Below are 57,086 nucleotides of genomic sequence, written 5' to 3' on the forward strand. Positions count from 1 at the left end.
ATCTCCTGGACAACGCCGTGGCGGCGGTCCAGAACACCGCGGGGCACATTGCCGTCCGTTCCGCCTACGACCGGCAGAACTCCCTGGTGACAGTGGCTGTGGCGGATAACGGCTGCGGGGTGCCGCCGCGCTACAAGATGAAGATCTTCGAACCCTATTTCTCGACGAAGGTATCCGGAACCGGCCTCGGCCTGGCCATCGTCAGCTCCATCATCTCCGACCACTTGGGCGAGGTCCGGGTGGCGGACAACGCACCCTGTGGAACCGTCGTCTCCTTCATGCTTCCTGTGACGGAAGGCGACGGGAGCGCAGCGATGAAGCAACCCACCCTGGAAGCGGAACATGCATAAGAATATCCTCATTGTCGACGACGAAAAAAGCATCTGCCAGTCCCTCGAGGGAATCCTCAGTGACGAGGGCTACGAAGTCCATACGGCGGCAAGTGCCGAAGACGCCCTCCGAATGATGGAGGAGGAGGCTCCCCACCTGGTGCTCCTGGATATCTGGCTCCCAGGAATGGACGGCATCGAAGCCCTCAAGATCATCAAGACCGAATACCCCCAGACCCGGGTGGTCATGATGTCCGGGCACGGCACCATCGAGACGGCCGTCAAGGCGACCAAGCTGGGTGCTTTCGATTTCATCGAGAAGCCCCTTTCCCTGGAGAAGATCATTCTGGTGATCAACCACGCGGTGGACATGATGCGTCTGGAGGAGGAGAACGTCCTCCTGAAGCAGAAGCTCACCCAGAGCTTCGAGCTGACGGGCAAGAGCGCCGCCATTATGGATCTCAAGGAGTCGATCTCCATTGTGGCCCCCACCAACGCCTGGATACTCATCATGGGGGAAAACGGGACCGGGAAGGAACTGGTGGCCCGCTCCATTCACCGCCGGAGCCGTCGGAACCAGAAACCCTTCGTGGAGGTCAACTGTGCGGCCATCCCGGAGGAGCTGATCGAGAGCGAGCTTTTCGGCCACGAAAAGGGCGCCTTCACGGGAGCCACTTCGAAGAAGCGGGGCAAGTTCGACCTGGCCAACGAGGGGACCATCTTCCTCGACGAAGTGGCCGACATGAGCCAGAAGGCCCAGGCGAAGATCCTCCGGATTCTCCAGGAGAAGACCTTCGAACGGGTGGGGGGCAACCGGCTCATCTCCACGGACGTCAGGGTCCTGGCAGCCACCAACAAGGACCTGGAGCGGGAAATGGAGGAAGGGCGGTTCCGCCAGGACCTCTATTACCGTCTGAACGTCATCCCCCTCCATGTGCCGCCCCTGCGGGACCGGCGGGAGGACATTCCGCTGTTGGTAACCCGTTTCATCCACGATTTTTCGCTCAAGGAAGGGGAGGTGGAAAAAACCATGAGCGACGAGGCCCTGGAGACGCTCATGCGGCACGACTGGCCGGGGAACGTGCGGGAGCTGAAGAACATCGTCGAACGCCTCGTCATCATGACGCCCGGCAGAGTTATCGGCGCGGCCGACATCCCCCTGCTGCAGAAGACGGAGAACGGCCATCGGCCGGAGGTCCCCGACGTTTCCCCGGAGGCGGACTCCCTCCGGGAGGCCCGGCAGGACTTTGAAAAGCAGTTCATTATGAAAAAGCTGAAGGAATTCGAAGGAAACATCTCCCGGACGGCGGAGGCCATCGGGCTGGAGCGGAGCAACCTCCACCGGAAAATCAAGTCCTTCGGGCTGGAATCCAAACCCGAAGACCGTGACTCCCAGCCTTCCTGATCAGGGCTTTCCCCCGCCGTTCATCTGCTGCTGCAGGTCTGCCAGGGAGAACCGCATGAAGGGCAGGAACGGAAGCCCCATGATTACGATGAACAGTACGGAAAGGAAGTGATAGACCACGGCGAAGGGCAGTGCTTCCGCCTTGGGAATGCCGAACAACCCAAGACCCAGGATGCATGCGTAGTGCCAGTTCCCGATGAACCCGGGGGCTGTGGGGATGGCGATTCCGATCAGGAGGACGACCATCAGGATCAGGGCAGCCGTCATGGACAGGGGAATGGAGAAGGCGGCGAACATGGCGTAGATGATCGCCACGTCCACGATCCAGATCAGGATCGACATCGCCCCCACCTGGACAAGAAGGCGCACGTCGCGGACAATCCGGAACCCGTCGATGAAATGATGGATCATTCCCCGGACACGGACGGCAATGCGGTCCGGGAAACGGCGAATGACGAACTCCGCCGCCTGAATCGAGTTTTCCCTCCGGAATGACAGGAAGATCATGAGGAAGATCAATCCCAGCATGGCCGTTCCGAACAGGATGCCGGAGCGGACGAGCCAGGGGGGAAAGGGCGTCCACTGCAGGGCGATCATAGCCAGGAAAAGCACGGTCGCCCCGTCCATGACCCGTTCCACGAGGATTGTGCCCAGGGCGGCGGTCATCCGGATGCCGCTCTTCCGGGCGATGAGGTAGGGCCGGACCAGTTCACCCAGGCGGGCCGGCAGGGCCGTGATGGCCATGAATCCGACATTGGAAACTTCAAAAACGGTCCATGGACGGACCGATTCCAGTGGTTTCAGGATCAGTCCCCAGCGCCAGGATCGGAGGATCTGCATGATCAGCATGCCCGCGAGCGCCGGAACGACAAAACCGTAGCGGATCGACCGGAATCCCTCCGCAACGTCCCCGAAACGGATGCCCCGCACGGAGAGCCAGACCAGGAACGCGCTCAACAGGATTCCAAGGATCAGTTTCTTCTTCATGGGCATTCCCGGCCGACGATGGCGCTCGATCCGTCGTTTCCCCCAAAGGGCGCCGGGATTCCTCGTCTGTTCGTCATTTTCCCCGGATCCGGTCGTGGATGAACTGCGGGAAGACCTGGTTGTCGAAAAGGGTCCACCCGGATGCAGGATTTCGTTAAGGACCGGTCCTCATGATGCGGACCCTTGGCTGCATTCCCTCCGCGACGGGCGGCCTTGCCTGTTACCCTACCGATTTGCCGGTGCGGGGCTGCTGCCCGCCGGCGAGGGATTGCCGATCGGTGCCGGCCCGTTTCCCAGCCCTTCGTGTTCGCTTTTTGTAATGTTATCCCGAATCCGGTCCTGAATGAGCTGTGAGGACAACTTGTTGCCGAACAGCCCCACCCGGACGGAGACGGTCGTGACGGCCTTGTCCTTGTATCTGAGTCCGATCACCACATCCTCCCCGTCGATGACGGCCTTGATCGTCCCCTCGCCGATCTTGCGCTCCGGAACCACCTCCCGACCCTTCATGTCGGCCACGGTCTTCTCGCAGGCCAGCCAGGTCTTGTCCATCGTATAGTAGTAATCGGTTTTCAGTTCCCCGTTGACGTATGCATAAGTGCCGCCGCCGGCTCCCACTGCGGCGAGCCCTCCGACGACCAGGGCCGTTTCCACGCCGCATCCTGCGAGCATCAGGGCCCCGAACAGCACCGCCAGCGCTTTTTTCCACTTGTCTGTCATAGCACCTCCTTTTTTAGTCTGGAGTTGGTGGCCGCCGGTGCGGGATGGACGGGCAAGCCGTCACCACCGGGGATGTCGGTCTCTTAGCACATTTTCGCGGCGCCGTCACGAACGAGCGCGGCGGGAAGGAAAGGAGAATCCGTCATTCTCCCCCGAGGCGTTCGAATTCCCGGAGGAGTTCTTCCTGTTTCCGGTTCAGCGAGGTCGGGATGGTAACCACGGTTTCGATGATCTGATCGCCCCGGCCGTGGCTTCGGAGGCGGGCGATCCCTCTGCCCTTCAGACGGAAGGTCTTGCCGCCCTGGGTGCCTCGCGGGATCTTAAGCTTTTCCGTTCCTTCCAGCGTCGGCACCTCGATGCTGGCGCCGAGAGCGGCCTGAACGAAGGAGATCGGGATGCGGCAATAGATGTCGTCTCCGCTGCGCTCGAAGAATTCGTGCGCCTCCACGTGGATGAAAATGTAGAGATCGCCGCTGGGGCCTCCGTGCTCTCCCCTTTCACCTTCTCCCCGGAGGCGCAGGCGGGAACCTGTTTCCACGCCGGCGGGGATTTTCAGCGACACGGTTTTCTGAACGCGTTCCCGACCGGTTCCTCGGCAGGCTTTGCAGGGTTTCGTGATGACCGATCCCTGTCCCCGGCAGGAGGGGCAGGTTGAGCTGATGCTGAAAAAACCGCTCGTCTGGGTGACCTGACCGCGGCCCCGGCAGCGGCTGCAGATTTCCGGAGCCGTTCCGGGGGCCGATCCGGAGCCTTCGCACTCCCGGCACTGTTCGAGTTTCTCGAGGTCGATGTCCTTGGCGACGCCCGTTACGGCCTCCATGAAGGAGAGGGAAAGATCATAGCGCAGGTCGGATCCGGCGCGCGCCGCCGTTCGGGAACGGCCGCCGCGAAAGCCGAAAATGTCTTCGAAGACACTGCCGAAGCTGGAAAAGATGTCCTCGAACCCGGAAAATCCGCGGAAGCCGCTGCTCGTAAGCCCTTCGTGGCCGTAACGGTCATAAATCTCGCGCTTCTGAGGATCGCTCAGGACCTCATAGGCCTCCGCGGCTTCCTTGAATTTATCCTCCGCTTCCCGGTCCCCGGGATTCCTGTCCGGGTGATACTGCATCGCCAGCCGGCGGTAGCTCTTCTTCAGTTCTTCTTCGGTGGAAGTCCGCTGCACTTCCAGGACTTCATAGTAACAGCGCTTGCTCATGAAACACCTCCGCCGTCCGCGATCGCCCTGACGGCCTCGTGGACCAGCCGGAGACCTTCGGCGTTGCCGCTCTTTTCAAAGGCATGGCGGGCAAAGGTGAGGCGGCCCCTCCGGAGGGCCTGTTCGCCAAGCCGGTTCCACTCCTCTCCCGTCGCTTCCCGGCCCAGCGCCTTGACGGCCTGGAGAAAGAACTGGACGTCCCCCTCTTCCTCGGCACGGGCCAGGATGGCGCGGAGCCTGTCCGCGTCATTTCCCCGGCCGAAGCACTCGACGGCGTCGGCGATCCGCCCGGCGGCAAGGTATCGGTCTCCCAGGGCGGAGAGCGCGGCTGGATCTGTCCTGTCGAGATGGAGAATCCGCTGCTTTTCCTTGTAGTCGGGAAGTTCTTGGCGTTTCATGAGGAATTACTGGACCACCCTGTCCGGTCGGTGCGTGTCGAGACGATACCGGATCCGTTTATTCAACGGCTAAAGCTAATCACGGGGGATGGGTCTGTCAAGGCGGTCGCCCATTATCCCGTCAGCCGCTGCAGGGCCTCTTCATAGCGGCTCAGGGTTTTTTGGACGATGTCCACGGGAAGGACCGGCGCCGGCGGTTTCTGGTTCCAGTTCAGCGAAAGGAGATAATCACGGAGGAACTGCTTGTCGAAGCTCATCTGGGAGCGCCCCTCCTCGTAGGAGTCGGCTGGCCAGAAGCGCGAGGAATCGGGAGTCAGCAGCTCGTCGATCAGGATCAGCTCGCCGTCCAGAAGACCGAATTCCATTTTCGTGTCGGCGATGATGATTCCCGCCTTGAGGGCCCGGTCGGCGGCCCGCCGATAGACGGCGATACTGAGTTCGATGACCCGTTCCGTCAGGTCCGTCCCGATCGTGTTCTCCATTTCTTTCCGGGTCATGGGCATGTCGTGCTGCCCGATTTCCGCCTTGGTGGTCGGCGTGAACAGGGGCTCCGGAAGCCGGGACGACTCCGTCAGCCCTTCCGGAAGGGGGATGCTGCAGATGGAACGGCTCTTCCGGTATTCCTGCCAGCCGGAGCCGCTCAGGTAGCCGCGAACGATGCATTCCACGGGCAGGGGGCGGGCCTTTTTCACCATCATGGAGCGTCCGTCCAGAACCTCCCGGTGGGGTGCGCAGGATGCGGGGAAATCGGCCGGATCGACGGAAACCAGGTGGTTTTGAACGAGATCCTCCGTCTTTTTGAACCAGAACACCGACATGCCGGTCAGAATCCGGCCCTTGCCGGGGATTGGATCCTGCATGACCACGTCGAAGGCGGAGATGCGGTCCGTCGTCACGATGAGAAGGTGGTTCCCCAGGTCGTAGATGTCGCGGACCTTCCCGCGTCCCGCCAGCTGCAGTCCGCTCAGGTTCGTTTCCATCAGGCCTTTCGATTCTTTCATGGCTGATTGCGCCTCCGTTCGAGTCGTTTTCTCCTGCCCGGGGGGCCGGTTATCGCAGGAAGGGATTGAATTTCTTTTCGTGGCCGATCGTGGAGGTGGGGCGGCGACCATAGTTGTGGCCCGGCAGGACCACCGTGTCGTCGGGGAGCGTGAGCAGCCGCTCCCGGATGGATCGGCTCATGACCTGCCAGGATCCGCCGGGAAGATCGGTCCGGCCCACCGCCTCGACGAAGAGCGTGTCTCCCGTGAAGACGTAGCCTTCCGTGTAGAGGGCCATCCCCCCGGGCGTATGGCCGGGGGTGTGAAGGACTTTCAGGGACACGCCGCCGACGGTGATCGTATCGCCGTCCCGGACGGTGAGATCCGCCGCAGGCGATTTCTGGGCCCGGAACATGGCAAGCATCATGGCCGGCGTGGACGTCAGCATGTCCGCATCAGCCTCATGGATGACAATTTGGGCGCCCGTCTTCTTCTTCATCTCCTGGTTGCCTGATATGTGATCCACGTGGCCGTGGGTGTTCACGATATACTTGATATGGAGGCCCGCCTTGCCGACTTCCTCGAGAATGCCGGCGGTGTTCGCCGCCGGATCGATGACCAGCCCTTCCCCCGTCTGGGGATCGCCGACGATGTAGGCGAAAATGGCCATCATTCCTACGTGCATCTGTTTCAGAAACATGGTTTTCTCCTGATGCGGACAATTCGGGGCAGGCCTATCACTTTTCCTTTTTCCCCGTCAACGGAATTTGACCGGGCAACCGCCGGCGTATTGTTTTGACACAACGGCCGTCGATGCCTTATGGTGCGGCCGGTTCATCACGGGAAGCGGAACGGAGAGGCGAGACCCATGATCCGGGAGAAATCGGACCGTCACGACTGCGTCGGCTGCGGATACTGCTGCATCCGCCATACCTGCACCTTCGGACTGCACCGCCATCCCGGAAAGCGCGACCGCCGCTGCCCGGAGCTGCACTGGAACGGCTCGCGCTACGTCTGCCGCCTCATGGTCGAGCCCGGGGGCATGTCCGGTTTCATCCGGGAGCAGCTTCAGGCTGGACTCGGCTGCCGGTCCTATCACAATCCCTGGCGTTCCGAGGTGCGGGAGCGGACGGAAGCGGAAGAAAAGGCTCTCTTCAACCGCTGATTCCGGGACGGCGGGCGGCTTTATCCCGGGAAGACCGGGTCAGAGCAGCGATCGTTCGTGGAGGATCCGAAGGAGTTCCCGCGCCTTCTCCTCCGTTGTCCCCTCCAGGAAGCGGCAGGATGCGGGCGGTGGGGCCGAGACCTGCCGCGGGCGCTCCCGGATTTCCGGAGCCGGCAGGGCGCCCGCCGGGACTTCCGTGAGACCCTGCGAGCGGGCGCGGAGCACATGCGACAGGGCCGGGTAACGCGGGCGGTTGATGCCTGTCTGGACCGCTACGACTGCCGGGAGGCGGATCATCAGGATCTCCCTCCTTCCCCCTTCCATTTCCCTCTCCACGCCGATGGAGGGGCCTTCCACGCCGGCCTGCCCCTCCGGGTGGACGTCCAGGCGGATTGCCGAGGTGGCCCACGGCCAGTCCAGGTATGCCGCCAGCATGGGGCCCGTCTGGCCGTGCATGTCGTCTTCCGAAAGGGTTCCCGCCAGGATCAGGTCGTAGCCCCTGCCGCCGGCCCAGGCAGCCAGAAGGGCCGAGATTTCCGAAGGCATCGGGCTCCGGTCTTCCCCGATGAGGATGTGGATCCCCTCGTCGGCGCCCGTCTCCAGGGCACGGCGCAGGGTGGTACGGACCCGCGGGGGCCCTGCGGAGACGGCGTCGATCCGCGTGCCCGGGATCGCCTCCCGGATCCGCAGGGCCTCCTCCAGGGCGTGTTCGTCATAGCGGTTGATCCGCCAGTCCGCCCCCTCGGCCGCCCTCCAGCGGGTTCCGCTTTCGTCCGGCGCCACCGGGGCGTCGTCGTCGGGGACCTGCTTGATGCACACGAGGACCTTCATGGTTCTGCCTACATCAGCCCGTACTGTTTCAGCTTCTTGTGGAGGGTGCGGCGCGTGATGCCGAGCCGGCGGGCAGCCTCGCTCTTGTTCCCTCCGGCTCCCTCCAGGGTCTTCAGGATGGCGGCCCGTTCCAGCTCGTCGAGGGACGTTCCCTCCACGGTCAGGCCCGTCTCCTCCGACGGCTCCGGTGAGACGGGCGAAGTACCGTCAGGGAGCGTCAGGGCCAGGTCCTCCTCCCCGAGCCATTCCGATCTGGCCATGACCACGCCCCGCTCGACGGCGTTCATGAGTTCGCGGACGTTTCCCGGCCATTCATGCCGGAGGAGGCCGTCCATCGCCCGGGGCGTGAAGCCCTTTATGCCCTTCCTGTTCTTTTCCGCAAACTGGGCCAGGAAATGCTGGGCCAACAGCGGGATATCCTCCCGGCGCTCCCGGAGGGGGGGCACAACGAGATTGACGACATTGAGACGATAGAAGAGGTCGTCCCGGAAGCGCCCCTGGCCGATTTCCTGGCGGAGATCCTTGTTCGTGGCTGCGATGATGCGCACGTCCACTTTCAGAACGTCGCTCCCGCCCACCCGCGTTATCTCCCGTTCCTGGAGCACCCGGAGGAGCTTCACCTGCATCCCCAGGGACATCTCGCTCACCTCGTCGAGAAAGAGGGTTCCCCCGTCGGCCTGGCGGAATTTTCCCTCCTTGCGCCGGTCGGCCCCGGTGAAGGCCCCCTTCTCGTGGCCGAAGAGCTCCGACTCCAGGAGGCTTTCCGTCAGGGCGGCGCAGTTGATCTTGACGAAAGGGCCGTCTTTCCGGAGGCTCCCGTAATGGATCGCCCCGGCGATCAGTTCCTTGCCCGTACCCGATTCGCCGGTGACGAGGACCGTCGCCTCCGTGGGGGCGATCTGGGAGACCGTCTCCAGGAGCCGGGTCATCGCGGCGGAGTGTCCCAGGAGGTTCATGCGGCTGTACCGGTCCTCCATGTTTTCCCGGAGGAGCCGGTTCTCCTCCGCCAGGCGGAGATGCTCCATGGCCCGCCGGATTGTCAGCTTCAACTCGTCGAAATCAAGGGGTTTCGTGAGGTAATCGTAGGCGCCCTTCTTGAGGGCCTCCACCGCGGTTTCCACCGAGGCGTAGGCCGTCATGAGGATGACCGGGATGGCGGGATTGAAGGCCTTGATCTCCGTCAGGGCCTCGATTCCCGAGACATGGATCATCCGGATGTCCATCAGGATCAGGTCGAACGGTCCCTCCCGGACCGCGGCCACGGCGGCGGAGCCGTCGTCCGCCTCGGTGACGGCGTATCCCCAGCCGCCCAGGAGGGTCTTCAACATGGTCCGGTGCGCCCGGTCGTCGTCTACGACGAGAATGTGCTCGTTTTTTTTCATGTTTCTTTCCTGCCGGGGATCCGGAACGTCACGGTGGTCCCTCTGCCCGGCTCGCTCTCCAGGCGGATGTCGCCGCCGTGGGCCTCGACGATCTTGTGGACGATGGCCAGCCCCAGGCCCGTTCCGGATGGTTTGGTCGTGTAATAGGGGTCGAAGACGCGCAACAGGTCTTCCACCGGGATGCCCGCCCCCGTGTCCGCAATCCGCACCCGGACGGCACCTTCCGGATCGGCCGCCGCTGCCGTGGTCAGAATCCCGCCGGGCTTCATGGCGGCCAGGGCGTTCAGGTACAGGTTGAGAAAAACCTGATGCAGCCGGTCCGGATCCGCGGTGACTGCCGGCAGATCGGAAGGGATCCGGATCTCGACGGCGATGTTCTTTTCCCGGATCTCCCCCGCGATGACCCGGAGCGCCCGCTCGGCCGCTTCGCCGATGGAAACGGGGACCCGCTGGAGCGTCATGGGACGGGCGAACTCCAGGAGCTGGGTGATGACCCGGTTGAGCCGGTCGACCTCCTGGATCAGGATGTCCGCGGTGCCGCGATCTTCCGGAACGTCCCGGTAGCGCTCCCGGAAGTACGTGGCGAATCCCTTGATGGAGCTCAGAGGGTTGCGGATTTCATGGGCCACGCCGGCGGCCAGGCTGCCCAGGGACGCCAGGCGCTGGCTCCGGACGACTTCTTCCTTGAGCTGACGCATTTCCGCGATGTCCCGGAACAAAAGAATGGATCCGAGCGGCGTGCCTTCTTCCGATTCCAGGGTTGTGGCCAGGGCCTCCAGGGGAAGGGTGCGGCCGTCCTCCATCTGGCATTCCAGTTCCTTCTCGAGGGTTTTCCCGCTTTCCCGCAACTCCGTCAGCAGATCCCGCAGGCACTGGGGGAGGATTTCCCGGGCCGGTCGGCCGTCCACCCCGCCTGGGGCGAGGCCGAGGATGTCCTCGGCCGATCGGTTGCAGGCGGCGATGAGGCCGTCGTTTCCAACGGCGATGAGACCGATGGGCATGTGCTCCACGAGCCGGTCCGAGAAGGCTTTGATCCGGGATAACGACTGCCGTGTCGTCCGCCATTCCTGCACGATGAAGAGGATCAGAAATCCGGCGCATCCGATCAGGAGGAAAAGAGCGCCCTGGGCGATCGACTGGTTTCTCTGCCGTTTCCGGATATCCTCGAGAGGCGTCGTGTCCAGACCGACAAAAACGATCAGCTGCCGGATCGTCTCCGGGCTCACCGGAGGAGAAATCCGTCCCCCCGGCCCGAAGGGAGGGCGGCCGGCGGCCGGCGAAAACCCGCGGTAGACCTCGAAGCTGTCTTCGCCGCCGGGATTCGGGACCCGTCGCCAGCGGACCTGCCTGGAGCGGGCGATCTCCTTGAGATCCAGGTCGGTTCCATAGGGACGGCCCACCGACGAGGGGTCGCTGTCCGCCAGGATCGTACCTTCGCCGTCCACGACGACCATATAGTCGACCCCTTTCTGCTGGGCCGTTTCGATGAGCAGCTTCTGCAGCTCCAGGTAGCCCCAGCTGTGCAGGCCCAGGCCCGTTCGTGCTCCCGCCTCGTAGGAGCGGATCAGGGCTTCTCCCTTCTCCATGAGGAGCTGGTTCATGAATGCCTCATGGCGGGTCATGCTTGTCAGGGCCATCCAGCTGTACAGGGGGGCAAGAATGGCGGCGGCGCCGAGGATGACCCAGGGCGAGAAACCGGCCCAGGAAAATTTTCCGAAGGAGAAGCGAGCGGGTTTTGTCTGTTTCGTCCGGACCTTCATGAGCAAACGCCATCATGGGGTGGATAGTTAGTATCCAAGCGGATACCACAGGCGGTTATTCTGTATCCACCTTTTTTCTCGTTCGTGCGCCGGGCAGGGGAATGGAGGACCTTTGTTTTTTAGAAGCATAATGGAATCGAGTAATTGTGTTGCACGTGCGGGGTTGGCACAGCCGTTGCTCTTAATCCCCACAAAAGGGAAACAACACGACACGGCAAAGAATTCAAATTCGGAAAGAGCAATACAGAAAGGAGATCCAAAAATGAAAGGCAAGACATGGATGACAACGGTGGCAATTCTGGCTGTTGTCCTGATGGCGACCACGACCTGGGCCTATGGCCCGGGCGGAGGAAGAGGCTGGGGGAGAGGCCCCTGTTACAACGCCGCTGACGTCGGCGGTCCGGTTGGCCTGAACCTGACGGCGGATCAGAACGAGAAGGTCCGGGCCCTGCGGGTGGCCCACCAGAAGGAAGTCCAGCCCCTCCAGGCGGCGATGTTCGAGAAGCGGGGAGAACTCCGGAACCTCTGGCTCGAGACGACCCCGAACGAGGAGAAGATCCTGAAAGTGAACAGAGATATCGATTCCATCAAGGCCCAGTTGAATGAAAAGGCCACGAAACACCGCCTCCAGATGCTGAATGTCCTGACACCCGAACAGAAGGCCCAAATCCAGTCGCGCGGTCCCGGATTCGTCCGCGGATTCGGCCCGGGAGCGGGAGCCGGATGTGACGGCTGGGGCCCCGACCGCGGCCAGGGACGGGGAATGGGTCCCCGGGGCTGGTAAGCCCCCAACCGGCGCATAGCGCCTGACATAGAGAGACGGGACCGGAGCGGTTTCACCCTCGCCCTCCGGTCCCTCTCCCGTTTGATGGGGAGGGGGCCATCTTCAGCAAACGGTACCTTCCAGAACCCAACTCGCATAAAACATCCTGGTCTTGACAAGCTGAAAGGCATTTTTTGGCATTTTCTGGACCGCTTGGTTGTGATCCTTATCCCTCTGGTTAAACCGGAATTCACATTCCTTCAGTTGCATGAAAAAGTCGATGGGAGGATGCCATGGAATTCCATGAGCCGCCTTTCGCAAAGGACCAGAAGGAATCCATCCTGTTAATAAGTCTCTTCCCACTGGCTAATTCGTTGGTTCCATTTACCAGATTCGATCTGTTCAGCCGGCCAAAACCCTTAAGGAAATGTCGGGAAAGGCAGGCTTGTCGGATTGATTACGTCTGCAAGTCCTTGACAGGTCCATTGATAGGACATGCTCATTTCATATCCTGCTCATTACAGAATTTTAATAATATCACACGGACAATTTTCATAATTTTCAGATATGGGTTAAGTCAAGTTAAGTGTGCATAGAAAAAATTATTTTTCAAACGAATGATTCGAGAAGGAAAGACAATGCATAAAAATTCAGGATAATCCAGGCTTATACCGTGATGTTTCTATGGGGATCAATGAAGAGAGCCATGTTTTAACAAAGAGCAGATATTGCTGAGGATCGTATCATGAATAAGTGCCTTTTGTCTTTAGACACAAGAAGCACAATTAGTTGTATAAATTTACAACTTATGCGAGCAGTTAGAATTTGGTTTCGATAAACGATTAGTTGTTGGTGTTTTAACATGTTCTTAGGGGTGAATATATAGATGAATATAGGTTTACTTATAAAATAAAGTAAAAAGAGCAAATGTAATAAAAGATGCGTCATAAACATGCAATTTAAAAAAATACTTGTTTCGGTCTCAGATTGTTCTTTGTTCTTGTGTGATTCATGCTGACCTCCGGAATTTACTCAAAATGGTCTTCGGCGGGGAGGCGCGCCCTGTGCGCCCCCTCCGCATTTTTCGCCTTCTTTTCAGGAAGCCTGTTTTTAATTTATCTCCTTGCGGCTTCATTAACCTCGTTCAGCCGTTTCTTTATGGATGTTTCCGGCATCGATCTCCTTGTGTTTGCCGGCAGCGGATCCAACATCGGTCCGAACAAGCTCCTTCTCCTGCGCATCCTGATGAACGGCTGTCTTGTCGTTACCGCCTGCATGTTTCTTCTGCTGATCGCCAGGCGGGGAATCATCCGGCGGATTTTCATCCTTGCCGTGCTCCTGCCTGCCTACATCGGAGCATACTCTTTTCTGCATTATCCGGTACAATATGGTGAACTGCTGGAACAGATCGAGATCGCAGAACTGCCGGTGGTGGACCCCGCTCTTTTCAGCAAATCGTCACTTTCCATCGAATGGATCCATAACGAGGACGAACTGTATCAAGCCTGCCGTGCGAGATTCGAAAAAGCTCGAAAATCCTTGAAAGAACAATGGGGAATCGAAGACGGCCGGAAGCTGGAAGCGCTGTATCTGATGAACACCGTTTCGGCCTTCTGGGGCTACGGGAATCGTGTTCTGCAGGATAGGGTAGGCTGTGTAAGCATGAATGAGAAAACGGCCTTCCGGCTGGACGCCCCGGACGAAATAGGTGACTATCTGCGGAGCGAGATCGGCTGCTGCAGCGATTTTGCCTACATACTCAAACTGCTGCTCGATCGCGCGGGCATTCCCAATCGCAGAGTCATCATTGCCCACGGGCATGCGATGAACGAAGTATATTTACCCTGCGGCTGGATGACGCTGGATGCAACCACCAATATGGCTTTCGATGGGGACTGGACGTCCATCCAGAAACGGCATGGCCGGAACAGAAACTCCGTTCACGTCTTCGTTTTCCCTCATTCAAACCAATTTGCGGGGGGAAACCCGCTCTACAGGCCGGGAATCGGCCACCTTCGCTTCGCTCTCCTGCTGGATGCCGTCAACAAGTCCGCCTGTCCTGTTGCCTATCCCGACGGTTACGAGACGATCCGTCCCGCTCCTCCGATTCAACTGGTTTCCAGCAACAGCCGATAAAGTATCATTGTTCCGTTCTTTCCTTGCGGTTTCCGGCCGTTCTGTACGGGCCTGACTGTCACGGAGAAATGGAATCCCCCCCTCCTCTATCGCGATTCGGTAAAGGATTGTTGCAGTACAGCCCTCAGCCGGATTCTGCTCCGCAAGAAGGTGGTTGAGGAATGGTGCCGGATGACGTAATAGTTCCGCCTGTTGTTTCCTGGGAGTGAAAGTGAATGGTTATGGTCGGATATGGAAAAGCCGGCTCTGGCACGGTGCCTTGGCAGACGGCTCTCTTCGGACAGGAATCCGGATCCGGATGGACCTTGATCCGGCTGTTCTGTCTTCTTCTGGCGTTCCTGTTCGTTTCCGTTCCGGCTGAGGCGGCGGAGCGCACCTACCGGCATATCGTAGTCCTGGGGGATCCCCATTTCCCGGGGCAGTATATGGAGGCGAAGGAGCAGGTTCTCCGGACCGTGAATTCATGGCCGGATGTCGATCTGGTCGTTGCCGCGGGGGATCTCTGCGAGGACCGCGGGACCGTCGAGGAGTACCGGACGGTGAAGCGATTCTTCGGCGGACTCGCGAAACCGTTTCTGCCGGTTCCGGGCAACCACGACGTCGTTTACCGGGACGAGCTGAACGCAAACGGAAGGAGGGTTCGGGGCGACGACGCCACGCGGGAGGAGAAGCGGCGCCGTTTCCGGGAGGCCTTCAGCCTGCGGGCCGACTACCACAGCAGAAAAGAGGGCGGCTACCTCCTCGTTTTCCTCTCGCCGGAGCGGCCCGAGCATCTCGCAGAGATGTCGTACCGGCAGGTGGACTGGCTCAGGTCGGAACTGAAAAAGCACCGCCGGCTCCCGACCATTGTGTTTTTCCACGCCCCCCTTCGGGGCACGCTTCCGGATTACAATTTCCGCGTCAACACGCCGAACTACATCGCCCAGCCGGCCGACCGGATCCATGACGTCCTGATGGAGAACCCCCAGGTCTTCCTCTGGGTCTCCGGCCACACCCACACGGTTCCGACGCATGAGGGATTCGCCTCGGCGGTCAACGTCTATGAGCGGCGCGTCACGAACATCCACAATCCCGACATGAACCGGGCCGGTATCTGGACAAATTCCCTTTACCTTTTCCCCGACCGGGTTGTCGTCCGGACCTACGATCACGGAAAGGGGGCCTGGCTTCCGGAACTCGAGCGGATCATCCGGCCGGAGGATCCGCGGAAAGCGGCAGGTCGGAGCCGCGCCGGCGTTCCGCCCTGACGGCGGCTTGTTTCGGAACGTTCGGGTTGATTAACGGGCGAAGATATTATAGAAAGAACGCCACCCGGCATTTGTGGAGCGAATCCAAATGGGCCTCACCATCACCGAAAAAATCCTTCTCCGGCACACCGATCTCACGGACATCCGTCCGGGGATGCTCATCAACGCCCGTGTGGACGTGGCCCTGGGGCACGACATCACGGCGCCCATCGCCATCGACGAGTTTCGCAAGGCCGGAGGCGGGAAGGTCTTCGATCCGGAAAAGGTTGTCCTGGTGGCGGACCATTTCACCCCCAACAAGGACATCCTCTCGGCGGGACAGGTGAAGATCCTCCGGGAATTCGCCCGGGAGCAGGGCCTGACCCACTATTACGAAGGCGGAAGGTGCGGCGTCGAGCACGTCCTGCTCCACGAGAAGGGGATTGTCGTCCCCGGTGACGTGGTCATCGGAGCCGACAGCCACACCTGCACGTACGGTGCCCTGGGGGCCTTCTCCACCGGCGTCGGAAGCACCGATCTCGCGGCGGTCATGATGACCGGCGAAGTCTGGCTCCGCGTTCCCGAGAGCATGGAGATCGTTCTCCGCGGCCGTCCGGGGCGCTGGGTGACCGGAAAGGACGTTATCCTCCACGTCATCGGACGGATCGGCGTCGACGGCGCCCTGTACAAGGCCATGGAGTTCAAGGGCGACGGCGTCTCCGCCCTGTCCCTGGCGGACCGGTTCACCATGGCCAACATGGTCATCGAGGCGGGCGCCAAAAACGGGATCTTCGCCCCCGACGCAATCACGGAGGCCTACGTGAAGGAGCGGGCCGGTCGCACCGGCAGCCTTCTTGCCTCCGATCCGGACGCCCGGTACGCCGAGCGCCTGGAGGTGGACCTGGCCGCCCTGGAACCCCAGGTGGCCTTTCCCCACCTGCCCTCCAACACCCGGGGGATCCGCGACGTGGGGAACGTCCCCATCGACCAGGTCTACATCGGCTCCTGCACGAACGGCCGGATCGAAGACCTGCGGATCGCCGCCGCGCTGCTCAAGGGCAGGAAGGCGGCGCCGGGACTCCGCCTGATCGTTGTCCCCACCACGCCGGAGGTGTACGGTATGGCCCTGCGGGAAGGGCTCCTGGAAATTTTCCTGGCCGCCGACGCCGTCATCGGCCCCCCCACGTGCGGCGCCTGTCTGGGCGGGCATATGGGGATCCTGGCGGAGGGCGAGCGGGCCGTGGCGACGACGAACCGGAACTTCGTGGGCCGCATGGGGCACACGAAAAGCGAAGTCTACCTGGCCAACCCCGCCGTGGCGGCGGCGTCGGCCGTCCTGGGCCGGATCGCCGGACCCGACGAACTGTAGGGGGTGCCCGATGAAATTCCGGGGCCGCGTTTGGAAATTCGGGGACAACGTCGACACCGACGTCATCTATCCCGCCCGGTACATGAACATCCACGATCCGAAGCAGATGGCCGCTCACTGCATGGAGGACGCCGACCCGGATTTTATGAAGAAAATCCGCCCCGGCGACGTCATCGTCGCGGGGGAGAACTTCGGCTGCGGCTCCTCGCGGGAGCACGCCCCCATCGCCATCCGTGAGGCGGGTCTCTCGTGCGTCGTGGCCCGAAGCTTTGCCCGCATCTTCTACCGCAACGCCTTCAACATGGGACTCCCCATCTTCGAGTCGGCGGAGCTGTGGGACCGGGCGGCGGAAGGGGCCGAAATCGAGGTGGACGGTGCCGCCGGGACGATCCGCATCCTCGGCGGGGAGGGGGAGACCCTGTCCATCCAGCCCATCCCTCCGTTCATGCAGGAGCTGCTCATGGACGGCGGTCTCATGAAGCACCTGGCGAAGAAACGGTCTGTCGGGGAGGGACACGCATGAGCGGGAAGCGTTTCCGGATCGCCGTATTCCCCGGCGACGGCATCGGGCCGGAGGTCGTCCGGGAGGCCCTGCGGGTCCTTGCAGCCCTGTCGGAGGAGGCAGGCCTGTCCCTGGATATCCGGGAAGGCCTCGTAGGCGGTGCTGCCTACGACCGGTTCGGAGAGCCCCTGCCGGAGACAAGCCTTTCCCTGGCGATGGAGTCCGACGCCGTTCTCCTGGGCGCCGTGGGCGGTACCAAATGGGAGGCCCTCGATTATGCCCTCCGGCCGGAGCGGGCCCTCCTGGGGCTCCGGGAGCGGCTGGGCCTGTTCGCCAATCTCCGCCCCGTCCACGTCTTCGAGGACCTGCTGGACGCCTCCCCGCTGAAGCGCTCCGTCGTCGAGGGGACCGACGTCCTGATCGTCCGGGAGCTGACGGGAGACCTCTACTTCGGGACCCCCCGGGGCGTTCATGTCGAGGACGGGCAGCGAGTGGGCATCAACACCCTCGTGTACACGGAAGGGGAGATCCGCCGTATCGCGAAAACGGGCTTCGAGGCGGCCCGGGTGCGGAGAAAGAAACTGCTCTCCGTGGACAAGGCGAATGTCCTGGAGAGCACCCAGCTCTGGCGGGACGTGGTGACGGAGGTCGCCCGGGACTACCCCGACGTGGAGCTCGGCCACATGTACGTGGACAACTGCGCCATGCAGCTGGTCCGCAACCCGCGCCAGTTCGACGTCATCGTCACGACGAACATGTTCGGCGACATCCTGAGCGACGAGGCCGCCATGATCACCGGCTCCATCGGCATGCTGCCGTCGGCGAGCCTCGGGGACGGCCGGGGGATGTACGAGCCCATCCACGGGTCGGCGCCGGACATCGCCGGGATGGATGCGGCCAACCCCCTGGGGACGATCCTCTCCGTCGCCATGATGCTCCGCCATTCCTTCGGCCTCGAGCAGGAGGCCCGGAGGATCGAGGACGCCGTCCGGGCGGTCCTCCGGGACGGGCTCCGGACTCGCGACATCGCCGGGGACGGGACGGGGCCGGCCCCCGTCGGCACCGCCGCCATGGGTGACGCCGTCGTCCGGAAGATCCGGGGCGGGTCCTGACGGTTTCTCCAGGGAAGCACCGCCGGCGAACCGATCCGGCCGCCCCGAAGGGAGCGAAGATGCAGGACGCACCCGGCCGGCCTTGGCCGGTCACCGTTTTCGATGCCATTCCCCTCCGAACGCCTGTCCGGGAGATTTACCGCCGCCTGGGCTGGCGGTCGGGACGGACGGAGCTTCCGGACGACCGGCGGCAGGAGGTGGACCGGCAGATCCGGGAGGCCGAGTCCCTGATCCGTCTCCGGGGAGCGGCACGGAGAATCCCGCTCCTCCGCCTGGAGTCGGGGCGTACCGTCCTGGCCGGAGGGGAAGCGCTGGAGAGCACGAAGCTGTCCCGTCTTCTCACGGGATGCCCGGAGATCCTCCTGATGGCTGCCACGGCGGGAGGGGATATCGTGGCGGAGGCCTCCCGGGACACGGCGACTGGAAGCGCCACGCGCGGGGTGGTCCTGGACGCCGCGGCCAGCGAGATCACCGACGCCGCCTTGGACTGGATTGCAGCCTGGTTCAACGGCACGCTCCTCCGGGAGGGGCGGAGGCTGCTCAAAAGACGGTATTCTCCCGGTTACGGGGACCTGGCCCTGGAGAGCCAGCGGATTCTCTTCGATCTCCTGGAGCTCGACCGGATCGGCATCTCCCTGACGGACCACAGCCTCCTTGTGCCGGAGAAGTCCGTCATCGCCCTGACGGGAATCCTGCCGGGGACGGAGCCGGACCATGATCGCTGACCATACGTTTCTGCTTGCGGAAGGCCTCTGGATCGCCCGCGGATACTATATCGATTCCATCGTGGTCCCTTACCCGGTGAGCGGCGAATCCCGGATCACCCACGAAGGGGACCGCTGGATCAACGATTCGTGGATGCGCATCCCGGCGGACCCGCCCGTGGAATACCGGAACCGGTACGTGGTCACGCCCTTCGAGGAAGGAACCGACTGCACCGCCTGGATTTCCGAAAATCCGGCGCTGGGCCGCCTCCGGGGGACGTTCATCCTGGTGGACGACGCGATCCTGTCCGTCTACGGGACTGAGGACGGCCGTCTCCGGGGCAGCGAGGCGCTCCTCAGGGTTTCGAGCATTCTTTACCGGGGGCGGGGTTGCCTGATGGAGGGGGAGAAAAAGGTTTCCTCCTGGTCGGTGGAACTGAAGCGGCAGGAAAGCGGGACGAGATGAAGAGAAGCAGAGCAGCGGTAAAACGGGCGATTCGGGAAATCCTGAACGAGCGAATCCTGATCCTTGACGGCGCCACGGGAACGGAACTGCAGATGCGGGGGATGCCCGCCGGGGTCTGTCCCGAGGTCTGGTGCCTCGATCATCCGAGGGTCACCGGGGAGATCCACCGGGCCTACGCTAAGGCGGGAGCGGATATCATTTTCACCTGCACCTTCGGCGCCAACCGCCTCAAGCTGGAAACCTACGGCGTCGCGGGTTTGCGGGAGATCAACCGGGACCTGGCCCGCCTGGCGCGGGAGGCCGCCGGCCCCGGCGTGTTCGTCTTCGGGGACATCGGCTCCACGGGCCGGTTCGTGGAGCCCTTCGGCCCTCTAGGGTTCGAGGAGGCCGTGGCGATTTTCCGGGAGCAGGTGCGGGGTCTCCTGGAAGGCGGCGCCGACGGGTTCGCCGTCGAGACCATGATCGACATCCAGGAGGCCCGGGCGGCCCTCCTGGCGATCCGCGAAGAATCCAATGCCTTTGCAATCGTGACCATGACCTATGAAGCCGACGGGCGGACCCTCGGCGGGACGGACCCGCTGACGGCCCTGGCGACCCTCCAGGGCCTCGGGGCCGACGCCGTGGGCTTCAACTGCTCCGTAGGACCCGAGGCGATGGCGGAGATGGTCCGGGCCGTAAAGCCCTATGCGAAGGTTCCCCTCGTTGCCAAGCCGAATGCGGGCCTGCCCCGTCTCATCGACGGCCGGACCGTCTTCGACATGATGCCCGATGCCTTCGCCCGTGCGGCCGTCACGATGGTTGAGGCGGGGGGAAACCTCCTGGGCGGCTGTTGCGGAACGACGCCGGATCATATCCGGGCTCTCGCCCTTGCGGTCCGGGACCGGAAACCCGCGGCTCCGCTCCGCCGGCCCCCGGCCGTGCTGAGCAGTGCCCGGGGCTGCCGTGTTCTCGAAGACGGCCCCCTGATGATCGTGGGCGAGCGGATCAATCCCACCGGCAAGAAGGCCCTCCAGGAGGAACTGCGGGAAGGACGGATGGAGACGGTCCGCCGGATGGCCCGGGAACAGGAGGAGGCCGGGGCGGATCTCCTGGACGTCAACGTCGGCGTCCCCGGCATCGACGAAGCGAAGACCGTCCGGGAGGTGATCGGCAGCGTCATTCATGTCACCGCCCTTCCCCTGGTGATCGACTCCTCGCGGGTGGAGACCATCGAGGCGGCCCTTCGGCTTTACCCCGGCCGGGCCCTGATCAATTCCATCTCGGGGGAGCGGGACAAGCTGGAGCGCCTGCTGCCGGTAGCCGCCCGCTACGGCGCCATGTTCATCCTCCTTCCCCTGAAGGGCCGCGAGGTTCCGGAGACCTTCGAGGAGCGGCGGGAGATCGTCCGGGAGGTCCTGAAGGAAGCGAAACGATACGGACTGACGAAGGAAGACGCCGTCGTGGACGCCCTGGTGATGACCGCCGCCTCCCGGCCGGCGGCGCCGCGGGAGACCCTGCGGACCGTGGAATGGTGCACCCGCAGCCTGCACTGCCGGACGATCGTCGGGCTCTCCAACGTGTCCTTCGGGCTTCCGGAGCGGCGGTGGATCAACGGTGCCTTCCTGGCCATGGCCCAGGCGCTGGGCCTGACGATGGCCATCGCCAACCCGGGGCAGGAAGAGCTGATGAGCCTGAAGATGGCCGGTGATGTCCTCCTGGCAAAGGACCGGAACGCCGCCGCCTATGTTCGCCGCTTCTCGGCGGTCCGGAAAGAGCCGGAGCCGGCGGCCGCGGCCGATCCCTGCCGGCGGGTGGCCGACGCCATCCTGGAAGGGGACCGGGACGCCGTGGTCGCCCGCGTCGAGGAGGCCCTGTCCGCCGGCATCGGTGTCGGGCAGCTGGTAGAGGGCACGATGATCCCGGCGGTCGTCCGGGTGGGGGACCTCTACGAGCAGAAGCGCTACTTTCTGCCCCAGCTCATCGCCGGGGCGGAGGCCATGCAGCGGGCCATGGAGCACCTGGAGCCCCGCCTCCGGGGAGATGCGGCGCGGGCCCCCAGGGGATCCGTCGTCCTGGCCACGGTGGAGGGGGACATCCACGACATCGGGAAAAACATCGTCTCCCTGATGCTCCGCAACGCCGGCTGGCGGGTGGTGGACCTGGGGAAAGACGTGAGCGCCGCCCGGATCGTCTCGGCCATGGAAGAGGTGAAGCCCCGGGCGGTGGGCCTGTCGGCCCTGATGACCACGACCATGGTCCACATGAAACAGGCGATCGACCTGGCCCGGGAAAAAGGGTTCCGGACGCCGTTCCTCGTCGGCGGCGCGGTGGTCACCCGGGAGTACGCCGATTCGATCGGGGCCGCCTACGGGAAGGACGGCGTGGAGGCTGTCCAGGTCCTGGAGGCCCTGCCCCCGCCGGAGGATTCCTGAAGCCATGACGAACATCCGCCTTCCCTCCCGGCAGAGGAACATCCGGATTCCCCTCCTGATGTCGGCGGCCCTCCATATCGCCGTCGCGGCGACGCTCTTGCTGGCCGCCGCCGAGTCCAGCCTGCCGAGGCTCCTGAAGGCGGAGGGGCCGAACCTGAGCGTTTCCTGGATTTCCGTGGTACCGGCGATCAAAGAGGCCGCCACGGCTCCGGCGGGCAGGGCGGCTCCGCGCGTTTCCGCGCCGGCGGTTTCGGTTCCGGAAACGGAGGCACCGTCCAGGCCGAAGGAGAATAACGCGGCGCCCGAGGCCGTGGCGGCCGAGCGGATGACATATGTCCCGGCCGCCCTGACGGCGACAGGGGAGAGCAGGGCTGCGGGGATTTCCGGCCTTCCGGCGTCCGCACCGTCCGGGCGCGGGACCTCCGGGGCGGTTCCGACCGCGGCGCTTCCGCGCTACCGGAACAATGCCCGGCCCTCCTACCCGCTGGCGGCCCGACTCCGCGGATACGAGGGGATGGTGCTGCTGTCCGTGGAGGTGTCCGCCGACGGCCGGGTGGACGACCTCATGGTGAAGCGGTCGTCGGGTTACGAAGTCCTGGACCGGTCCGCCCTGGATGCCGTCAGGACCTGGACGTTCGAGCCGGCCCGGCGGATGGGCCAGCCGGTCCGGATGCGCGTGGACATCCCCGTGAAGTTCGTGCTCCATGGGCAGGAATCCCTGTCCTGAAATTTCTGATGGAGGAAATCGACCTTATGGAACTGTCTCAAAGCCGGGATCGCCTGGCGGAGCTGATCCTCCGCCGATCCTTTCAATACCGGGAGGACCCGCCGTTCACCCTGGCCTCCGGGAAAACAAGTTTCTTCTACTTCAACTGCAAGCCGGTGACTCTCGATCCCGAGGGAATGAACCTGATCGGCCGCGTCCTCTTCGGGATGATCCGAGGTACCGGCGTCACCGCCGCCGGGGGCCTGACCCTGGGAGCGGATCCCCTGGCCAACGCCCTGTCGGTGATCTCTTTCCAGGAAGGGGAGCCCGTCAAGTCGTTCATCGTCCGGAAGGACGTGAAGGCCCACGGGACAAAGAGCGCCGTCGAGGGGAATGTGGCGAAGGGGGAGCATGTGGTTGTCCTCGACGACGTCATCACGACGGGGGGATCCACCATCACGGCCATCGAGAAGGCCCGCGAGGCGGGCCTCATCGTGGATCGGGTCATCGCCCTCATCGACCGGGAAGAGGGGGGGCGCGAAAACATCCTGGCCCTGGCGGGCCGCGTCGACGCCGTCTTTACCCGGACCGAGATCATGGAGCGGTACAAAAAAAGCTGAGACCCGCTGCTTTCAGGGGAGCGGGTCCATCGCGGGCTCCAATGCCGAAAGCAATGAAGAAATCAGCGAAAAAAGGGAAGACCGATTCGAAGATCCGTCCGATCGAGCAGCGTTACCGGCGGATCTTTGAAGCGCTCAGCAAATCGGAGCAGGAGAAGTCGGTCATCCTCGACGCCATGACGGAGCTTGTCCTGTATCTCGACACGGACATGAAGGTCATCTGGGCCAACAAGGCCATGCATGACGCCTTCCGCCTGGTGCCGGGCCAATTGACCGGGAAACACTGTTATCGGGCGCTTCACAACAGAAGCAAGCCCTGCAGCATATGTCCGGCGGAAAAAACGCTCGAATCCGGCGAGCCCCAGGAAGTCGTGGATTTTTCATCCTACGAGAAAAACTGGGTGCTGCGCAGCTATCCCGTCCGGAATGAAAAAGGCGCTCTCACCGGCATCGTCGAAATCGTCACGGACACCACGGAGCGAATACGCGCCGAGGAGGCGATGCGGCAGTCGGAGCAGAAGTACCGGGAGCTTTTTGAAAACGCGAGCGACATCATTTTCATTCTGGATCTGGACGGCAGGATCCTCTCCTGCAATGCCTCCGTCTCCAGGACATACGGTTACGAGAAAGAGCAGCTGCTGGGGCGGAATCTCGAGGCCCTGCTGGACCGGAACTACCTCCCCGTTGTCCGGGAACTCATCCGGAAGAAGCGGGACGGTCTGCAGGTCCCGAATCCCCTGGAATTTCTCACCTACACGAAGGACGGCAAGGCGGTCTGGCTGGAGGTGAACGCCCAGATCGTAAAGGAAAACGGCAGGCAGGTATCGATTCACGGCATCGCCCGCAACATCACCGAACGCAAGATGATGGAGGAGGCCCTGAAAAGGAGGGAGCGGGAGCTGGAGGAACAATCCCGCAACCTGGAGGATGCCAATACGGCCCTGAAGGTTCTGCTCAAGCGCCGGGAAGAGGACAAGGCGGAACTGGAGGAGAAGGTCACCTTCAACATGAGGGCGCTGATCCTGCCGTACATCGAGAACCTGAAGATCACCCATCTGGACAGCCACCAGCGTAACCAGCTGAAGATCCTGGAGAGAAACACGAACGAGATCGTGTCGCCCTTCCTGCGCACCCTCTCGTCGAAGTACCCCAATCTCACCCCGATGGAAATCAAGGTGATCAATTTCATCAAGGAAGGGCGCACGACGAAGGAAATGGCGGTGCTGCTCCATGCGTCCGCCCGAACCGTAGAAGTCCATCGCGACAACATCCGGAAAAAAATCGGTCTGAAAAACCGGAAAGCCAACTTGCGGTCTCACCTCCTGTCCCTGTAATCGGCGGCGATCCATGCCCGTGAATACGTATTTTAGCTACGTATAGAATACGTAATATTTCCGGATTGCCCTGTTCCTGAATCAATGATCTTGTACCCGCATGGGATTTCCCGGGATAGCCCCGGGCGAAATGTCGAGCAGGGTTTCTCCTTCTCCGGAGAGGCCCTGAATGCCGATCCATTTCATGAGGGGGGAAGATCGATGACGGGGGAAGAGAAGATCGAGGAAAGCCGTCAACAGTCCCGAAAGAATTTCTCTCTCGTATACAACTGTGCCGAATGCGTAACCGAGGCCGTCCTTTCCCTGGTCGATACGGGGCTGCCGGAGGAGGTGAAGAAGTGTGCAACCGGATTCGGCGGCGGGATCGGTCTGTTCGGCGATACCTGCGGGGCGCTTGCGGGGGCGGTGATGGCCGTCGGCGCCGTCCACGGCAGAAGCCGTCTTCCCGAAGGGGAAGGGAAGGAAGCGGTTAAAAAGGCAGCGGAACAGCTCTACGGGAAACCCGGTCTGTACCGATTGTTCAATATTATCCCCAATCGGTTTCATGACAAATACGGCATGACCCGGTGCCGGGATCTGACCGTCCCCTGGCAGCAGAGCTGGCTCTGCAGGGAGCATGCGCTCTTCTGCCGCGACTTCATCACCGATGCGGCCGGAATCGCTGCGGACCTGGTTGTTTCCGACAGAGAACAACTGGCCTCGGGAGACTTCGGCAGGAACGTCGAAAACCTGAAAGACTGACAGGAGATTTTCATGACGAGTCAAAGATTGGTGGTCATCGGTGGCGGGGCAGCGGGTCCTTCATCGGCGGCGGAAGCCAAGCGGAGGAACAGGTCACTCGACGTGACCATGATCGAAGGGGGTGATTTCGTTTCCTATGCCGCCTGTCCGATGCCTTATTATATCGGCGATGTAATCAAGGATTATAAAAGGCTGGTGATCCGGACGCCGGAAGAGTTCCAGAAGACCGGGATCAACGTGAAGACAAGAACCCGTGTCGAAGAGATCGATCCCGGGAAAGGCCTGGTCCGTCTCTCCGATGAATCCACGCTTCCCTACGATATCCTGGTCATGGGTACGGGATCGAGCGCCATCCGACTGGACATACCCGGAGCCGATCTCGAAGGGGTCTTCGTCCTGAAAAACCTTTCCGATGCACTCCGTATGAAAGCATATCTGAACGACACGAACTGCCGGAAGGCGGCCATTGTCGGCGGCGGTTACATAGCCATGGAGATGAGTGAAGCGCTGAGGAAGCTGGGCATCGAAACATCGGTGGTCGTCCGTCGCAACCGGCCGGTCGTTCGCTGGGACGAGGCGTTTACGGACCTGATCCTCGAAGAGTTAAGGAAGAACGATGTCTCCTTTCAGGCGGAAACAAGGCTTCAGTCCATCGAAAAAGGAACGTCGAGCCGTTTTCTTCTGAGGACGGACAAAGGGGATATGGACGCCGACATGGTTCTGCTGGGGCTGGGCGTATGCGCCAACGTGACGCTGGCGAAGTCCATGGGGCTGGAGATCGGCGCAACCGGTGCCATCAAGGTCGATTCGAGGCAACAGACGTCCCGGGAAGGAGTCTATGCCGTCGGCGACTGCTGTGAGGTCTTTCACCGGATCGCCCGGCAATGGGTGCACCTGCCTCTTGGAGACATTGCGAACAAGCAGGGGCGCGTGGCGGGCCAGAACATCGGGGGAAAACCGGCGGAGTTCCCCGGGGTCGTCGGGGCTCAGTCGTTCAAGGTTTTCGACCTGGAGGTCGGGACCACGGGCCTTACGGAGGACGAGGCCGTACAATACGGGTTCAATCCCGTCAGCACCCTGATCTGGGGATCGCCCGTCGCCCGCCCGATGGTTCAAGGTCAGAAAATCGGCGTCAAGCTGGTTGCCGACAAGGTCACGGGGAAGCTTCTGGGCGGCCAGTGCATCGGAGAAAAGGGTGCCATCCAGCGGACCTATGCCCTGTCTGTCGCCCTGTGGTCGGGACTGGGCATTGAAGAGGTGGGTTACCTGGATCTGCCCTACGCACCCCCGTTCGGCGGTGCCTGGGACGCCATCCACGTGGCGGCGCAGGAAATCGTCAAGAAAAGGTAACCGCAGGTGCGGACGAAGAGAGTAAAAGCCGGAATCCTCCGGCAAGACGAGTTGAGGAGGAACGGGAGTGCCATCCAAAGGAAAAGCATCGGGATTGGAAACCATCGCCGTGGAAATCGGCGGTGACATTTGCGGGACCTATCAGGGACTGGCGGGTACGTTTGCAGGCTTCGCGGATTGCTGTATCCGCAGACAGGAACTTCCCGGTTTCCAACAGAAGGACCTGCTTGTGGGAGCCGAACGGAAAGGACGGCGATTGGAGCTGCTGCTGTCCGGAAGACGCCCCGTTGAGGAACTGATCGAGATGATGGAGATATCGTTGCACAACGTGATGGCCTTTCCCGGCACCGGGGGAGAGGCGGAATGTGTCGTCGAAGTCAGATCCGAAAAATGAAAAAGGGGGAAGGAGGGGACGATGGCTCTAAAAACGGCAGAGGAGTATCTGGGTAGCATCGGAAAGATGAAGCCCCGTGTGTATTGCGGGGGGAAATGGGTAACGAATCTGCTGGACAATCCCGTCACGAGATCCATGGTCATGGCCAACTCCGCAATATACGGCCTGGCCGAGGACGAGAAAAACAAGGAAGTCATGGTGGCGAAGTCCCACCTGACAGGGGAGCCGATCAACCGCAACCTCAATGTGGCACGGAATATTCACGATCTGGACATGCGGCAGGAGATGGCACTGCTCACCAGCCAGACGGTGGGGACCTGCAATTACCGCTGCGTCGGCTGCGACGCCCTTAACAGCGTGGCCGCTACGACCTGGGAAATGGACCGTGACCTGGGCACGAAATACGAGGAAAATTTCAACAAGTGGCTGGCCTTTGCCCAGGCCAACGACCTGGCCGTGTCGGGCGCCATCACCGACGCCAAGGGGGACCGGAAGAAACGTCCCTCCCAGCAGGATGATGTCGACACCTTTGTCCATCTCGTCGAGAAGCGGGACGACGGAATCGTGGTGCGGGGGATCAAGGTCAGCCAGAGCGGCGCCATCGGTTCCCATGAAACCCTGGTGCTTCCCGGCGGCGCCCTGAAGGAAGGGGAGGAAAAGTTCGCCCTGGCCTTTGCCGTCCAGAACAGTGTTCCGGGTCTGTCCTACATCTGCCAGTACAACGCCTATTCCGCGGAGCGGGAAATGTTCGGCGACGAGGAAGCGGAACTCGGGAACCCGATCTACGGTCAGCGGGAAACATCGACGATGGTGTTCGACAACGTCTTCATTCCCTGGGAGCGGGTCTTCCTCTGCGGCGAGACCAAGTATTGCGGGAAAATGGTCACCCGGTTCGCCAAGGCCCACCGCATGAACTGCGGCGGGGCCTGCAAGGTGGGATTCGCCGACCTGATCATCGGAGGCACCATGCTGGCCGCCGAATACATCGGCGTGGAAAAGGTCCCCCACATCCAGGAGAAGATCATCGACATGGTCCGTTTCAGCGAGACCTCCCATGCCTGCGCCATCGCGGCCGCCATGAGAGGCCGCGAGGAACCGAAAGGCTCCGGCGTCTTTCTGCCGGACGATCTCTTCGGCAATGCCGCCAAGCTGAACATCGCCCACGGATTCTGGGAAATCATCAAGAACGCAGGCGACATCGGCGGCGGCCTGGTGGTGACCATGCCGAGGCTGAAGGATCTGGAAGATCCGGAGGTCGGTCCCATGCTGAAGAAGGCCTTCGGGGCCGCGGCTCCGGCGGACAAGCGGATGAAGGTCGCCAAGTTCCTGCAGCACTGGTCGGCGGGCCTTCACGGGCCCGGGACCTGGCACGGCGCCGGCGCTCCCCAGACCCAGCGGTTCATGTTCACCGTTCTGACGGATTTCGACGCGAAGAAGAAAATGGCAAAGAAGATCATGGGGATGAAGGACTGATCCTCCATCGGCTCGAACGGAAGGGCAGGGCGCCGCGCCCTGCCCTTCTTTTTTTTAGGCAAAGGATCAACGGTGAGCGCCGCCGGGAAGACCATCGACGCGGTCCCCATTGCGGCATCCGCCGTTGCCGCCATCGAGTGGATGATATAATCGGCGACCATGGCATCAGGCCTGCGGCACGGAATCATGAACCGGGATACGACCCCGCAAAGCCTTATTGAGGATGCCGTTGTAAGAATCAGGAGCCACTACCGAACAATTGCCATATGATTTCCCTAAAATAATGATCGTATTCGTCCAGATAGAAATCCGGCAAGGGCAAATCCGGTATAGAAAGGGCTTGCAAACCCCCGGATGGCGAAGTATGATCGCCAACTGAAAAATTTAAGTGTCTAAGATTCTTGGGGAATCTCCGTTCTGGGTCCCGTCAGGCAACCTCCGGCCCGCTTCGCGGCTTGAGTTGTTCGGGGCAAACGTTTACAAAGGAAGGTAAAGACAATCCGCTGCCCCGGCCTTTTTGTTACGAATGCCGGGACAAGGCGGATCCCCGGAATCAATGAAGGTTGTTCCATGAACAGAAAGATATGGATTGTTCTCCCGGCAGCGCTGTTCCTCCTTGTGTCCGCCGCTGCGGCGTATGCCCTGCGCGGGGAGATCGTGGAGGTGGCCCTGTACCGGAGTGCAAAGATGGTCGAAGGTGTCCCGGCAGGCTGGAAGATCATGCGCCATTCCGGAACGCCGGTCATCCGGCTCGAGAAGTTCGGCGATGCCTACTATGTGCGCCTGGCAAGCGATTCCCGGTCTGGTTTCGGGATCGAAAAAGAGGTCAGCGTCGACCTCAAGGAATATCCATACCTGAACTGGACCTGGACGGCGACGAGGCTGCCCCGGGGCGGCGACGTCCGGAAATCAGCCACCGACGACCAGGCGCTCCAGATTTACGTTGTCCTGCCGTCGACGGGCTTCCCGGAGACATTGAACTACCCGATCCTGACCTACGTCTGGGACAATGAGGCGCCGAAGGGGCTGATCACCAAGAGCCCCAAGCCCCTCATGAAAAAGATCCGATACGTTGTCGTCCGCAACAAGACGGACCGCCTCGGGACCTGGTACACGGAAAAGCGAAATGTGTACGAAGATTTCCGGAAGGTATTCCGGGATGTCGACGGAGGCGAGCCCAGGGGCGCAACCCATGGACTGCGCTTCTATATCAATTCGCAGAACACCAAGAGCCAGGCGGAAGGATATATCGGCGAGGTTTACTTCAGCAAGTCCTGACGACCTCCAGTTCTGTGTTTCCTGACCTGCAAGACCATCGGGCCGGTTTTCCGCATGCGGATGCCGGCCCCTTGCTTTCCGTCAATCTCCCGCCTCCACACGAACCCGGTTCACCGTCCGGTGGGCCAGCCGGACAGGCTCCGGCAGACGGTAGCCCCGGCAGCAGTCCAGGACGACCCCGACGGCTTTTCCCAGGCTGACCCGGTGTCCCTGGGAGACATACACGGGCTTCACCCGGTCCCGGGTCCTGAGCGCGGCACCGACGATGGCGCCGTCCGCCAAAAGATCAGCCGTGCTTCCCTTCTCAGGGGCGACTTCGCCGTGTGCCCCGTAGAGCCGGGTTTTGGCACAGCCGATCGCCGGCAGGTCGAGAAAGAGCCCCAGGTGGGAGGCGAGGCCGATTCCCCGGGGATGGGCGATCCCCTGGCCGTCGAAGAGGACTGCATCGGGCGTACGACGGAGCCTCCCGAAGGCCTTCAGCACGACGGGGCCCTCCCGGAAACTGAGGAGGCCGGGAACATAGGGAAAAGCGGACCGGTCCTCGGCGGAGGCCTCTTCGAGCAATTCCAGGGACGGGTAGGCGAGAACGACGACCGCGGCAAAGAAGCGGTCGCTCCCCCGGGCGTAGGAGACGTCGGCCCCGGCAATCGTCTGCAGGGAAGAGGGAAAAGACCGGTCATCCAGGATCAGCCGTCCCCGCAGTTCTTTCTGCAGAAAGACGGCCTCCCGGCAGGGGAGGTCCCAGGGATGGAGGCTAAGGACCCTCATCGGGATTTTCCAGCCAGTCCGCCAGGATGCTCTCCGATTTGGCCACGTCGGCCCGGATCTGTGTTGCCAGCGCCTCGGGACCGCTGAACTTCATTTCCGGCCGAAGCCGGTCGATGAAGAGGATCTCCAGCGTTTCCCCATACAGGTCGCCCCGGAAATCGAGAATGAAGACCTCCACGGAAAGCTCCGCGTCTCCGAAGGTGGGATTGTAGCCGATGTTGAGGACCGACTTCATCGACCGCCCGTCCATCTTGGTGAAGGCGGCGTAAACGCCCCTGGCCGGCAGGAGCTCCTTTTCGGGCCGGACGTTCGCTGTCGGGAAGCCCAGGCCGGTCCCCCGGCGGTGGCCATGGACGACACGGCCTTCCACATTATAGGGGCGGCCGAGAAGATGGCGGGCCGTCCGGACGTCGCCGTCGAAAATGGCGTTCCGGATGCGGGTGCTGCTGATGACGTCCCCGCTCCCGGAAACGGCTCCGAGGGCCTCCACGGAGAAGCCCAGGGTCTTCCCCCAGCGGACCAGGAAGGCCTCGTTGCCCTCCTTGCCGCGACCGAATCGATAATCGTGACCGATGAAGAGCTTCCGGATGCGGAGCCGCTCCCAGAGGATGTCCCGGACGAAGGCCTCTGCGGACAGGGAGGCGAAGTCCAGGTTGAAGGGGATCATCAGGAGGGCGTCGACCCCGGTAGAGGCGATCTCCCGGATTTTCTCCTCCGGGGTCGTGATCAGGTAGAAGGGCCTTCGGTCGGTCCGCAGAACGCTTTTCGGATGCGGTTCGAAGGTGATGACCAGGACGGGCGCCCCGGCCGGTCCGGCCTCCTCGATGAGGTGGCGGAAAATGGCCCGATGGCCCCGGTGCACACCGTCAAAGTTGCCGATGGTTACAAAAGCCCCTTCCAGTTCCCGGGGAATTTCTTCCAGACTGCGGATGACCTCCATGTTTTCCCTTTCCGCTGGCCGATCCCTTCCGATGCAGTGTAAATCCGCCATTGACGCGGTCCGGGCGGATCATTTTTTCTTGACAGGGGATTGGCGATTCGTGTAGAAAAAAACGCTCTTTTGGAATGCACCAGCCTTTTTGCCGAAGTGGCGGAATTTGGTAGACGCGCTAGGTTCAGGGTCTAGTGGGCGTACGCCTGTCCGGGTTCAAATCCCGGCTTCGGCACCATATATACAGACGGGGGCGCTCTGTCAAGCAGGGCGCCCCCTCTGCGTTTCCGAACCGGGTTCGCTTTTGCTGCGGTGTTTTCACCCGTTGTTTTCTCTGTTCTCTGCTCACGGCCCTTCTGAACCATGGGAACAGCCCCGATGGCATGTCCGAAGTGCATCGGGCCCGGTTCCTGGCGCGCTTACCCCCAGAGGATCAGGCCCGTCTCCTGAAGCATCGCCAATTGCGGATGGAACGGCAGAACCCGGATGCCGTACGAGTAGGTTCCGTTCGCCCGGACGGTGTACTCGCCGGCAAATACCAGCAGGCCGTCCTTTTCCACGTCCGCGATCTTCAGGGGGACCCGCTCCGGTGGACTGGAGAAGCCGTGACTGTCCCTGGGACCGATCACCAGCTCCACGAGGATCTCCTCCGGCGCCACTTTTCCCGGGTCGATCCGAACCTGGACCGACAGGGGTTGGTCCACCACGATCGTGTCCCCGTGAATGCCCTCGACGGTCACTTCCTGGAGCTTCAGGGAGGAAAACCGCATGGGTACCTTCCGCTTCCAGTCGACGATCGTGCGGGTCAGGGCGAAGCCGTCGGCCGTCAGCTCCTGATCGCGCCGCGCCGCCGGGAGATACATCCCTTCATAGTACTCGGACAGCATCCGCTCCGTGTTGAATTTTGGAATCAGGGTCTGCATGGAGCGCTTGACGGCGGCGATCCAGCGCTCCGGAATTCCGGAAAGATCACGCTCGTAAAAAGCGGGGATGACGACTTCTTCCAGGAGTGTATAGAGGTCCCGGCCGTCCTCTTCGTCGGCATTGGGACGCTCGTCCGCGTGCTGCTGTACGACCGGCCCCACCGTCCATCCGTTTGTCCCGTCGAAGGCCTCGCTCCACCAGCCGTCGGAGACGCTCAGGTTCAGGACCCCGTTGGCGGCCACCTTCATCCCGCTCGTGCCGCTGGCCTCATAGGGGCGCCGGGGTGTGTTGAGCCAGAGATCGACCCCCCGGACCAGCATCCGCGCGCTGCCGAGGGAGTAGTCTTCGATGAAAAAGATGCGGCCCCGGAACCGGACGTCCCGGCAGACGTCGATGACCCGTTTCACGAGGTTCTTTCCCATGTCGTCGTTGGGATGGGCCTTGCCGGCGAAGATGACGTGCACCGGCCGGGTCGGATGATTGACGATCCGGTCCAGCCGGTCCAGGTCCGACAGAAGCAGGTCCGCCCGCTTGTACGGGGCGAAACGGCGGGCGAATCCGATCATGAGCGCAGACGGATTCAGCCGGGAAAACAGATCCTCCCGCCAGTTCTTCCAGGAAGGGAATTTCGTGTCCGCGGCGGCGGTGTAGTCGCGGAGATAGTCGAGCATCCGCTGTTTCAGTTCGGAGCGGATCCGCCACAGCTGAATGTCGGGGATGTCCTGGACGCGCTGCCAGCGCTCGGGGTCGGCGATGTGCTTTTCCCAGTCCATCCCCAGGTAGGTGTCGAAGCACTCCTTCATCCGGGGGGCGATGTAGGACATGACATGGACGCCGTTGGTGATCTGTCCGATGGGGATGTCCGAATCGTCGAATCCCTTCCAGACATCCCGCCACATGTGGCGTGCCACCTGCCCGTGAAGGCTGCTTACGGCATTGCTCCGGTGGGACATCTTGAGGGCCAGGATGGTCATGAAGAACGGCCGGTCGTCGCCCCGCTCCTTCCGGCCCAGGTCCCAGAACTGAGCCCAGGAAAGACCGAAGCGCTTCAGGTATCCGCCCAGGTGCGACTCGATCAGGTCCTTCGAGAAGCGTTCGTTTCCGGCCTCCACGGGGGTGTGGGTGGTGAAGACCGTGCTGCCCCGGACAATCTCCGCTGCCTCCTCGAAGGACAGCCCCTCCCCGCTCATCAGGTCGGCGATCCGCTCGAAAATCAGGAAGGCCGAGTGTCCCTCGTTGATGTGGTATACCCGGGGACGGATGCCGAGTTTCTTCAGGAGGCGGACGCCTCCCGCCCCCAGCAGGATCTCCTGCTCGATCCGCACCCGCGGATCGGCCCCGTAGAGGCGGGATGTGATGGAGCGGTCCTGGAGCGTGTTTCCCGGGACGTCCGTGTCCAGGAGATAGAGGGAAACCCGGCCGACCTTGATTTCCCAGATGTTCGCGTACAGGGTGCGCCCGGGCAGCTCCAGGGAGATCTTGACGTCCGTGCCCAGCTCATCGCGGACGATCTCCACGGGCAGGCTTGAGAAATCGTTCTCCGGATACTCGGCGATCTGGATCCCGTTCCGGTCGATGATCTGCCGGAAGTACCCGTTCTTGTAGAGCAGCCCGATCCCGACGAGGGGGATGTTCATGTCGCTGGCCGTCTTGAGATGGTCCCCCGAGAGGGTCCCCAGTCCGCCGGAATAGATGGGGAGGCACTCATGGAGCCCGTACTCGGTGGAGAAATAGGCGACCGGGCTGGACCAGCGGATGCCGTTCGAGGCATAGGGATTGCTGTCGGACGATTTTTCTTCCGTGTAATCGTCGAACTGGCTCATGATCTGGCCGTACAGGGCCATATAGCTTGGATTCCGGGCCGCCTCGGCGAGCCGCGAGGCGCTGACCGTTTCGAGCATCCGGACGGGATTGTTGCCCATTTCCAGCCAGAGTTTCGGGTCCAGGGTGGCGAACAGGTCCAGGGCCCGGGGATTCCAGACCCACCATAGGTTGTAGGCCAGTTCCCGGAGCCGGATGATCGCTTCCGGGAGGTTGGCGACAGCCGTGAAAACCCGGAAGTGAGGCTGGGTGGAGACGGTGCCGGCAAAGACGTGCTTCCGTTCCCCCGTATCTGTCGCCGCGATCTTGGCGGATCGTTCGAAGGCCTTTCCCAGAGCCCCGTCGTAGGCCGCCAGATATGCCCCGTAAAAGTCCCTCCAGTCTGCATGCAGGGCCAGGTGCCGGGCTCCCCGGCGCATCCGGAGAAGATCCTGCTCCGTCCAGGAGAAACTCTCCCGGAGCATTTCCTTCAGCTCTTCTTCGACGGCTGCCGGCTCCTGGTTCCGCCGGTCCAGGATCCGCACGCCGTCGTAGCCCCCGTTCATCTGGCGGACCCACTGCCCGAATCCGGCCAGGTCGGTGGAAACCGTCGGGACGGCGTAGGCAGCGCACTCCAGCGGCGTATATCCCCACGGCTCGTAATAGGAGGGGAAGACACCCATGTCGCATCCCTGGAGGGCCTCGAAATAGGGAAGATTGAGGAACCCGTCGTTTCCGTCCAGCGGAGCCGGAACGAAGATGATGCTGATCCGGTTCTCGGGCATGTTCCGGAGGCTCAGGCGCTTGCAGGTCTCCAGAACGGGATCCGAGGCACCGTAAGAGAGGCGGTGCGTGGCGATGGGCATGGGACCCGGTTCGGTCCGGGTGTAATGGGCCTTCAGAGAGGGTAGCAGGTCCATGTGGCCGCCCATGACGAAGAGGAAGGCCACGGCCGATCGTTCGGCCTCCAGTTCCCGTTCCAGGCGTCCCAGGGCTCCAAGGAACAGATCGATCCCCTTGTTGTGGAATTCGTAGCGGCCGGAGGTCATGAAAAGGCGGGTATCCGGCGGAAGCTCCCGCTGGAGGAATTTCCCCGCCGCCGCAAGGAGTGCGGCCCGGGATGCCGCCGCTGGCGCCCGGTCTTCCGTCAGGTCCGGGATGTTCTCCATGTCCAGCCCGTTGGGGGTGACGGCATCGGGGGCGCGGCCGAGGATGTTCCGGGCCTCCAGGGCGGTGATCTCGCTGACGGTGGTGAAGCAGTCGGCCTCCCGGGCTGTGACGTGCTCCATCGAAAATTTCGCGCTGATGTTGTGGGCTCCAGCCTCTTTCTGGGGCGAGAGGTGGTCCATCGATCCATACAGGTCCATGCCGGTTCCCGACAGGGTGCGGCCCAGAATGGTGGCGTGGGTTGTAAAGACGGTGGCGATCTCGGGAATCCGCCGCTTCAGATAGAGAAGGCCCGCTCCGGCCATCCATTCGTGGAAATGGGCAATGACCGGATTCCCTCCGGGACGCGCCAGAATGTGATACGCCGTCTCGATGACTTCCCCCGTGGCGTGGCTGAACATGACGGGCTCCACGTAGTCCCAGCCGCCGGTCATGGAATCGACGCCCCAGTTTTCCCAGATGCGGAACAGGAGTTGATCCTTGTCGTACCGCTGGGAGAATCCCACGAGGATGACTTTCGGCCGGCCCGGGATCCGCCAACGACCGAACCGGCAGGGGATCTCCTTGATGGCCGTCGCCTCCCGGATCCGGGTCCAGCATTCCTCGTCCGTTTCCTCGAACTCGGGATTGTTTTTGAGATCCGGACCGAGCAGGATGTAGCGGTCCCCGAATGTGTTCAGGGCCTCCCGCATCTTGCTGGTGAGGACGGTATGGATTCCGCCTACCTTGTTGCAGACCTCCCAGCTGACCTCGAACAGGTAGGTGTTCCGGTGTTCCGTCATGAATCGTGCTCCTTGCATGGGTGCTGATGCCAGTATGAATATGTGGGCGGATGGGCATGCCCGCCGGCCGTGGTTTCGCTTCCTTCATGATCCGTCCAGCGCAGGGACGGGCGGGGCTCATGACCCGCAATTTCCGGAGCCTGTTCGCAGGCGGATGCTTGAGTCGTCCGGGAAAAGGATTTCTTCAGCGTGGGGGAAATCCGGTTTCCAACTGTCGGTAGATTCCGTCGATTTTTTCCGCGGTGGCATCCCACCGGATTCCCGCTTCCTCCTCCCGCACCGCCTGTGCAAGCGAGGCGGCGAGATCCGGATGGGTCAGGAGGTCGATGATTTTCCTGGCCAGTTCCTCCGTATCCCAGAAATCGACCCGCCAGGCCGTCTTGAGCACCTCCGCCACGCCGGACTGGCGGGACAGAATGACCGGGACACCGCGCCGGGCCGCTTCCAGCGGCACGATTCCGAAGGGTTCCGAGGCGCTGCTCAGGACGTACAGATCGCTCACGGCAAAGACTTCCTCCAGGCGGTCTTCCTCCAGGAATCCCGTGAACCGGATCCGCGCGGCGATTCCGAGCTCCCCGGCGTAACGCCGCGCCTCATCCAGGCCGTCGCCGTCGCCGGCCATGATGAAATCCGTCTCCGGCAGATCCCGGAGGACCCGGGCTGCCGCGTCCAGAAAGTACCGGGGGCCCTTCTGGTGCGTGATTCTCCCCAGGAACAGGACGGTCTTCCCGCCGCCGTTCCGGGGAGGTGCCGGTCCGGCCGCCTCGAACGACTCGGCCGCGTTGTATGCGACGGTGACCTTCTCCGGGGGAATCCCGCAGCGGCTCACGATCATGTTCTTCAGAAAGGCGCTCACGGCAATGATGTGATCCGCCCGCTCCATTCCGTATCGCTCGATCTCGAAGATGTTCCGGTTGATGTCCTCGCCCCGGCGGTTGATTTCGAGGGAATGGACATGGAAAACCAGGGGTTTCCCGGAAGTTTCCCGGGCCCGGACCGCTGCGAACACCGTCATCCAGTCGTGGGCATGGATCACGTCGAAGGAAAGATCCCGGGCCAGCCACGAGGCCTCTTCTCCGAACCGGAGCACCTCCGACAGGAGATCGGGCCCGTATTCTCCTTCCGCTGCCGGATCGCCGGTCTCCGCTGCACGAAGCGGCGGAGGCCGGTAGGATGCCGGGGTCTGGTACGGCGTCAGGGGGGAGGAAACGGGGCGGGCGTTGATTTCCCGAGCCGCTGCCGCTTCCCGTTCATGGGTACGGATGTCCTCCGGCGGAGGATTCCCGCGCGGGAAGACCAGGATCACGTCGTGGCCGAGAACGGACAAAGCCCCTGTGATTCCCCGGCAGGCCGGGCCGAGGCCTCCGCTCAACCGGGCTGAGAAGTCCCAGCCGAACATCAGGACGCGCACGGGATCTCCCTCCGTTCCTCTCGCTTTTTCAAGAATTCTTCCATAGTTGATCCGGATTGTAAACGGAATTTCCGGCGCGGATCCGGCTGCCCGGAAGCATTTCAGGCCGCGGGATCCCCGTCCTCCTCCATTCCGGCCGTTCCGTCATGGAGCAGAGCCTGGAGATGGAGGACGGCGGCAACGCTCCAGGCCTGGGCGATGCAGCCGTCCGGGCGGTGGGGAGGATCGCCGTCGAAGATTTCCGAGATGGTGCCGAGTCCGGCCTCCGGGAGGTGTTCCCGGAGGAAGATGCGCAGGTATCCTTGAAGAAACGCCTCCGCCTCCCGCCGGTCCTTCGTTGCCTGGAGCAGGGCCATGCCGAAAGGCAGGAGAAGCCACGGCCAGACCGTTCCCTGATGATACGCCCGGTCCCGGGATTCCCCGTCTCCTTCGTATCGCCCGCAGTACCGGGAGTCCGACCGGGAGAGCGTCCGGAGCCCGCGCGGTGTCAGCAGGGTCCTGCGGACCGTTTCCACGACCGCCTCCCTCCGGGCGGGATCGAGGGGAGAGAAGGGGAGGGCGGCTGCGATGACCTGATTGGGCCGGACGGATGTGTCCAGGATTCCTCCCTGCAGAACGTCCCCCAGGCAATTTCCCTCTTCATTCCAGAAGGCATCCTGGAAGGACCGTCGTATGCGCGCCGGGAGGCCGCTCAGGGAAAAGTCCCGCTCCCCGAAATGCTCGGCCAGCGTGGCGGAGAAACAGACGGCATTGTACCACAGGGCGTTCACCTCCACGGCATAGCCGCCCCTCGGTGTTACGGGGACACCGCCTGCCCGGGCGTCCATCCAGGTCAGGTTCATCTCTTCCGATCCGGCGTGAAGAAGCCCCCTGCCGTCCATGAAGATGTCGAAGGAGGTCCCTTCGATCAGGTGGCGGACGATCCGCTTGAGGACCGGCCAGAACCGATTCCGGACAAGGCCCAGGTCCCCCGTCGAGGCCAGCATCTCCTGGACCGCCCAGAAAAACCACAGCGGAGCATCGACGGTGTTGTAGGCCCCGGGTTGCCCGTCGTCGGAAAAGAAATTCGGAAGGAGTCCTCCCCGCTCCTGTTCAGCCAGGCAGAGCAGGATTTCCGTTCCCGTTTTGGGCCTTCCGGACCGGAATGTGAGTCCGGGAAGGGAGATCAGTGCATCGCGACCCCAGTCGGTAAACCAGGGATAGCCGGCAATGACCGCCCGCCGGCCCGCGGGAGTGCGGATCAGGAACTGCCGGCCCGCCCGGAGCAGGGAATACAGGGCTGGACGGTCTACCGGGGGGCACCGCTCCAGGAAAGGTCCGTCCTCCGCCGCTTCCCGCTTCCGCCGGTCCGCTTCGGCTGTCCATAGGCCCGTCAGTTTCCGGCGGCAGGGAGTCAGCGAAACCGATACGACGACCGGTTTCCCCCTCTCCAGGGAGACCGTCAGCTCTCCCGGTGTGAACAGGTCTTCCCTCCATTCGTACCCCCGTTCCCGCTCGCGGATGTATTCAAAATTCAGGTACCAGTCCGGGGAGGGGGTGAACGTCGGCTGAAGGCTGGTCTGGAAGAAGATCGGGGGCATCCCCTCGTAGGGATTGAGCGAGAACCCGTCGCTCATCGTCTGCGGCCGGGTCTGGAGAAACCCGTTCCGGCGGGCCAGGGCATGAATCCCGCGATAGGCAAGGAAAGGCCGGATGGTCAGGCTTCCGCCCGGCGGCCCGTCCAGAAGCTCGTAACGGACGAGAACCTGATCTTCCTCGAAAACCAGGATGATTTCCTTGCGCAGGGAGAACGTGCCGTCGCCGTATTCGAACACCGGTCCCGGGTCCCAGCGAAAAGACCGCAGGGGCGGCATCTCCGCGGGGACGAAGCAGCCGGGGAAACGATCGCAGAAAAGGGGCGTTCCCCGGCCGTTGCAGTGAAACGCATCCTCCAGCTTCGAGAGCAGGACGAAGCAGCCCGCCGGCGTCTTCAGGTTTGCCGCCAGGAGCGCGTGGTATTTCCGCGTATGGCAGCTCAAGAGGGTGCTTGAGGCATACCCGCCCTGGCCGTTGGTCTCGAGCCACTCCAGGCCGAGAAGGGTGTCACGGGAAAGGGAGGTGATGTTTTCCAGCGACGGCGTTGCCATGGAAGTCCCCTGCGGTCTGCGGGATGGCGACTGCGATGGACGGCTGTTCCTTCCGGATCAGGCCGGATCAGGGAAGCTGGAGAACCTCGACCCCTTTCGGGGGTTTGAAGGAGAAGGTCCGGTCGGAAATCCGGACGTTTTCTTGCAGGTCCCGAAAGGCGACCCTGGTGAGGTTCCCGAAGGAGTCGGTAAATCGTACTTCGTGGACCTGGAGGTCCTCCCTGCCGACGGTCAGGTGTAAGCGTGAGATGCCCAGACCGGGATCCCGGGGGGTGAGGACCAGCAGGAGATTTCCTTCCCGATCGATCGCCTCGGGTTTGGCGTATTCGATCTGGAAGTCCTCCCTGAGTTTCCCCAGTCCGGTGAAAAAGCGGATGGTCAACCTGGATTTGAGAAGACTTTCGGCCCTCTGGACATAAACGGCCCGGTCTTCCGGTACATAGAGCCATGATGTCTTGGGCCCGATGATCAGCTTCTTCGCCTTCGGCTTCTCGTAATGCCAGGCCATGCGCCCGGGGTTTCGGAAATAGACCGTCCCTTCTTCCCGCTCGGCCTTTTTCGATCCCTTTACGGTGACTTCCTGTATGAATCGCCCCTTCAGGGATTCGGTTTTTTCATACCGCTCCTGCATGTCCGCCAGGAGCTTGTCCAGCGGTGGCGCCTCCGCCCGGATCGCCTCCGGCAGAATGAGAAACGCCAGGACCGGAAGCCACAGGACGGAAAGGAGTACGAAGAGCCGGCGGAGCCGTCTCCGCCGTGCGGATGACAAAACTGTTGAATGAGGAAGGGAATTCTGTCTCGCCGTAATAAACTTCATAAATGATCCTGCACCCTGCCTTCTCTGGCACATTTCTTTCTTTAGGTCTTGAAAAGGGGCTTGCGGAACGCGCTAACGTTCCGTAATTCTACCTTGCTTTGTAAGCACTTGAAATAAAATAAGATTTGCTCTGCCTACACCTTGTGCAAGGCGGTATAAAATCGTGACATTTGAAGCCTTAGAGTTTTTGTCCACAGAGTTGTCAACATGTTTGTCAACAGCTCTGTGGATTTCTCCGTTAACTCCCCGGATCAAGGGAAAGAACCCGCGAAATAGCAGTTACCCTGATATTCTCAGGCGCCATCCGAAGGGATCTTCCTTCTCGCCGTACTGGATCTGCAGGATTTCATTGTACAGCCGCTTCGTCAGGGCGCCTGTTTTCCCGCCGCCGATCTTGTGCTCCTTGCCGCGGAAGAACATCTGGCCGATGGGCGAGACGATGGCCGCAGTTCCGGAGGCGAAGGCCTCCTTGAGGAGACCGCGCTCCGAGGCAATGATCACCTCCTCCATGGTGACGGGGCGTTCCATCACGGGGATGCTCCAGCTGCGTGCGAGCTGGATCACCGAATCCCGCGTGATCCCCGGTAGAATCGTTCCACCCAGTGGCGGTGTGATCAGCTCATCGCCGATGAGGAAGAAGATGTTGCTTGTGCCCACTTCCTCCACGTATTTTTTATGGACGGCATCGAGCCAGAGAACCTGGGTATATCCCTGTTCCTGGGCCGCCTTGCTGGCGTAAAGGCTGGCGGCGTAATTCGCCGCGGCCTTGCAGTAGCCGATGCCCCCGGGGGCGGACCGGACGTAATGCTCCTCCACGAATATTTTCGTGGGGCTGAATCCCTCGGGGTAGTAGGCGCCGACGGGGCCCACGATGATGTAGAACAGGTATTCCGGGGAGGAGTGGACGCCCAGGGCCGGCTCCGTGGCAATCATGGTGGGCCGGATGTAGAGGGACGTGCCCAGGCCTTTGGGAATCCAGTCTTTCTCGATGATCACCAGCTCGCGGACAGCCTCCAGGAAAAGGTTCTCGTCGACGGCGGGCATGCAGAGGCGCCGCGCCGAATTGTTCATGCGACGGGCGTTTTCGAGGGGCCGGAACAGGTAGATCGCACCGTCCTTGCCCCGATAGGCCTTCAGGCCCTCGAAGATGAGCTGGGCGTAGTGAAGGCAGATGCAGGCGGGATCGAGGGAAAAATCCCTGTAGGGTACAATGGCGGGATCGAACCAGCCCTTGCCTTCCCGATACGGCATGGTGAACATGTGGTCCGTGAAGATCTTCCCGAACCCCAGCGTCGCTTCGTTCTTGTGTTTGGGTTTACGCTTTGCCGGTGCGGTCTTCGTGGTCTTGATCTTCATGATTTCCCCCCAGTATGATTTAACATCTGAAAAAAATTGGAGAACCTTATATCACGAAGAAACGAGACGATCAAGGCTTCTGTACTGGATCGCCTCGGCGACGTGGGAAAGTCCGATGGACCCCGAGTCCGCCAGATCGGCGATCGTGCGGGCGGTCTTGAGGATCCTCGTGTAGGCCCGGGCGCTGAGCCCCAGCTTTTCCATGGCCATTTCCAGGAGGCGGCGGGATTCCGCGTCGAGGGAACAGAACCGGCGGATCTGTTCGTTGTCCATCCGGGCGTTGGCCGCCGCGTCCTTTCCGCCGAAACGCTCCCTCTGAAGCCGGCGGGCGTTCCGGACGCGGCCGGCGATGGTTGAAGAGCTTTCTCCAGGGGGGCCTCCGGTCAACTCCCGATGGCGCACTGCCGGAACCTCGATATGGAGGTCGATCCGGTCCAGGAGCGGTCCGGAGATCCGCGACTGGTAGTTACGGACCGCCGTGGCGGAGCAGCGGCAGTGCCGGCGCGTCTCCCCGAGGAATCCGCAGGGGCAGGGATTCATCGCCGCCACGAGCATGAATCGGGCGGGAAAGGTCGTGCTCACGGCGGAGCGGCTGATGGTGATGACCCCGTCTTCCATGGGCTGGCGGAGGGCCTCCAGGACGTTCTTGCGGAATTCCGGAAGCTCGTCGAGAAAGAGAACGCCGTTGTGGGCGAGGCTGATCTCCCCGGGCCGGGGCTGCTGCCCCCCTCCCACCATTCCCGCGTCGGACACGGTGTGATGGGGCGAACGGAAGGGCCGCATGCCGACGAGGGAGCGGTTTCGTTCCAGGAGGCCGGCCACGGAAAAGATCTTCGTCGTTTCGATGGCTTCCGTCAGCGTCAGCTCCGGGAGGATGCCGGGGAGACGCTGGGCCAGCATGGTTTTCCCCGCCCCTGGGGGACCGATCATCAGGATGTTGTGTCCTCCCGCGGCGGCTACCTCCATGGCCCGCTTGGCCTGCTCCTGCCCCCGGATCTCACTGAAATCCGGGACCGGCTGCAGGTTCTGCCGGAACAGGGATTCCACGTCCACCCGGTGGGGAGCGATCGGTCTTGTTCCGGAAAACCCGTCCACCACATCCGACAGAACGTCCACCGGCAGAACGTCGATGCCCCCGACCATGGCCGCTTCGTCCGCATTTTCACGGGCAACGACAATTCCCTCCCTTCCGGACCGGTGTATTTCCTGGGCCACCGGCAGCACTCCCTGGACCCCCTTGATGGATCCGTTGAGCGAGAGCTCGCCCATGAATACGTAGCCCTGGATCGCTTCAGGCCGGACGATGTCCTGGGCCGCCAGGATGCCCAGGGCGATGGGCAGGTCGAATCCGGTTCCCTCTTTCCGGATGTCCGCGGGCGCCAGGTTGACGGTCACGTGGTGGCGGGGAAAGGGGTAGCCGGTGTTCCGGATCGCGGCCCGGATACGGTCCTTGCTTTCCCGGACCGCGGCATCCGGCAGTCCGACCGTGGAAAAATGGGGAATGCCGTGGGCTACGTCCACTTCCACGTCCACAAGATGGCAGTCGATGCCGATGACCGTGGCACCGGAGGTCTTGACGATCACATTTCCCTCACAGATTGCTCGCAGTAAGATTGCAATGGTGGTTACTTCGGGATGGAAGGACTGCTCCCGGCAGGGGGTTTTCCTTTTATTGTAGAACGCCAATGAAAGCAAGGTCTTTCTGTCTCGCTTCAACCCTCGACGGAACCGGCTTGACGCCGCTGACTCCCTGTGTTAAGTTCCATCCGCTTTTGCTTATCCGTTCACTTTCCTGGAGTCAGCTAATCACAACAAGCGCCATGACCCGAATGTCCCATTTGGATGAACACGGCAAGGCCCGTATGGTTGACGTCACGCGGAAGAAAGAGACCATGCGCGTGGCAACGGCCAGTGGAGCGGTGCTCATGAAGCCGGAAACCCTCTCGAGAATCTCCCGGGGTGAGATGGCCAAGGGAGATGTCTTCGCCGTCGCCCGGATCGCCGGAATCATGGCGGCCAAGAACACGTCAGGATGGATTCCCCTGTGCCATCCCCTGGAACTGACGGGGATTGAAATCCGGTTTTCCGAGCGGGATGACCGTACGCTGGAAATCGAGGCGCAGGTGACCACCCGAGGAAGAACGGGCGTGGAGATGGAGGCCATGACGGCGGTCAGCGCGGCGGCCCTCACCATCTATGACATGTGCAAGGCCGTGGACCGGGCAATGGTTCTGACGGAGATCCGCCTGATCTCGAAAAAGGGAGGCAAGAGCGGATCCTTTGTCCGGGAGCAGTGATCCCTCAAAACCGGAAGAGTTCATGACGCAGACGAGATACCGGATTAAAACCTCCTTTTTGATTCCCCTGGGTCTGGACGCCCTCCTCCTGCTGGTACTTCTACTCCTGTCCGTCCTCGGTCCGGGGACTTTTACGGAGCACGTGGTTCTGGGCGTTTTCTTTATTCTGGCCCTGGCCGTCTTCGCCGAATCGGCTTCACGGAACGTAACCGCCGACGAGGACGGGATCGCCATCCGGAAGTTTTTCCGGGAAACCCGCCTTCTCTGGCCGGAAATCAATTACGCCGGAACCCTGATCATGCGCGGCAAGGCCTATATTCTCCTGACGACGACGAAGGGATATCATGTCCTGTCCAGCGCGTACGGGAACTATGAGAAGCTGGTCGCCGGCATGGTCCGGCACCTGGATGCGGAGAGGGTGGAGGAGACACTCCGCGCCCAGGTGGACCAGCCTGTCCGCGGCAAATCGGATGCAGCGGCGGCGTGGTTCGCAGCGGTCGTTATCATCGGCATTCTAGCCCTGAAGGTCCTGAAGATTTAACCCTTCCAATGGAGAAAGCCCCAAGACCATGAAGACAAAAAAATCCACAGCCGGAAGCCGGACGGAGAAAGCGAATGATCCCGTCCAGGTAGTGGAACGGATGATGGAGATGAAACTCGAGGATATTGCCACGGTACTCTGCACGTCGGGCAATGGGAAAAGCCGGCTCCACGAAAACGTGATGACGATGGTGGAGCGGAGCCTGTTCCGGATCGCCCTGAGCCGTTCCGGAAACGTGCGGAGCAAGGCTGCGGCATACCTGGGGGTTAACCGGAACACCTTCCAGAAAAAGCTGATCAGGCTTGGTCTGGACGGCGATCCGAAGGAGGAATGATGATGTCGGCAGGGAATCCGGGTCGGCCTTCCTTTGGAGAGATGCCGGAACATGGATGACGTCTTCCTGCCGGTCGCTATTCGGAGGCTCCTTGAAAAAGGCGTCCGGATTCCTCATCCCTGGTCTGTGGAAGTGGGGGAAGAGGTTTCCCCGGACCGGGTGTCCGCCCGGGGCGTCGTCCTCCATGGCGGGGTCAGGCTTCGAGGAGAACAAACGCTCCTCTGCGACGGGGTGAAACTGGGGGCGGAAGGTCCGGCCGTCGTGGAGAACTGCCTGATGGGGCCGGACGTGGAACTCAAGGGCGGCTTCTTTCGGGGCTCGGTTTTTCTGCACGGTGTGACGTTCGGTTCCGCCTCTCACGTCCGGGAGGGATGCCTTCTCGAAGAGGAATCCTCCGGAGCCCATGCCGTCGGACTCAAACAGACCATCCTGTTCCCCTTCGTGACCCTCGGCAGCCTGATCAACTTCTGCGACTGCCTCATGGGTGGAGGCACGAGCCGCCGGAATCACAGCGAGGTGGGAAGCTCCTTCATCCACTTCAACTACACTCCCCGTCAGGACAAGGCGACGGCGTCGCTCCTCGGTGATGTGCCGCGCGGCGTCATGCTGGACCAGCCCCCCATTTTTCTGGGCGGGCAGGGGGGGATCGTCGGGCCGGTCCGGATGGGGTTCGGCACGGTTCTTCCCGCGGGCGCGATCTGCCGCCGGGACATCCCGGAGGGGAACGCGACGGCGGTCAGCATCGGGGGAGCCGGAAACGACAGGTCCTTCCACCCGGATCGCCGTGGGGATGTCGGAAGAAAGATCCGGAACAACCTTCTGTACGTGGCCAGCCTTTTCGCCCTGCAGGACTGGTATGCCCATGTCCGGAGCCGTTTTTTCGCTGCCGGTACGCACGAAAGGGAGTTGCTGCCGGGTGCGCTGGCCGTTCTCGACGGAGCGGTATCGGAACGGATCCGGCGCTTGCGGGAATTTTCCGGGAAGATGCCGGCAGAGGATGAAGCGGTCGGGGAGACTGAGGCAGGGAACGCCCGCCGCCGCCAGCTCCGGGAGCGATGGCCGGAGGCGGAGTCGATGCTCGGGGATAGAGCCGGGTCATTCGGAGACCAGGCGCTCCGGGACCGGTTTCTGGCGGTGCTGGACCGGCGGATGAGCCGTCCGTCCGGCCCGGCGGACTATCTGCCGTTCATCCGTGTGCTGGATCCGTCGGAGCGACAGTTGGGAACGGCCTGGCTGGAGAGCGTCGTGAGCGATCGAATGGAGCGGGTCCTGGGCGTCCTGGCGGCCTTTCGGTCCGGGTCCGCAGAGACGGCATGACAGGATATTCATGATGATGAGATTCATACGGCATATCGGAAGATTCGGCGCAGGTGTCGTCCGGGCCCTGGCGGCCTGGGACGTATTCGTCGGGAAACGTCCGGAGGACGTCCGCGGTCCCGCCGTCATCCTGTTTCCCCTGCAGCTTGGACTTCTTGCCTGCGGCCTCGCCGGCATCGTCACCATCCGGCGGGCCGGTTCTCCGGGAGAGACGGCGGGCGTGGAGAGGCTTCGGCTGGTCCTCGGGCGGGTCCGGGAAAAGGGCATGAAGGCCCTCCGCATGGGAGCCCTCCAGCCGCCGGATTATCTGGAACCGGAAACCCTGCGGGAACTGGACGCCGGGGCATCCCGGCTCAAGGAAGACGGGCCTTACCAGGATCTCTTCTTTCGGGATGGCCAGGTCGCCGATCTCAGGCTCCTGTGTGCGGAACTGGAGGGCTTTGTCGGACAGGAAGAGAAGGAACTGGAGGAAGCTGCGACATCGTTCAGCACCGCAGACCTGGAAATCCTGGGAAGCCGGCAGATCCTGCTGAAGGACATCCTGTGGACCCTGGAAAAGGATGTGCTGGCGAATGTGGACCGGATCGCGGCCCTCGCCGGGGCTTCGTCGCCGCAGGATGTCGATCCGGCTGCGTTTGGAAAATACAGGAGAATGAACTTTCTCCTCAACTGCGTCGACCGCCTGGAAGTCCGTGGACGCGATTCGGCCGGCCTGGAACTGGCCGTGACATTCCCCGATGCAGAGCGCTTTCGCCGCCTGGAGGACGTTCTGCGGGAGGAAGGGCTATACGAGGACTATTCCCGGAGGTCCTGCGGGGGGGATCTTCTGAACGGAAGCATCCGGATCTCGGAGCGGGCGGCCGCCGGCGACCCCGGACGGCGGGACGTAACCGCCACCTTCGTCTATAAGACGTCTTCCATCATCGGCGAGCTCGGGAGGAACGTCCGGGAGCTCCGCGAGGCCGTTTCCAGGGACGCCGTCCTCCGGCTCTTTGCCCGGCAGGAGGCTCTCCTGGAGACCTCCATGACGCATACCCGCTGGGCTTCCGTCGGTTCGATCACGGAGGAGAACTGCCACCCCGTGAACAGCTTCACCCTGGCGGACCGGAAGGGTCGCAAGGCCTATCCCCGTTACGGCGAGGGGAACTGGACCATTCATGTCGTCCTCAACGGGGACATCGACAACTACCCGGCCCTGCGGAAAAACCTGGAGGTCGAGGGCGAGCTCATTGTACCGGAGTTGACCACCGACACGAAGATCATTCCCCTCCAGATCGAGCGCTACCTCCTGGAGGGGCACGACCTGACGGAATCCTTCCGGCTGGCGGTTAGCGATTTCGAAGGGTCCCATGCCATCGCCATGACGAGCGACCTGGAGCCGGGCAAGGCGTTCCTGGCCCTCAAGGGCAGCGGTCAGACGATCTACGTGGGCCTCGCTCCGGATCAATACATCTTTTCATCGGAACTGTACGGCCTCGTAGAGGGAACCCCCCGGTTCGTCAAGATGGACGGGGAGACACCGTCGCATCCGGATATGCCCGAATCGACGGGGCAGATTTTCGTCCTGCACCAGGAATCGGAAGGGGGGCTGGCGGGAATCCGTGCCTTTGCCTATGACGGATCGCCCATTACCCTCGGCGACGCTTCGATCAAACGGGCCGAGATGACCACCCGGGATATCGACCGGGGAACCCACGCCCATTTCTTCCTCAAGGAAATCAACGAATCCGCCCTTTCCATCCGGAAAACCCTCCGGGGGAAATACCGGATCCTCCGGAAAGCAGGCGAAGATCCGCAGGTCGCCTTCAATATCGGGGAAGATATTGTCCCGCTCTCCGTTCGATCCGACCTTCGGGAAGGAACCATCCGGCGCATCATGGTCATCGGCCACGGAACGGCCGCCGTGGCGGGCTCCGCCGTGGCCGACGCCATGGAGCGGCATCTCCGGGGAACCCGTATCCGGGTGGAAGGAAAGGTTGCCTCGGAACTCAGCGGCTTTTCCCTGGAAGATGATTTGAAGGATATGCTGGTAGTGCCCATCACCCAGTCGGGAACCACGACGGATACGAACCGGGCCGTGGCCATGGCCCATGAGCGGGGAGCCCGGGTGGTCGCCATCGTCAACCGGCGGCAGTCCGACATCACATCGAAGTCGGACGGAGTTTTCTATACCAGTGACGGACGGGACATCGAGATGTCCGTGGCGTCCACCAAGGCTTTCTATTCCCAGATCGTGGCCGGCCACATCCTGGCCCTGTTCATTGCCCAGCTGATGGGCTCCCTCTCCGATGAAGACATCGCCGAAGAGCTTTCCAGCCTTGAACAGGCCCCGGAGATGATGAAGCGGGTGTTGGCCCGGAAGGATCTTGTCCGGTATTCGGCGGAACTCCTGGCGAAACGGAAGCGCTACTGGGCCATCGTGGGCAGCGGGCCCAACAAGGCGGCGGCGGACGAGATCCGCATCAAGTTGAGCGAGTTGTGCTATCGGACGATTTCCTCGGACGTGACGGAGAACAAGAAGCACATCGACCTGTCGGCGGAGCCCCTGATCATTGTCTGCGCCGCCGGCAATCCGGAAACGGTCGTGGGCGACCTGGTGAAGGACGTGGCCATCTTCAAGGCCCACAAGGCCGCCGTGGTCGTGTTCGCCGACGAGGGCGAAGAGCGGTTCGATGCCCTGGCCGATTCGGTCATCCCCATCCCGCCGGCCCGCATGCCCCTTCCGGTGATCCTGAATACCCTTGCGGGCCACCTGTGGGGCTATTACGCCGCTTGCAGCATTCATCAGGATTCCCTGTTTCTGAGGGATTTCCGGAACCGGATCCAGCAGTCCATGGTGGATCCGACAGGCCGGGCGGTGACGTTCTACGAGCGGATGGCGGATCGGACGTTCCGCCGCATGATCCGCGATTTTTCCAACACCTTCCATAAACTCCGGGACGAGGGGGCCTTTTCCGCGACGAGCGTCAAGGCCGTTTCGGACATCATGCTCCTCTTGAAATACGCGATGGGCAAGCTTCCCCTGGAGGACTTCTGGTATGACTTCCGGGGCGACAACGGACCGGTCACACCGCTGGACCTCCTGGATATCACCCTTGCCCAGGCGGCGGAGGATCTCTCCCGTCCGGTCGACGCCATCCGCCACCAGGCGAAGACCGTCACCGTCGGAACGAGTCGCAAGGTAGTGCCTCTCCGGGGAATCTTCTTCGACCTGTTCCGGGATCTCGGTTTTACCGTGAAGGACCTGTCCTCCAGGGACATCATCGTTCTCCGCCGGATTCAGCCGGCGGTGGCCGCGATCAACGGGTACACCCTCTACGCGATCGACCGCCTGGACGATGACGGGAGACCCGTCGACCAGACCACAATCGCGATCCGCCAGCGGGGCGGCGTGTCCCTCGAAATGGCCTCCCGCACGGAGGGGACGAAAACGCTCATGGGGACGAAACGGACGATTGTCCGGACGGGCCGCGTCTATGTGGGGCGGGGAAAATCCGACGGGGCCTCCATCGTGATCGTTCCGCTGCTCAAGGGGGGAATGGTCCGGCATCTCCTCCTGATCCATGTCCGGTACAATGAAGCCCTGACCCTCCGCGAGAAAGTGGAGGTCATCGGTTATGCCTACAACGAGATCCGGAACCTGGTGAACGAATACAACCTGGCCTGGAAAGACCAATACCTGGAATCCTTCACCCTCGAAGTCCTCCTGAGCGAACCACCCGAGGTGATCGCCGGGAAAATCAAGCAGATGCTGGAGCAAGCATGAAAACGACCAAATACATCTTCGTTACGGGCGGGGTCCTTTCCTCCCTGGGGAAAGGGCTGGCGGCGGCGTCCATCGCGGCGCTTCTGGAATCGCGGGGACTCAGGGTCACGAACCAGAAACTGGATCCCTACATCAACGTCGACCCGGGAACCATGAGCCCCTTTCAGCACGGGGAAGTCTTCGTCACCGACGACGGCGCCGAGACGGACCTGGACCTGGGGCATTATGAACGGTTCACCAGCACGCGCATGGGCCGGTGCAACAACCTGACGACAGGGCAGGTCTACTATGCCGTCATCACCAAGGAGCGCCGGGGGGACTACCTGGGCAAGACGGTCCAGGTGATTCCACACATCACCAACGAGATCAAGGATTTCATCCGGAAAACCGCGGAAGGCTTCGATGTGACCATCGTGGAGATCGGCGGGACCGTGGGCGACATCGAGAGCCTGCCCTTCCTGGAGGCCATCCGCCAGTTCCGCAACGAGGTGGGACGGCAGAACGCCATCTTCATCCACCTGACCTGGGTGCCCTTCATCAAGACGGCGGGGGAGGTGAAGACCAAACCCACCCAGCACAGCGTGAAGGCCCTCCGGGAGATCGGCATCCAGCCGGATATTCTCCTCTGCCGGACGGAGGATTTCCTCACCGAGGACATCAAGGCGAAGATCGCCCTGTTCTGCAACGTCGAGGTGGCCTCCGTCTTTACCGCCAAGGACGCCAGCTGCATCTACCAGGTCCCGCTGAATTTCCACCGGGAGGGTCTGGACGGCAAGATCATCGACCTTCTCAACATGTGGACCGGCCAGCCCCACCTGGAGGCCTGGGAGACGGTAGTGGACCGGATGATCAGCCCCTCCGGCGAGGTCTGCATCGCCATCGTGGGGAAATACGTAAACCTGACCGACTCCTACAAGAGTCTCAACGAGGCCCTCGTCCACGGCGGCATTGCCAACGACTGCCGGGTGAACCTCCGGTTCGTCGATTCGGAGAAAATCGAGAAGGAGGGGTTGGGCCACCAGCTGGACGGAGCCGACGGAGTCCTGGTTCCCGGGGGCTTCGGAAACCGGGGCATCGAGGGCATGATTACGGCCATTCACCATGCCCGGAAGAAGGGGATACCCTTCTTCGGGATCTGCCTGGGCATGCAGATGGCCGTGGTGGAATTCGCCCGGTTTGTCTGCGGGATGGGACAGGCCAACAGCTCCGAATTCGACGAGGAGACGCCGTACCCGGTCATCGATCTCCTGCCGGAACAGAAGGTTGTGACGGAGAAGGGCGCAACGATGCGCCTGGGGGCCTATCCCTGCCTCCTCGAGGAGGGGTCCTTCGCCTTCGAGGCCTACGGCCACGGGGATATACAGGAGCGCCACCGTCACCGCTACGAGTTCAACAACGACTTCAAGGAGACCCTCACCGGAAAGGGGCTTCGGATTACCGGTACCTCTCCCGATGGCCGCCTGGCGGAAATCGTCGAGATCAAGGACCATCCCTGGTATCTGGGCTGCCAGTTCCACCCCGAGTTCAAGTCCCGGCCGACGAGTCCCCACCCCCTGTTCGCCCGGTTCATCGAGGCGGCCGGGAAGTTCAAGAGTGGAGGCGGGCGCTGAGGCCCCTGCACAGGGACGTTTTTCGAGGACATGGAACCCCTGCTGCTGCACCTGGAAAACAACGTCTATCTTGAAGGGGATCGCCTCGTCCTGGTGGACCGGCGACGGCTTCCCCGGGAGATCGTCCGGGTGTCATGCCCTGATCATGAAGCGGTGGCCCGGGCCATCGAGGACATGGTCGTCCAGGGGGCCGGAGACATCGCCGTTACCGCCGGATACGGGCTGTACCTGGCTGCCCGGGAGACGGAACGAAGGGGCGATCGGGACAGCAGGGCTTTTCTGGATAAGGCGGCGGCGCGGCTGAAGGCGACCCGGCCGACTGGCTATCACTTGGCGGCTCTGCTCGACCGGCTCCTGGGAAAGCTGGCGGAAAACCCGGACGGACCTCCTCCGGCGGAGAAAATCCTTTCATTTTTACAAAGTGTCCTGGACCGGCAGCGGCGGATCTCCGAAGACACGGGGCGTCACGCCGAGAAGCTCCTGGCCGACCGGGAGGCGATCCTGACCCACTGCTTTGCCGGGGGCGCCCTCCTTTACATGCTGCGGTTCGCCCGGGAAAAAGGGAAGGACATCCGGGTCCTCTGCACGGAGACCAGGCCCTACCTGCAGGGCGCGCGCCTGACTGCCTGGTCGATCAGCCAGATGGGCATCCCCGTCACGCTCATCACCGACAACATGGCGGCCCACTGCATGTCCCGGGGGATGGTGCAGAAGGTCTTCACCGCCGCCGACCGGGTGGCCCTCGACGGAACGGTGGCCAACAAGGTTGGGACCCTGCAGCTGGCCATCTGCGCGGATCGGTATTGTATTCCTTTCTGGGTGCTTGCCTACGGCGGGCCGGATCGCCGGACGGCCCGGGGGGAAGACATCCCCATCGAGGAGCGGGACCCCACCGAGGTTCTGACGTTCCGGGGGATTCCCATTACCGGGGAGGACGTAAACGGGTATTACCCGGCCTTCGACCTGACGCCGCGGGAACTGGTGACGGGCATTGTTACCAGCCGCGGGATCGAGACCTGGAAGGGGTGAGCCTACTGGAGCGTCCGTGGCGGAACGTCGTTGCGCTCCTCCATCTTCAGCATGGACCGGGGGATCAGAAAACTCCGCATCCGGGAAGGGACGTAAACAAGCATCCACAGGTCATCGGGAATCCTCAGACCTCTCCTGCCCACGATCTTCCCCTGGCAGCCGTTCAGGGGGTGACGGGGATCATCTACCAGGACCAGATCGCCAAGATCCATTCGAGTTCTCCTCTCCTGAAGCGAATCCGTCCGGCGGCGGGATCATGGGCGGGTAGCATGACGGAAGAGCGGACGGGCGGAATCACCCATGAATGCGGGGACGATAGCACAAAAGAAGGCGGACTGCATGATAAATCGGCCCCCGCGCCCCATCCCCGCCATGACATTTCATCCGGCATATGATAAGAAATTCCAACCTGACAGAGGAGGGAGAACCGATGAAAATCCGGATGCCCATCTCGTTTCACGGCAATTACCTGGTCCAGATCCGCCTGGGAGAAGAGGAGAGCCGGGAGCGGTGCCAGAAACTCACCGTCCGGGAACTGTCGGTGGAGGAAAAGACCCGGTCTTTCCCGGGCATGCCGGAAGACCGGATTCCGACTCACCAGATTACCTTCTACGATTTCGGCTGCAAGCGGATCATCGAGGGCAGGATCATGGCCAACGAGGAGGAGCGGGTCGCCTTTGCCGTCCAGGACAAGGAATACATCTTTTCTCCCTTCCGCCCCCGATCCGCTTGAAACCGGACCGGGAGGGCCGCGAGGGACGTTTCAGGCCAGCCGGCCCGGGAGCCGCCGTCTCATGAGCACAACACCGGGAAGGGGAGAAATCCCAATTCTGTCCATTGTCGGCAAGTCCAACACGGGCAAGACGACCCTCATCGAGCGGCTGATTCCGGAACTTGTACGGAGAGGCTGGCGAGTGGCGACGATCAAGCACAACCGCCACGGCTTCCAGATGGACCACGAGGGGAAGGACAGCTGGCGCCACCGGAACGCCGGCGCCTTCATGACCGTCGTGGCCTCCCCTCACCAGGTGGCCGTCGTGGCGGATGCCCCCCGGGATTACACAATGGCCGAGCTTCGGGACCTCTACGTCCGCGATGTGGATCTGGTCCTGGCGGAGGGATTCAAAAAGAATCCCCATCCCAAGATCGAGGTGTTCCGGCCGGAGGTCCATGCCGAGCGGCTCTGCGGTCCCGACGACCACTGTGTCGCCGTGGTTTCGGAATCTCCCCTGCCGCCTTCGGTTCCCCGGTTCGGGCCGGACGACATCCCTGCCCTCTGCGATTTTATCGAGCGGACCATCCTGAGAGGCGCCACACCGTGACGGACATTGCCACATGGGACATCCTCAAGTGGGTTCTGCTTGTGCTGCTGGCGGGATTCATCGGCCAGTTCGGCAAGAGTTTCGCCCAGGCGGTCATGGCCAGGATCCGGAAAAGGAAGTCGGAGCGTGCGGCTCCGCCCGCCCGGATCGAATCTGCCGGAACCACTGCGATGACAGGAGATCCGGAGACGCTGCCCGGTCCGGAAGGACCGGATGGCCCGGGACCGGGCAGGGGGGCGGAAGGACGCCCGTCCGTTCTCCCGTCTCCCGGGATGGAAACGCCGGCCGCCGCTTCCGGGGCGGACAAAAAAGCCCTGAAGACCCTGGCGAAACAGCGGAAGAAGGAAGAGAAGCTCCGCTCGAAGCTTTCGAAGTAGCCTCCCGAACAGGTCCGGGACCACCATGACGGAACCATCCCCCTCCCTGAAGAATATCGAGACCGTTGCCGTCGTCTGGCACAGCGGCGAAAGTCCCCTTCCGGGAACCTTCGAGACGATCTCGGCCGCCCGGCTCCTCTCCGCCGCTCCGGCGGCGGAGACCGCTGTCGTGACGTGCGGAGTTGAGCCGGAAGCTGCCGCCCGTATGATTGCAGCGGAAACGGGACTTCCCGTATTCGCCCTTCGGGGGGCGGCGCTCGATCCCGCCTGTGGGGAGGATGCCGTCCTGGCTCTGGCCTCGCTCCTCCGGGAGCTTGATCCCCTCCATGTCGTTCTGGCCCATGATGCGCGCGGAGCCGATCTGGCCCCCGCCCTGGCGATCCGACTGGGAGCCGCCTGCATCACCGCCGTGGAGGTGTTTGCCCTCCGGGACGGCCGGCGGACGTTCCTCCGTTCCGTCTGCCGGGGGCGGATGCGGATGGAAATCGCGCCGGAGACATCCTGCGCCGTCCTGACGGTTCTGCCCGGCGTGACGGGCGGAGATTTTGCGGGAGAAATGTGCGTCGGTACGGGGGGAGAAGCGGCGACGGATCTCGTCCGGATCCGCAAGGCGGTGCCGGGGCGGGGAAAAATCGTTTTATCCGGGGAGAAGCGGGGCGAGGAGGAAGGCGCGGACCTGGAGGAGGCGGATGTCATCGTCTCGGCGGGGAGGGGGATCGGACGGGAAGAGAACCTGGATCTGATCCGGCGCATGGCCGGCCTGTTCCGGAATGCCGCCGTGGGCGCTTCCCGCCCCGTCTGCGATCAGGGCTGGCTGGGATACCGGTACCAGGTCGGTCTCACGGGCCGGACGGTCACGCCGGATCTCTACGTGGCCTGCGGGATCTCCGGAACGTCCCAGCATCTGGCCGGGATGAAGGGATCCCGCTGCATCGTCGCCGTCAACCGGGATCCCGACGCTCCCATTTTCCGAGTCGCCCATTACGGAATCGTCGAGGACCTGACGGTCTTCCTCCCACTGTTCATCGAGGCGGCGAAGATTTGAGCCGCTCCAGTGCTTCTCATTCCCAACCCAGCGGCTCGTATCCCCTGTCCCGCAGGCACTTGTCGACGAACCGTTTGTAGAGCGGGGACGGCCGGGAGGCTTTGGCGACTCCCCTGACAAGGCCCGAAGCCGCGCCGACCGCGGCGCCCACGCCGATACCCCGACCCAGGCTGCCGGTGACGGCCCCGGCGGCTCCCCCGACAACGGCCCCGGCGGCCCCTCCCGCCGCAGTGCTCTTTGCCGTGTCCGCCCCCGGGTTCGTCCTGATGTATGCATCCGCCATGCTTTCACACTCCTCGATGTCCCTCTGCGCCTGCGCCTCCCCGACGGTCTGGAGATGAGGATTCGGATAGAGAACCGGACCCTGCCGGCCTGCGCACCCCCCCAGTGCCAGCAGGAGCCCCAGGAAGGCCGCCGCCAGGGAAAAACCGGCATTCGTTTTCTTTTGGGAAGTATTACAGGCGAATCGCCTGTCTCTGTATCTGTATCGAACCATGCCAGGTTATCTTTAAAAATGATATTTCAGACCCGCGCCGAGGGCGTTTGACGCTCCATGGACGCCGTTGAAGAGACCGTAAACCCCCGACCGGTGATGGATGCGCAGGACGAGGCTCCAGCGGGGCTGCTCCGGAAGGGAGAACGTCAGCTCGAAGAGCATGTAATCCAGAAGCTGGCTGGTCTTGTCGTGCTGGATCTCCTCGATCCGCGGCGTGCGGGTGGCGTAGGAAAGGCCGTTGCCGACGGCGAAGCTCGTGTCCAGGTAGGAGTCCCAGGGAAAGGTGAGCCAGCGGGCGATCAAAAGGGCATTGAACTCCATGTGGTTCTGGTCCCCGAAATGCTTCACCGCCTGCCCTTCCAGCTCCCAGTCGATATGGCGCGTCCACGACCACATCCGGCGGGAGACGGCGAAGGCCACGAAGTGATAGGCGCTGTCGAAATCGGGATTGGTGAATGTTCCCGTGAGATCGCTGTGGGTCTGGACGGCGCCGTATACGGTGGCAGCCCAATTCCCTTTTCCCTCTGCCGAGGCGGATGGCGGGACGGCAAAACCGGACAGGAAGAAAAGGAAGAGGGCGACCTGGACGACCATGACTCGTTTTGTTTGCATGATGAGGTTCCTCCCCGGGGATGGCCAATAAGGCCGTTCGTTCGAAACGTCCGAAAGTGACTTGCACAGGGCGGTCTTACCAAGCAGAGGTTACGGGCTCCTGCAATGCCGTTGTTCGGGATTATCCAGGAAATGACTTCTCTGGCGCGTCTCCGGCGACCGGTAGTAAAAAAACCGATAACGTCCGTCCGGAAGGGAGACGGCTCAACAAAACATGCCGAATACTATCATTTTTCACTCCATTTTGCCTGCAGAATCATCGGTGCCGGCGCGACCGGCCGGGCGGAACCTGATTTCAGAAAAACCTTCGACTTTGTTAAAGATTCGTTAACCGAAGAACGAACCGCCTTGAAACGGGTGGAAGGCATCCCGTCATTTTTTTCTTGACAGGAAAGGGCGGCATGGATAGGTACTAATCATTTGATGGAACCATCGGATGGAACATAGCGATGGAACAATGCGATGAAAACCGCCCTGCAAAAAAAGTCCGTGTACACCCAGAGCCCATCAGGGTGGAGTTT

The 57,086-nt window shown here is 62.2% G+C and carries 52 protein-coding genes and 1 tRNA gene (1 of these 53 running past the window's edge); 33 read left to right on the forward strand and 20 right to left on the reverse strand.

Translation table 11 applies throughout. The features are described from left to right. Both HPY65_02865 and HPY65_02870 read left to right on the forward strand, forming a co-directional pair. Positions 1-350 carry the 3' portion of a HAMP domain-containing protein gene (locus HPY65_02865; GenBank protein NPU83405.1) on the forward strand. The gene continues 1,921 nt to the left of window position 1, outside the view, so only the last 350 of its 2,271 coding nucleotides appear in the window; the start codon falls outside the window, past its left edge; the stop codon is at positions 348-350. Further along, entirely contained in the window at positions 343-1,734 is a 1,392-nt protein-coding gene (locus HPY65_02870) for a sigma-54-dependent Fis family transcriptional regulator (protein ID NPU83406.1), read from the forward strand. Before HPY65_02865 ends, HPY65_02870 begins: the two co-directional genes overlap by 8 nt. On the opposite strand, the gene HPY65_02875 is transcribed toward HPY65_02870, so the two are convergent. From HPY65_02875 to HPY65_02900, 6 genes are all read right to left on the reverse strand, one after another. After that, entirely contained in the window at positions 1,735-2,721 is a 987-nt protein-coding gene (locus tag HPY65_02875; GenBank protein ID NPU83407.1) for a flippase-like domain-containing protein, read from the reverse strand. Positions 2,722-2,946: 225 nt separating this feature from the next. Further along, positions 2,947-3,441, reverse strand: coding sequence for a DUF3568 family protein (locus tag HPY65_02880; protein NPU83408.1), 495 nt, complete (start codon positions 3,439-3,441; stop codon positions 2,947-2,949). A gap of 142 nt (positions 3,442-3,583) precedes the next feature. Continuing rightward, complete coding sequence (gene dnaJ, locus HPY65_02885; protein ID NPU83409.1) at positions 3,584-4,636, reverse strand: molecular chaperone DnaJ; 1,053 nt, start codon at positions 4,634-4,636, stop codon at positions 3,584-3,586. Beyond that, a complete protein-coding gene (locus tag HPY65_02890) occupies positions 4,633-5,034 on the reverse strand; it encodes a hypothetical protein (protein ID NPU83410.1) in 402 nt (133 codons plus the stop codon). Before HPY65_02890 ends, dnaJ begins: the two co-directional genes overlap by 4 nt. A 113-nt stretch (positions 5,035-5,147) precedes the next feature. Then, positions 5,148-6,035 (reverse strand): phosphoribosylaminoimidazolesuccinocarboxamide synthase, encoded by an 888-nt coding sequence (locus tag HPY65_02895; protein ID NPU83411.1) that lies wholly within the window; start codon positions 6,033-6,035, stop codon positions 5,148-5,150. A gap of 49 nt (positions 6,036-6,084) precedes the next feature. Then, positions 6,085-6,714 carry an MBL fold metallo-hydrolase gene (locus HPY65_02900; protein ID NPU83412.1) on the reverse strand — a complete coding sequence of 210 codons (630 nt, stop codon included), beginning with the start codon at positions 6,712-6,714 and terminating at the stop codon, positions 6,085-6,087. Positions 6,715-6,882: 168 nt separating this feature from the next. Here HPY65_02900 and HPY65_02905 point away from each other — a divergent pair, with 168 nt between their 5' ends. Continuing rightward, positions 6,883-7,179, forward strand: coding sequence for a hypothetical protein (locus tag HPY65_02905; protein NPU83413.1), 297 nt, complete (start codon positions 6,883-6,885; stop codon positions 7,177-7,179). 39 nt (positions 7,180-7,218) lie between these two features. On the opposite strand, the gene HPY65_02910 is transcribed toward HPY65_02905, so the two are convergent. From HPY65_02910 to HPY65_02920, 3 genes are read right to left on the reverse strand one after another with little or no spacing between them, the layout of a single operon-like run. Beyond that, positions 7,219-8,010, reverse strand: a complete 792-nt coding sequence (locus HPY65_02910) for an electron transfer flavoprotein subunit beta/FixA family protein (GenBank protein ID NPU83414.1) — start codon at positions 8,008-8,010, stop codon at positions 7,219-7,221. A gap of 8 nt (positions 8,011-8,018) precedes the next feature. Continuing rightward, the gene (locus tag HPY65_02915) at positions 8,019-9,392 is read right to left on the reverse strand and encodes a sigma-54-dependent Fis family transcriptional regulator (protein ID NPU83415.1); all 1,374 of its coding nucleotides are present in this window, start codon (positions 9,390-9,392) and stop codon (positions 8,019-8,021) included. Next, positions 9,389-11,152 carry a PAS domain S-box protein gene (locus HPY65_02920; GenBank protein NPU83416.1) on the reverse strand — a complete coding sequence of 588 codons (1,764 nt, stop codon included), beginning with the start codon at positions 11,150-11,152 and terminating at the stop codon, positions 9,389-9,391. The genes HPY65_02915 and HPY65_02920 overlap by 4 nt, the downstream gene beginning before the upstream one ends. Positions 11,153-11,414: 262 nt before the next feature. On the opposite strand from HPY65_02920, the gene HPY65_02925 reads away from it, so the two are divergent. The 17 genes from HPY65_02925 (at position 11,415) to HPY65_03005 (ending at position 29,737) form a co-directional block, all read left to right on the forward strand. Next, a complete protein-coding gene (locus tag HPY65_02925; GenBank protein NPU83417.1) occupies positions 11,415-11,936 on the forward strand; it encodes a Spy/CpxP family protein refolding chaperone in 522 nt (173 codons plus the stop codon). A gap of 1,137 nt (positions 11,937-13,073) precedes the next feature. After that, the gene (locus HPY65_02930; GenBank protein NPU83418.1) at positions 13,074-14,051 is read left to right on the forward strand and encodes a transglutaminase domain-containing protein; all 978 of its coding nucleotides are present in this window, start codon (positions 13,074-13,076) and stop codon (positions 14,049-14,051) included. Between the two features lie 305 nt (positions 14,052-14,356). Next, complete coding sequence (locus HPY65_02935; GenBank protein ID NPU83419.1) at positions 14,357-15,298, forward strand: hypothetical protein; 942 nt, start codon at positions 14,357-14,359, stop codon at positions 15,296-15,298. Between the two features lie 88 nt (positions 15,299-15,386). Beyond that, positions 15,387-16,646, forward strand: coding sequence for a 3-isopropylmalate dehydratase large subunit (gene leuC, locus HPY65_02940; protein NPU83420.1), 1,260 nt, complete (start codon positions 15,387-15,389; stop codon positions 16,644-16,646). Between the two features lie 10 nt (positions 16,647-16,656). Then, positions 16,657-17,169 (forward strand): 3-isopropylmalate dehydratase small subunit, encoded by a 513-nt coding sequence (locus HPY65_02945; GenBank protein ID NPU83421.1) that lies wholly within the window; start codon positions 16,657-16,659, stop codon positions 17,167-17,169. Continuing rightward, on the forward strand, positions 17,166-18,260 hold the full coding sequence (gene leuB / locus HPY65_02950) for a 3-isopropylmalate dehydrogenase (GenBank protein ID NPU83422.1): 1,095 nt from the start codon (positions 17,166-17,168) through the stop codon (positions 18,258-18,260). Before HPY65_02945 ends, leuB begins: the two co-directional genes overlap by 4 nt. 59 nt (positions 18,261-18,319) lie before the next feature. Then, on the forward strand, positions 18,320-18,985 hold the full coding sequence (locus tag HPY65_02955) for a methionine synthase (protein ID NPU83423.1): 666 nt from the start codon (positions 18,320-18,322) through the stop codon (positions 18,983-18,985). After that, a complete protein-coding gene (locus HPY65_02960) occupies positions 18,975-19,430 on the forward strand; it encodes a hypothetical protein (GenBank protein NPU83424.1) in 456 nt (151 codons plus the stop codon). Before HPY65_02955 ends, HPY65_02960 begins: the two co-directional genes overlap by 11 nt. Beyond that, positions 19,427-21,841 (forward strand): dihydropteroate synthase, encoded by a 2,415-nt coding sequence (locus HPY65_02965; GenBank protein ID NPU83425.1) that lies wholly within the window; start codon positions 19,427-19,429, stop codon positions 21,839-21,841. The genes HPY65_02960 and HPY65_02965 overlap by 4 nt, the downstream gene beginning before the upstream one ends. A 4-nt stretch (positions 21,842-21,845) precedes the next feature. Continuing rightward, entirely contained in the window at positions 21,846-22,568 is a 723-nt protein-coding gene (locus HPY65_02970) for a TonB family protein (protein ID NPU83426.1), read from the forward strand. Positions 22,569-22,594: 26 nt separating this feature from the next. Next, the gene (gene pyrE, locus HPY65_02975; protein NPU83427.1) at positions 22,595-23,167 is read left to right on the forward strand and encodes an orotate phosphoribosyltransferase; all 573 of its coding nucleotides are present in this window, start codon (positions 22,595-22,597) and stop codon (positions 23,165-23,167) included. A gap of 53 nt (positions 23,168-23,220) precedes the next feature. Continuing rightward, the gene (locus tag HPY65_02980; GenBank protein NPU83428.1) at positions 23,221-24,501 is read left to right on the forward strand and encodes a PAS domain S-box protein; all 1,281 of its coding nucleotides are present in this window, start codon (positions 23,221-23,223) and stop codon (positions 24,499-24,501) included. Positions 24,502-24,702: 201 nt separating this feature from the next. Continuing rightward, positions 24,703-25,242 (forward strand): C_GCAxxG_C_C family protein, encoded by a 540-nt coding sequence (locus HPY65_02985; GenBank protein NPU83429.1) that lies wholly within the window; start codon positions 24,703-24,705, stop codon positions 25,240-25,242. Between the two features lie 12 nt (positions 25,243-25,254). Then, on the forward strand, positions 25,255-26,592 hold the full coding sequence (locus HPY65_02990; GenBank protein NPU83430.1) for an FAD-dependent oxidoreductase: 1,338 nt from the start codon (positions 25,255-25,257) through the stop codon (positions 26,590-26,592). Between the two features lie 67 nt (positions 26,593-26,659). Beyond that, positions 26,660-26,986 (forward strand): hypothetical protein, encoded by a 327-nt coding sequence (locus HPY65_02995; protein ID NPU83431.1) that lies wholly within the window; start codon positions 26,660-26,662, stop codon positions 26,984-26,986. Positions 26,987-27,007: 21 nt separating this feature from the next. Then, positions 27,008-28,459 carry an aromatic ring hydroxylase gene (locus HPY65_03000; protein ID NPU83432.1) on the forward strand — a complete coding sequence of 484 codons (1,452 nt, stop codon included), beginning with the start codon at positions 27,008-27,010 and terminating at the stop codon, positions 28,457-28,459. A 570-nt stretch (positions 28,460-29,029) separates the two neighbouring features. Beyond that, positions 29,030-29,737: a DUF3047 domain-containing protein gene (locus HPY65_03005; GenBank protein ID NPU83433.1), complete on the forward strand. Its 708-nt coding sequence runs from the start codon at positions 29,030-29,032 to the stop codon at positions 29,735-29,737. 81 nt (positions 29,738-29,818) lie between these two features. Here HPY65_03005 and nfi read toward each other — a convergent pair whose 3' ends face one another. Then, positions 29,819-30,505, reverse strand: a complete 687-nt coding sequence (gene nfi / locus HPY65_03010; protein ID NPU83434.1) for a deoxyribonuclease V — start codon at positions 30,503-30,505, stop codon at positions 29,819-29,821. After that, on the reverse strand, positions 30,492-31,445 hold the full coding sequence (locus HPY65_03015; GenBank protein NPU83435.1) for a bifunctional riboflavin kinase/FAD synthetase: 954 nt from the start codon (positions 31,443-31,445) through the stop codon (positions 30,492-30,494). The genes nfi and HPY65_03015 overlap by 14 nt, the downstream gene beginning before the upstream one ends. A gap of 141 nt (positions 31,446-31,586) precedes the next feature. Here HPY65_03015 and HPY65_03020 point away from each other — a divergent pair. Next, positions 31,587-31,674 (forward strand) — tRNA-Leu (locus tag HPY65_03020). Positions 31,675-31,855: 181 nt separating this feature from the next. Here HPY65_03020 and glgP read toward each other — a convergent pair. The 6 genes from glgP to HPY65_03050 all read right to left on the reverse strand — a co-directional run bounded on the left by glgP (position 31,856) and on the right by HPY65_03050 (position 43,403). Beyond that, the gene (glgP, locus tag HPY65_03025) at positions 31,856-36,109 is read right to left on the reverse strand and encodes an alpha-glucan family phosphorylase (GenBank protein NPU83436.1); all 4,254 of its coding nucleotides are present in this window, start codon (positions 36,107-36,109) and stop codon (positions 31,856-31,858) included. 184 nt (positions 36,110-36,293) lie between these two features. Beyond that, a complete protein-coding gene (locus HPY65_03030; GenBank protein NPU83437.1) occupies positions 36,294-37,520 on the reverse strand; it encodes a glycosyltransferase family 4 protein in 1,227 nt (408 codons plus the stop codon). A 101-nt stretch (positions 37,521-37,621) separates the two neighbouring features. Then, positions 37,622-39,646 (reverse strand): glycogen debranching protein, encoded by a 2,025-nt coding sequence (locus HPY65_03035; GenBank protein NPU83438.1) that lies wholly within the window; start codon positions 39,644-39,646, stop codon positions 37,622-37,624. Positions 39,647-39,713: 67 nt separating this feature from the next. After that, a complete protein-coding gene (locus tag HPY65_03040) occupies positions 39,714-40,463 on the reverse strand; it encodes an outer membrane lipoprotein carrier protein LolA (GenBank protein NPU83439.1) in 750 nt (249 codons plus the stop codon). Between the two features lie 279 nt (positions 40,464-40,742). Next, positions 40,743-41,819 carry a branched-chain amino acid aminotransferase gene (locus tag HPY65_03045; GenBank protein ID NPU83440.1) on the reverse strand — a complete coding sequence of 359 codons (1,077 nt, stop codon included), beginning with the start codon at positions 41,817-41,819 and terminating at the stop codon, positions 40,743-40,745. A gap of 51 nt (positions 41,820-41,870) precedes the next feature. After that, complete coding sequence (locus HPY65_03050) at positions 41,871-43,403, reverse strand: YifB family Mg chelatase-like AAA ATPase (GenBank protein NPU83441.1); 1,533 nt, start codon at positions 43,401-43,403, stop codon at positions 41,871-41,873. Between the two features lie 236 nt (positions 43,404-43,639). On the opposite strand from HPY65_03050, the gene moaC reads away from it, so the two are divergent. The 7 genes from moaC to HPY65_03085 all read left to right on the forward strand — a co-directional run bounded on the left by moaC (position 43,640) and on the right by HPY65_03085 (position 52,713). Beyond that, positions 43,640-44,116, forward strand: a complete 477-nt coding sequence (gene moaC, locus HPY65_03055) for a cyclic pyranopterin monophosphate synthase MoaC (protein ID NPU83442.1) — start codon at positions 43,640-43,642, stop codon at positions 44,114-44,116. A gap of 22 nt (positions 44,117-44,138) precedes the next feature. Further along, complete coding sequence (locus HPY65_03060) at positions 44,139-44,657, forward strand: hypothetical protein (protein ID NPU83443.1); 519 nt, start codon at positions 44,139-44,141, stop codon at positions 44,655-44,657. A 109-nt stretch (positions 44,658-44,766) separates the two neighbouring features. Further along, a complete protein-coding gene (locus HPY65_03065; GenBank protein NPU83444.1) occupies positions 44,767-44,991 on the forward strand; it encodes a Fis family transcriptional regulator in 225 nt (74 codons plus the stop codon). 51 nt (positions 44,992-45,042) lie between these two features. Further along, complete coding sequence (locus HPY65_03070) at positions 45,043-46,308, forward strand: UDP-N-acetylglucosamine pyrophosphorylase (protein NPU83445.1); 1,266 nt, start codon at positions 45,043-45,045, stop codon at positions 46,306-46,308. A gap of 13 nt (positions 46,309-46,321) precedes the next feature. Continuing rightward, complete coding sequence (locus HPY65_03075; GenBank protein NPU83446.1) at positions 46,322-50,074, forward strand: SIS domain-containing protein; 3,753 nt, start codon at positions 46,322-46,324, stop codon at positions 50,072-50,074. Next, complete coding sequence (locus tag HPY65_03080; protein NPU83447.1) at positions 50,071-51,684, forward strand: CTP synthase; 1,614 nt, start codon at positions 50,071-50,073, stop codon at positions 51,682-51,684. The genes HPY65_03075 and HPY65_03080 overlap by 4 nt, the downstream gene beginning before the upstream one ends. Before the next feature lie 30 nt (positions 51,685-51,714). Further along, positions 51,715-52,713, forward strand: coding sequence for a s-methyl-5-thioribose-1-phosphate isomerase (locus tag HPY65_03085; protein ID NPU83448.1), 999 nt, complete (start codon positions 51,715-51,717; stop codon positions 52,711-52,713). Positions 52,714-52,715: 2 nt separating this feature from the next. Here the strand turns inward: HPY65_03085 and HPY65_03090 are convergent, their stop codons facing one another. Further along, complete coding sequence (locus tag HPY65_03090) at positions 52,716-52,925, reverse strand: hypothetical protein (GenBank protein ID NPU83449.1); 210 nt, start codon at positions 52,923-52,925, stop codon at positions 52,716-52,718. A 218-nt stretch (positions 52,926-53,143) separates the two neighbouring features. Between HPY65_03090 and HPY65_03095 the strand changes: the two genes are divergently transcribed. The 4 genes from HPY65_03095 (at position 53,144) to HPY65_03110 (ending at position 55,457) form a co-directional block, all read left to right on the forward strand. Then, positions 53,144-53,446 carry a hypothetical protein gene (locus HPY65_03095; GenBank protein NPU83450.1) on the forward strand — a complete coding sequence of 101 codons (303 nt, stop codon included), beginning with the start codon at positions 53,144-53,146 and terminating at the stop codon, positions 53,444-53,446. A 61-nt stretch (positions 53,447-53,507) separates the two neighbouring features. Further along, complete coding sequence (gene mobB, locus HPY65_03100) at positions 53,508-54,035, forward strand: molybdopterin-guanine dinucleotide biosynthesis protein B (GenBank protein NPU83451.1); 528 nt, start codon at positions 53,508-53,510, stop codon at positions 54,033-54,035. Continuing rightward, positions 54,032-54,412 (forward strand): hypothetical protein, encoded by a 381-nt coding sequence (locus HPY65_03105; protein NPU83452.1) that lies wholly within the window; start codon positions 54,032-54,034, stop codon positions 54,410-54,412. The genes mobB and HPY65_03105 overlap by 4 nt, the downstream gene beginning before the upstream one ends. Before the next feature lie 25 nt (positions 54,413-54,437). Continuing rightward, on the forward strand, positions 54,438-55,457 hold the full coding sequence (locus HPY65_03110; protein ID NPU83453.1) for an electron transfer flavoprotein subunit alpha/FixB family protein: 1,020 nt from the start codon (positions 54,438-54,440) through the stop codon (positions 55,455-55,457). A gap of 16 nt (positions 55,458-55,473) precedes the next feature. Here the strand turns inward: HPY65_03110 and HPY65_03115 are convergent, their stop codons facing one another. Together HPY65_03115 and HPY65_03120 are read right to left on the reverse strand one after the other, a co-directional pair. Then, positions 55,474-55,878 carry a cell envelope biogenesis protein OmpA gene (locus HPY65_03115; GenBank protein ID NPU83454.1) on the reverse strand — a complete coding sequence of 135 codons (405 nt, stop codon included), beginning with the start codon at positions 55,876-55,878 and terminating at the stop codon, positions 55,474-55,476. Between the two features lie 87 nt (positions 55,879-55,965). After that, positions 55,966-56,565: a hypothetical protein gene (locus tag HPY65_03120; GenBank protein NPU83455.1), complete on the reverse strand. Its 600-nt coding sequence runs from the start codon at positions 56,563-56,565 to the stop codon at positions 55,966-55,968. A gap of 132 nt (positions 56,566-56,697) precedes the next feature. Here HPY65_03120 and HPY65_03125 point away from each other — a divergent pair, with 132 nt between their 5' ends. Beyond that, entirely contained in the window at positions 56,698-56,952 is a 255-nt protein-coding gene (locus HPY65_03125; GenBank protein NPU83456.1) for a hypothetical protein, read from the forward strand. Positions 56,953-57,086: the final 134 nt, after the last annotated feature.

Source organism: Syntrophaceae bacterium (assembly GCA_013177825.1).
Classification (GTDB): domain Bacteria; phylum Desulfobacterota; class Syntrophia; order Syntrophales; family PHBD01; genus PHBD01.

What these genes read in the sequence shown, in the direction of transcription:
- HPY65_02870 (NPU83406.1), top strand. Translation starts at nt 343, where the DNA reads ATGCATAAGAATATCCTCATTGTCGACGACGAAAAAAGCATCTGCCAG.
- HPY65_02875 (NPU83407.1), bottom strand. Translation starts at nt 2,721, where the DNA reads ATGAAGAAGAAACTGATCCTTGGAATCCTGTTGAGCGCGTTCCTGGTC.
- HPY65_02880 (NPU83408.1), bottom strand. Translation starts at nt 3,441, where the DNA reads ATGACAGACAAGTGGAAAAAAGCGCTGGCGGTGCTGTTCGGGGCCCTG.
- dnaJ (NPU83409.1), bottom strand. Translation starts at nt 4,636, where the DNA reads ATGAGCAAGCGCTGTTACTATGAAGTCCTGGAAGTGCAGCGGACTTCC.
- HPY65_02890 (NPU83410.1), bottom strand. Translation starts at nt 5,034, where the DNA reads ATGAAACGCCAAGAACTTCCCGACTACAAGGAAAAGCAGCGGATTCTC.
- HPY65_02895 (NPU83411.1), bottom strand. Translation starts at nt 6,035, where the DNA reads ATGAAAGAATCGAAAGGCCTGATGGAAACGAACCTGAGCGGACTGCAG.
- HPY65_02900 (NPU83412.1), bottom strand. Translation starts at nt 6,714, where the DNA reads ATGTTTCTGAAACAGATGCACGTAGGAATGATGGCCATTTTCGCCTAC.
- HPY65_02905 (NPU83413.1), top strand. Translation starts at nt 6,883, where the DNA reads ATGATCCGGGAGAAATCGGACCGTCACGACTGCGTCGGCTGCGGATAC.
- HPY65_02910 (NPU83414.1), bottom strand. Translation starts at nt 8,010, where the DNA reads ATGAAGGTCCTCGTGTGCATCAAGCAGGTCCCCGACGACGACGCCCCG.
- HPY65_02915 (NPU83415.1), bottom strand. Translation starts at nt 9,392, where the DNA reads ATGAAAAAAAACGAGCACATTCTCGTCGTAGACGACGACCGGGCGCAC.
- HPY65_02920 (NPU83416.1), bottom strand. Translation starts at nt 11,152, where the DNA reads ATGAAGGTCCGGACGAAACAGACAAAACCCGCTCGCTTCTCCTTCGGA.
- HPY65_02925 (NPU83417.1), top strand. Translation starts at nt 11,415, where the DNA reads ATGAAAGGCAAGACATGGATGACAACGGTGGCAATTCTGGCTGTTGTC.
- HPY65_02930 (NPU83418.1), top strand. Translation starts at nt 13,074, where the DNA reads ATGGATGTTTCCGGCATCGATCTCCTTGTGTTTGCCGGCAGCGGATCC.
- leuC (NPU83420.1), top strand. Translation starts at nt 15,387, where the DNA reads ATGGGCCTCACCATCACCGAAAAAATCCTTCTCCGGCACACCGATCTC.
- HPY65_02945 (NPU83421.1), top strand. Translation starts at nt 16,657, where the DNA reads ATGAAATTCCGGGGCCGCGTTTGGAAATTCGGGGACAACGTCGACACC.
- leuB (NPU83422.1), top strand. Translation starts at nt 17,166, where the DNA reads ATGAGCGGGAAGCGTTTCCGGATCGCCGTATTCCCCGGCGACGGCATC.
- HPY65_02955 (NPU83423.1), top strand. Translation starts at nt 18,320, where the DNA reads ATGCAGGACGCACCCGGCCGGCCTTGGCCGGTCACCGTTTTCGATGCC.
- HPY65_02960 (NPU83424.1), top strand. Translation starts at nt 18,975, where the DNA reads ATGATCGCTGACCATACGTTTCTGCTTGCGGAAGGCCTCTGGATCGCC.
- HPY65_02965 (NPU83425.1), top strand. Translation starts at nt 19,427, where the DNA reads ATGAAGAGAAGCAGAGCAGCGGTAAAACGGGCGATTCGGGAAATCCTG.
- HPY65_02970 (NPU83426.1), top strand. Translation starts at nt 21,846, where the DNA reads ATGACGAACATCCGCCTTCCCTCCCGGCAGAGGAACATCCGGATTCCC.
- pyrE (NPU83427.1), top strand. Translation starts at nt 22,595, where the DNA reads ATGGAACTGTCTCAAAGCCGGGATCGCCTGGCGGAGCTGATCCTCCGC.
- HPY65_02980 (NPU83428.1), top strand. Translation starts at nt 23,221, where the DNA reads ATGAAGAAATCAGCGAAAAAAGGGAAGACCGATTCGAAGATCCGTCCG.
- HPY65_02985 (NPU83429.1), top strand. Translation starts at nt 24,703, where the DNA reads ATGACGGGGGAAGAGAAGATCGAGGAAAGCCGTCAACAGTCCCGAAAG.
- HPY65_02990 (NPU83430.1), top strand. Translation starts at nt 25,255, where the DNA reads ATGACGAGTCAAAGATTGGTGGTCATCGGTGGCGGGGCAGCGGGTCCT.
- HPY65_03000 (NPU83432.1), top strand. Translation starts at nt 27,008, where the DNA reads ATGGCTCTAAAAACGGCAGAGGAGTATCTGGGTAGCATCGGAAAGATG.
- HPY65_03005 (NPU83433.1), top strand. Translation starts at nt 29,030, where the DNA reads ATGAACAGAAAGATATGGATTGTTCTCCCGGCAGCGCTGTTCCTCCTT.
- nfi (NPU83434.1), bottom strand. Translation starts at nt 30,505, where the DNA reads ATGAGGGTCCTTAGCCTCCATCCCTGGGACCTCCCCTGCCGGGAGGCC.
- HPY65_03015 (NPU83435.1), bottom strand. Translation starts at nt 31,445, where the DNA reads ATGGAGGTCATCCGCAGTCTGGAAGAAATTCCCCGGGAACTGGAAGGG.
- glgP (NPU83436.1), bottom strand. Translation starts at nt 36,109, where the DNA reads ATGACGGAACACCGGAACACCTACCTGTTCGAGGTCAGCTGGGAGGTC.
- HPY65_03035 (NPU83438.1), bottom strand. Translation starts at nt 39,646, where the DNA reads ATGGCAACGCCGTCGCTGGAAAACATCACCTCCCTTTCCCGTGACACC.
- HPY65_03040 (NPU83439.1), bottom strand. Translation starts at nt 40,463, where the DNA reads ATGAAGTTTATTACGGCGAGACAGAATTCCCTTCCTCATTCAACAGTT.
- HPY65_03045 (NPU83440.1), bottom strand. Translation starts at nt 41,819, where the DNA reads ATGAAGATCAAGACCACGAAGACCGCACCGGCAAAGCGTAAACCCAAA.
- moaC (NPU83442.1), top strand. Translation starts at nt 43,640, where the DNA reads ATGACCCGAATGTCCCATTTGGATGAACACGGCAAGGCCCGTATGGTT.
- HPY65_03060 (NPU83443.1), top strand. Translation starts at nt 44,139, where the DNA reads ATGACGCAGACGAGATACCGGATTAAAACCTCCTTTTTGATTCCCCTG.
- HPY65_03065 (NPU83444.1), top strand. Translation starts at nt 44,767, where the DNA reads ATGAAACTCGAGGATATTGCCACGGTACTCTGCACGTCGGGCAATGGG.
- HPY65_03070 (NPU83445.1), top strand. Translation starts at nt 45,043, where the DNA reads ATGGATGACGTCTTCCTGCCGGTCGCTATTCGGAGGCTCCTTGAAAAA.
- HPY65_03075 (NPU83446.1), top strand. Translation starts at nt 46,322, where the DNA reads ATGATGAGATTCATACGGCATATCGGAAGATTCGGCGCAGGTGTCGTC.
- HPY65_03080 (NPU83447.1), top strand. Translation starts at nt 50,071, where the DNA reads ATGAAAACGACCAAATACATCTTCGTTACGGGCGGGGTCCTTTCCTCC.
- HPY65_03085 (NPU83448.1), top strand. Translation starts at nt 51,715, where the DNA reads ATGGAACCCCTGCTGCTGCACCTGGAAAACAACGTCTATCTTGAAGGG.
- HPY65_03090 (NPU83449.1), bottom strand. Translation starts at nt 52,925, where the DNA reads ATGGATCTTGGCGATCTGGTCCTGGTAGATGATCCCCGTCACCCCCTG.
- HPY65_03095 (NPU83450.1), top strand. Translation starts at nt 53,144, where the DNA reads ATGAAAATCCGGATGCCCATCTCGTTTCACGGCAATTACCTGGTCCAG.
- mobB (NPU83451.1), top strand. Translation starts at nt 53,508, where the DNA reads ATGAGCACAACACCGGGAAGGGGAGAAATCCCAATTCTGTCCATTGTC.
- HPY65_03110 (NPU83453.1), top strand. Translation starts at nt 54,438, where the DNA reads ATGACGGAACCATCCCCCTCCCTGAAGAATATCGAGACCGTTGCCGTC.
- HPY65_03120 (NPU83455.1), bottom strand. Translation starts at nt 56,565, where the DNA reads ATGCAAACAAAACGAGTCATGGTCGTCCAGGTCGCCCTCTTCCTTTTC.
- HPY65_03125 (NPU83456.1), top strand. Translation starts at nt 56,698, where the DNA reads ATGACTTCTCTGGCGCGTCTCCGGCGACCGGTAGTAAAAAAACCGATA.